Genomic DNA, 55,497 nt, shown 5'->3' on the forward strand with positions numbered 1-55,497 from the left:
CGTCGGCCCGGGCGACGTACCCGCGGGCCGGGAAGGCACCGGTGGCCACCGCCTCGCCGGTGCCGAGGGCGGGCAGCAACCGGTCGCGCAGCTCCGCGCCGCCGTGGGCGGTGACGGGAAGGATGCCGTAGGCGCAGGTGGCGGCGAAGGGCACCTGGGCGGTGGTGCGGCCCTGTTCCTCCAGCAGCAGGACCAGGCCGAGCAGCCCGACGTCCGCCACCGCGGCGGTCAGGCCGGCGGCGGTCAGCGCCTTCCACAGCTCGGCGTCGCTCCCGGTGCCGGCGGCGGCCAGGCGCTCATGGGTGGCCAGGTCGCGGAAGATCCGGGCGGCGAGGCCGGCGGCCGCCGCCTGTTCCTCGGTGGGACGGAAGTCCATCAGGCGGCGCTCCCCCGGAAGACGGGGAGTTCGAGGTCGTCGTCGACGCGCAGGAACTCCAGCTGGACGGGCATCCCGATGCGCACCTTGTCGTACGGGACCCCGGTGATGTTGCTGATCATGCGGACGCCCTCGGCGAGTTCGACCAGGGCCACCACGTAGGGCGGGTCGAAGGCCGGGAAGGGCGGGTGGTGCATGACGACGTAACTGAAGACGGTGCCGGCTCCGGTCGCCTCGACGGTGTCCCAGTCGGGGGACGCGCAGTGGTTGCAGCCGGGTAGCCAGGGGAAGCGGAGGGCGCCGCAGGCGCCGCAGCGCTGGATGAGGAGGCGGCGGCGCGCGACCCCGTCCCAGAAGCCCTGGTTGTCGCGGTTGACGACGGGGCGGGGGCGGGAGGGCCGCGGCCGTTGCCGTTGCCGTTGCCGTTGCCGTTGCCGGGGTGGTTGCGGGGCGGGGGCGGCCGGGGCGTACTTGAGGATGCGGAAGCGGTGGGTCCCGGCGAGTTCGCCCGCCACCCGGATGTCCATGCGGGTGGTCACGAAGTGGCCGGTGCCGAGCTTGGTCGTCTTGCGGGGGGAGACCGACTCGATGACGGCGTCGAAGGTGACGGTGTCACCGGGCCGCAGGGGCCGGAGGTACTCCTGCTCGCAGTCGGTGGCGACCACGGAGGTGCAGCCGGCCCCGTCGAGGAGGGTGAGGAGCTCGTCGTACGCGGAGGAGCGGTCGGTGTGGCCGGAGAGTCCGCCCATCGTCCAGGCCTGGAGCATGGTGGGCGGTGCGATGGCGTCCGGGCCGGTGTAGGCGGGGTGGGCATCGCCCATCGCCTCGCACCAGTGGCGGATCATGGCCGCGTCGACGCGGTCCTTGCCGACGCCCCCGGTGGCGGCGGGCCGTCCCTCGAACTCCTTGAGCAGCGGATAGAGGCCGTCCTCGCTCACCGCTTCCTCCCCTTCATACCGAGCCGCATCATCGCGACGATCTCGCGCTGGACCTCGCTGACCCCGCCGCCGAAGGTGTTGATCTGGGCGGCCCGGTTCATCCGTTCGAGCTCGCCGCCGGCGAAGCCGCCGGGGCCGCGGACGAGGGCCTGCTCGCCGACGACCTCCTGGCACATCCGGTAGACCTCGACGGTGGACTCGGTGCCCAGGAACTTCACGCCGCTCGCGTCGCCGGGCGCCAGGGTGCCGGCCCCGACGTCCTGGACGAGGCGCCAGTTGAGCAGGCGTACGGCGGCCAGCCGGGCGTGCGCCTCGGCCAGGCGCGCCTGGACCCAGGGGCGGTCGGCGGGGCGCTCGCCGGTGCCCGGGGCGGGGGTGCGGGCGTGGGCGAGGGCCGCGGCGTAGAAGTCCTCGGCCTGCATGCCGATGGCGGCGAGGGCCACGCGCTCGTGGTTGAGCTGGTTGGTGATCAGACCCCATCCGCCGTGCTCGGGGCCGACGAGGTTGCCCGCGGGGACGCGGACGGCGTCGTAGTACGTGGCCGTGGTGGTGAGCCCGCCGACGGTCTCGATGGGGGTCCACGAGAAACCGGGGGAGTCGGTCGGCACCAGGATGATCGAGATGCCCTTGTGCTTGGGAGCGCCGGGGTCGGTGCGGCAGGCGAGCCAGATCCAGTCGGCGTTCTGGGCGTTCGAGGTGAAGATCTTCTGCCCGTCCACGACCCAGTCGGCGGCGGCGCCGGCGCCGTCACGGACGGCCCTGGTGCGCAGGGAGGCGAGATCCGTGCCCGCCTCGGGTTCGGAGTAGCCGATGGCGAAGACGAGCTCGCCGGCGAGGATCCGGGGGAGGAAGTACTCCTTCTGCTCCGGGGTCCCGTACTTCATCAGGGTCGGGCCCACCGTGTTGAGCGTGACCATGGAGACGGGGGCGCCTGCCCGGTAGGCCTCGTCGAAGAACACGAACTGCTCGTCGGGGCCGCGGCCCTGGCCGCCGTACTCGACGGGCCAGCCGAGGCCGAGGAGGCCGTCGGCGCCGATGCGGCGCAGCAGCCGGCGCTGCTCGGGAAGTCCGGACGGGGGGCCGTCGGGCATGGTGGTGCGGAAGTAGTCGCGCAGCTCCGCGCGGAGCCTCAACTGGCCTTCGGACGGGGCGAGATGCACGGCGCGGCCTCCAGGCATCGCAACATCGAGTAGATCTGACTCTCCGTCAGATCCACTGGGGATGTCAAGGTCGCAGGCCGCGACCCCGCCGGGAAACGCGCGAGGGCGCCTGCGCTACCGGACCCCAGCCGGTCCGGTCGCACAGGCGCCCTCCATGCTCGCCGGGGACTACCACCAGGGGTGGAAGTTCACCGCGATGTTGGAGTTCGACTGGTCGATGGCCGTGAACGCCGAGCCGTTGACCTGCGCGGTGTTGTTCTGGTTGGCCGCGCCGGAGCCCGTGGCGACCTGCTGCGTGGTGGCGGAGTTGCCGTTGTTGTCACCGCCGACACCGCTGCCGATGATGCTGGCGACGCTCGCATTCGATCCGTCGTTCGCGAACGAACCGTTGTCGGCCTGGGCCACCCCGCCGAAGACGGCGACGGCGAGGGGGAGAGCGGCGACGGCTGCGATGACGCGGGCGGTACGGATGCTTGCCATGTCTGAATCCTCCAAGGGACCCGAAGTGGGGGTTGTACCAAGCCAGTTGGCCGACCGGCGTTGGTCGTGGTGACGACGTCGCGAGATCAGAATTGCCCACCGAATCCCCGGCGAACCACCCCTAGCTCCTCGATTCCCCCGCAAGCATGAGCAACATCGGATAAACCTCATTCACGCCCCCAGAGCCCCAGCTCACAACCCCTGTCCCTGCCGAAACCCAAGCCCCGGACGGGTCGAAGCGTTTCACCAAAAAGGATCTTCAGCGCATGCCTGGGCATGCCAAAAAGGGCCGCTTCGTCCGGGAACCCCACCGTCTCCCGGCCCTCGCGGCCCTGCAGCGCCCAGCTCGATGCGAGCTGTGCCAAGCGATCACGGGCTGTGCGCCCCTTGCACGCCCCCGGCGCCCGCCGGGGCTTGCGCATCCCTATGCCGTGAGAGCCACGTCGTCCCGCTCCCCGACCGTGGCGGCGGCGGTCGTCGACCGGCGCGCGCTGGGGGCCGACCCGTGGGCCTCGGCCCGGATCCGCTGCGCGATGGTGGGCGGCAGCGCCCCGCCGCGCATCACCTCCCGCCAGCTCCGCCGGGCCCGCACCACCACCGCCGGCCGCGCAGCGCTCGCCGGGGCCGTGTCCGTACCCGCGACCGGAACCACCCCCGCGCTCGGGGCGGCGGCCTTGGCGCCGATCCCGAGGCCGGCGAAGAACGCGACGACGGCGGCGATGACGACGGTCCAGATCGAGAAGAAGCTGCGCTTACCGGCCATGACGACCCCACACTCCACATGTTCGGACGGGCGGATCTGCATACATTCGGCATGATGTGCCCGCAACCGCACCGCCTCCACGACGCGCGCCGATGGTCCGACAAACACCACCCGCCCGGCCCATCGGCCCCGCGATAATCCGCTGATGGGAACGGACACGCTCGCCGGGCTGCACGGCCCCGACGGGGTCCGTCTGGTCGTCTGGTTCGACTGTGGATCAACCTGGGGGTCGACTCGGTGAAAGTGGCCCGCCGAGCCGGGCACAGCCTGACGGTCCTGTTCCGGTTCTACGCCAGGATCCTGAGGGGCCAGCAGTCGCGTGCGAACGAACTGATCGAGCGGGGTCTCAACGGCGGCTGGTCGCGGAAGCCTCCGGCGCCGTGTGCCGGACAGGGGGGATGGTTGCGCGGTGTCCCGGCGTGCTGCCGGGCACGGCTCTGACCAGGTACGCACGGCCGAGCAGGATGAGTAGGCGTACTCAGGTGGCGGTCCTCGCCGGCTTCGAGACTGGGCACAGGTCGAACGAAGCCGAACGGGAACGGGGAACGTCATGGTGCGGCGCTGGTCGAAGGCTGAGATGTGGGTGCCCGGTGCGTACCTGGCGCTGGTGGTCGCGATGCTGGTCTACGTCGCGGTCGGCAGCCGGATCGGGGACATCGGGTTCTTCGGAGTCTGGCCGATCCTGGCCACGGCGCCGGTGAGCCTCCTCCTGCTGACGTTCTTCGGACCCGCGGCGGACGCCCTGGACTCGGCCCCGCCCATGGATCCCCACCCCCAGTACGGCTCCGAGCCGCCCGCGAAGCTGCCCACGGACCACCCCTCGGAGTCGGACCCGCTCCCTGCGGACTGGGTACCGGACACGTCCGTGGACCCCAAGCTCGACATGGTGGACGGCTTGGGCTTCCACGCCTCGGTCCTGGTCGGCGCCCTGGTCAACGCCGCGGCGATCTGGGCCCTGCTCCGCTACGTGGCGCGGCGGCGCGACGCCAGGAGTGCGCAGGTCTAGCGCCGTGATCCTGGCCCACAGATGGCCCATACGCGCCGGTCAACAGCGGGATACGGGTGCATCAAGGTGAGACAGGATGAACAGAGAGGGGCGGGCACCCCGATCGGGTACCCGCCCTCTGAACTGCTACTTCTCTGACCTGTGGCGGTGGGTGTGGGATTTGAACCCACGGTGACTTGCGCCACGACGGTTTTCAAGACCGCGAAGTCTGCGCTAGAAGCAGGGCGTCTGACCTGCCTCTAAGTCGCTTCAAGATCGCATCGAGCGTCGAGTCTGGCCACAGGTTGGCCACAGTCCTCCGCCAAGACCCCTCCGGGCACCGCCCGTGCCGCACTGGACGCCGATCGCAGGAGGTTCAGCTCCATATGGGCCCACGTCCGCTGATGGCGGGGCTGCTCAAAATCCCCTACGACACCCGCGCCACCGTCTTCAATCTGGGAAGTTTCGCGACAACTGGGGCGAGGCGAAACTGATAGCCCCTTGGGCAGACCGGTGGACTCCTGCTCAGATATCACAATATTGAGCAGGCTCAATTTTGACGTTCGGCGGGGAAAGGGAACCATCACCCCAGGGGCCAGATCTATCTGTTTCGATACGTCCTGTATAGAGGCCGTCAAATCCCCGAACCCAGTGCGTTCCGTTGGCGTCATAAAATTGGATGGAGTCAGGAAACTCCTGGCCGAGCGGCTTGTAATCCATGCCCCGCACGAGATCCCCGAGGACGCTGCCTGTGATGGTGATGCGCGTACATGGAGGCAACCCACCAATTGCCAAACCAGCGTAGTGCCCGCCAAAAGGAGGCACACGGAAGAGCATTTCCACGCCGGTAACAGCATCGACAGATCGATTCGAAATTACCGTGATACTTTCATCACCGGTGGGACTCGCTTCCCAGAATCCCACCTTGCCGGCTTGCGCCCGGCTGGCCTGCTCCAGTTCGAGGCGGGTGGCACTCACGCTAAACCAAGCAACAATTCCTGTAAATACGAGACCGAGGGCGGCGGCCAGGGCGGAAAGCATTGCCCCCCACGATGAAAGCCATGTCGCCTGATGCGTAGTCCATTTGCGTGGGTCTGCAATAGGTTTCGCCGTCCTGCGCATCAGTCGACGCGGACTATGGCGCGCGCGAAGCCTTGTAGCGCGGCGAGAGTTCACCAATTCCCGTCTGGTCTGCACCAGCCAATTTTCGTATGCCGCCGCCCTTACCGCATCTCTGCCTGGCCCACATCGAGTCTGGCTACCGCCCTCCGCAAACATCCCCTCCGGACACCATCTGATGCGGCCGCCTCGGTCCGCCGCACAGTGCCGACAGCTCAGGAAGCGAGAGACATTCCGATGACTGCGCCATCCGTGCTGCTGCCCCGTTACGCTGGCGAGCACCAGCCGACGATCCGGGAGTGTGCGCCGAGGATGGGACCCAAGACTCAGAGGGTCTACGAGACGATCCGGTCGTGGATCGAGTCGGGCCGCTACGCCGCCGGCGACAAGCTGCCGTCCGAGCGCACGCTGAGTTCCGAGCTTGAGATCGGCCGCACCGCGCTGCGACAGGTGCTGGCCCGGCTCGCGAGCGAGCGCCTCATCAGGGCGTACGACCGCAGCTCCTACCGCGTCGTTGGCGGGGAGGGCGTCCCCACCCCGGCGGAAGGCGAGCCCTGGAGGATCCACGGGGCCCGGCACATCTACGAGAACCGGTGGGTGAACCTCGACCTCGTGGACGTCGAGCCGCCCGGTGTCGAACGTTTCGAGCACCACGTCGTCCGCCTCCACCACGTGGCGATCACGGCCGTCGTGGACGAGCAGGACCGCGTGCTCATGCTGTGGCGCTACCGGTTCGTACCTGAGCAGTGGGGTTGGGAGCTGCCCGGGGGCATCGTGGACGCCGGGGAAGACGCTGCGGCCACGGCGGCCCGCGAGACCGAGGAAGAGACCGGCTGGCGGCCGGCCTCGGTCGAGCACGTCGTGACCTATCAGCCGATGATCGGCATGGTGGATTCGCCTCATGAGATCTTCGTGGCCCGCGGCGCCACGAAGGTGGGTGAGCCGACCGACGCCGAAGAAGCTGGCGAAGTGGCATGGATCCCCCTGGACGAGATCCCGTCGCTGATGGCCGAGGGCAAGCTCATGGGGTCCGGGACGCTCGTCGCGTTGCTCCACCTGCTCGCGTCTCGGCCTACAGCCGCCCGGTGAGCAGCTCCACCCGCCGGCGAAACCGCACGGATCCTGTGCGGTTCGCCAGCAACCGCGCTTGCTGGAGGTGTGAGCGTGCTTCATCAAGCTCACCCCGGGCCAGGTGCGCCTGCGTGAGGTCGCTGTGCAGGCCAGACCTGGCGCGCACGAACGAACTGTCGACCGTGCGCAGTGCGGCGTACAGCTCCTCCATCGCTGCACCATCCCCGATCATCGCCAGGACATTGCCGCGCCAACGGGCCAAGTGGTCTCCGTTGAGGAAGATGCTCAGCATGTCCGAGTCCCGCGCTTCTGCCCCGTCCGGTAGGGAAGCCTCGGCACGCTCAAGGGCCCGCTGAGCGTCGGAGCCCATCCCTGCCGCAGCGCACAGTTCGGCTTCGGCAGCACTTAGCCACGCCTTGAGCCGTGGCGAGTGCCGCTCGGCGTACGTGCTCTGCGCGTCCCGGATCAGCTCTACGGCCATCGCCGGCCGACCCGCGTCGCGCAGCACGTAAGCCTGTTCACCCATCGCGTGCGCCAGGTAAAGCGGGGCGTCGGCGTCCTGCGCCGCTCTCTTAGCCAGTTCGTACTGCCGCCATGCCCGCTCGACCGACCCTGCGTCGAGGGCCTGCCACGCCGCCAGCGTCGCCGCGCCAGCGAGCGCGGTGGCGATGGGCCGTCGCGTGCCAGGGAGCACTGCGAAGGTCAGCGCATCTTCCATGCGGGCCAGATGGCCCGTCATCTGGTCGACAAGCCCAGCGGCGCCCATCTGTCGGTCCATCGTCCGCAGTAACTCGGTCTGGTCCAGGAACGTCTGGACCATGGACTCGCCGATGCTCCGTGCGGAGTCGATGCGGCTGAGTAGATCGTCGTAGCCGTCTGTCTGCTGGGGAATCAGTCTCTCGCGCTCCCCACGCAGTTCGGCATCGGTCACGCCGAGCAGCGGCCGCAAGACCGCGGCGTATCGCTCACTGATGGCGCGCTTGCCGTTCTCCCACTCCGAGACATAGGTCTTCAGGCTGGCCGTGGACGCGATGTCCAGGAGCCGCTGGCGGGCGTGCTTCTCCATTTCGAAGATCAGGCGCTCCTGCGACCACCCGCGCGCAGTCCGTATGGACCGTAAGCCCATGCCCATGTGCCTCGCCTCCAAGTGAGCGCGTCCACGCGAGCGGCCAACCATATCGCCGCAGGTGGGAGCGGGTTAACACCCCCGAGGTTAACCCTAGTTAGCTACCGGCGCCCCCCTCTCTCGCCGTTTCCTGAAGTCACGCCAAGCAGCACCGAAGCACCCCGAACCACGAAAAGGGATTGCATCTGGTGCGCACCAGATGCAATCCTTCTGGTGCGCACCAGTTGAGGCCCTGAGGGGCCCGGCTAGGTCTGCCTGACGCGCCCGGAGGGCTCCCGAAAGGGGCTCGAAGGAAGCGACTGCTCCTTGAGAACTCAACAGAGTGCCGATCCAGCCGCCTGCACACGGGCGGTCGATGGGTCGAGAGAAGAGAACTTCCGCGGGCCGTGCCCGCGGGTGAGCACCAGTGCTCACGGTCCTCGGCACCAGTCCGGTGCCGGGTGGCCGTGGCCGCTCGTGCCAACGAGAGGTCTTTCCCAAAACGATGTGCAGCCCCGGCGGGCCAACGCCGGGGCTGCTGTTCGGTCCCGTTCCTGTGTGAGAGGAGCAAGACCCAATGAAGTTCATCGCTGCACGTCAGGTGCCCGTTACCGTGCTGCCGCCGGACCTGGAACCGACGGACGCGGAGCTGGATGCGATCGAGGCCGAGATGCCGCTGGTGCTGGCCGAGGTCGAGTTGCTGGACGCGTTGATCGCGCTGCTGGACCGGCCGGCGTCGGAGTTCGACGGCCGCAGGATCCGCCGGGCCCACCGCCGCGTACTCGCGGCGCGCCGCGACGCGGCGAACAAGGCGCCTGCGGCCACCGTTGAGGTGGCCTGATGCACCTGACGGCGCAGATGTCGAACCGGACCGGCTGGCACCTGTTCGTGGTCTTGATGCACGACACCAAGTGGCCGTCGCACGACTGGCCCGACAACTCCCCGATCCCGACGCCGGCTGAGCGTGCCCGCGTGCTGGCGGACCTCGGTTACGAGATCGAGCCCGGGGCCGAGTGGTCCTGGATCGAGGGTGACCCCGACGAGTACTGGGACGCGCCGGTGCTGCTGATGGCCAGCGCCCCCGTCCGCCCGATCGGATCGGGGAGCGAGCTGTGATGGCGCGTACCGCCGCTGCGCAGATCCGTGCGTTGGAGCGCCTGTTGGCGTCGTTGACACGGGTGCTGGTGTTCATCTGCACGGTGGCGCTGGTCTTCACCGCCACGAACGTCACGACGTTCGCCATCGATCATCACGTCTCGCCGTGGATCGCGTGGCTGCTTGATCCCATGGTGGCCGTTGCCCTGGGCACGGTGCTGCTGTTCGACGGTCGGCTGTCCGAATATGGGCTGAGGCCCTCGGGGTGGGCGTCGGTGCTGCGCTGGTTCGCCGGGCTGGCGACGTGGGTGATGAACTGCTGGGGTTCCCTCTGGCCGGAGGGGACACCGTTCGGTGTCCCCCGCAGCGTGGACCCGGCCGGGCTGGTCCTCCACTCCATCCCCCCGGTGCTGCTGATCGCGCTCGCTGAGGCGATCAGCCACTACCGGCGGGCGATCCTCAACAAGATCGATGACCTGCGGGCCGCCCTGGTGGACACCCCGGTCGCAGGGGTGGACCCCTCGGTTGTCCACCCGGCACCGACCCCCGTGTCCACCGGCCCGGCCGCCGAGCCGACGGCGCCGGTTCGCACGCGTGGCGGTGGGGGGTTTTCGCTGGTCATCTGTGGTGGCCAGCGGGTGCATCCCGTGTCCGTCCCCCGGGCGTCCACCGTCGTCCCCCTCCACCCCGAACCGGTCGCGAAGCTTGCGGCTGAGGACGCCAAACAGATCATCCGAGCGTGCTGGGAGAACGGTGAATCGATCGGGAAGGCGGCCCTGAAGTCCACCCGGTCCACCTCCTACGTCCACAAGGTGTACACCCAGCTTGCCGCCGCGTCCTCCCCGTCCGAGGGGGAAGCCCTGTGACCGCCCTGCCGGTCTACCCGTGGCGCCTGGCCCCAGACGGCCTGGCCACCCGCCGTCAGCTCCGCGCCGTCGGGCTGCGGCCCGGCGGTCAGGACGTCGTCGCGCAGATCGAGCGGCCCCGCCAGCGGCGACCCCCGCTGGTCGCGTTCCTCTACCGGGTCGACCTCGCCCAACCTGTCCGGCCGATGACCGCCGCTCGCCGGGCCGCGCTCGCCCGCGCGAACGCCGCCCGCCGCACCTGCCAGTCGTGCGGCCGCGACGCCGGATACGTCATCCCCGCCCACCTGGGCGCCTGCACGCCGTGCGCCTTTCCCCACCCCTGAACAGCGCGCTGCCTGAACCTCCGCCTCTCTTCCTGGAGTTCCTGTGTCTCGTCGTACTCGGCCCTCGGCCGCTTCGACCCTGCACATCCCGCGCCAGCGCGGGGGTCAGCCGGTCATCCTCGTCGTCAGCCCCGAACCGCCCCCCACCCTGACCACCCGCGCGATGCTCGCGGTGGGCCGCTGGCTGTGGAAGCACCGCCGCACCTGGGCCCCCACCGGCATCGCCACCACCCTCCTGCCCATCACCGGGGCGATCCACCTGATCGAGCCCCGCACCGCATGGGTGCTCGCCGTCCTCGCGCTGGCCCCGGCCGGCGTGTGGACGTGGGGCATGCTGCGCCGCCGCCCGACCTCCCGCCAGGCCGTCATCTGGCGGGCCGTCCTCGCCGCGTTCGTCACGCTCGTCATCGGCTGGACGGCGGCGGCGGTGGCGTTCGCCCCGACCCACCCCGCTGTGTTCACCGCCTGGACCGTCCTCGCCCTGGCCGCTCAGGTGGCCTGGGTCGCCGCCCGCCACCTGACCCTCGGCCGTGAGAAGGAGACTGCCTGATGGCCAACACCACCAACGGCACCGGCCGGACCGACCCCGCTGGTCAGCGCGCCCGGACGCAGCGGCCCCGGTCGTCGCCGCGTGCCGGGGCCAACGGCTCCCAGTCCAAGAACTACAACAAGACCTTCTCCCCCGGCTTCACCCTCAACGTCAACGCCGGCGGCCGGGGCAGCGGCGGCGGCGGTGGTGGTGGTGGTGGTCGGCATGCCGCCCCCGTGGCGGGTGGCCAGGGCGGCGGCCGGTCTCAGTCCCTGCTGCCCGCGCCGGAGTTCACCTCTCCGGCGCAGGTCCGGCAGTACTGCAACGCCGTCCGCGCCGCCGGAGTGACTCTCTCGATCGAGGTCGCCATGGGCGCCGAGATCCTCAAGGCCACCCTGGTCCAGGTGCCCGACCCGGACGGCCGTATCGGTGGTTCCCGGATCCGGGCGGCGCGGGTGGCGCGGAAGATGCAGCGCGCCGCGGACGCCCTGCGGGACGCGGCGAAGAACGCCGCCGCCACCTACGCCCTGTTCCAGCAGCAGTACGAGGAAGAGATCAACCGCGTCCGCCACCGCGCCCGCCCCGCCTCCACCCCGCGCATGGACTGGGGCCAGCTCTAGAAAGGAGAGACGTGATGGCTGAGCGCGAGCACAGCGTTGAGCAGCAGTACGAAGACCAGCTCCGCGGCGCCGCCGACGGCGCAGGCCTCGGCAGCTACATCCTGCACCGGGCTAAGCCCCACCTGCCGCCGTGGCTGTGCGCGGGCGGGCTCGGGCTGGCCGGGGTGCTGGGCAGCACCCAGTGGCAGGGCAGCGCCGCCGCCGGCGTCGGTCTGACCCTGGCCTCTGTGGCGCTGACCGGGCTGACGTGGTGGGCGGGCAAGGCGACCGGGCAGCAGCGGCGCCTGCACTCGGCCATCACCGTGGCCGCAGGCTCCGCCTGGCTGACTAGCGCCTGCCTCGCCGGACCCGCCGCCGGGCCGCTGCCGGACCTGTACCTGATGGGCGGCCCGGCCCTCGCCCTGTCGTGGAACATCCGCATGGTCCTGCGCCGCAACGTCGACGGCACCGCCGGCGGCGGGACGGACAAGGGGCTGCTGGAGAAGGTGGGTCTGGCCCGGGCTCAGATCGGCGCGACGTCGGTGGAGCCCAACCGGGTCACCGCGAAGGTGGCGCTGGAGGCTGGTGAGCAAACCAACGACGACGTGGCCAAGGTGTTGCCGCGGATCGCGTCCGCGCTGGACCTGCCCACCTCGGCCGTCCGCTACATGGGCGATCCGGGCTCGGCCCGCCGCGGTGAGCTGGTCATCGTCCCTGAGGACATGCTGGCGCAGGTCGCCGAGTATCCCGGCCCGTCCAGTCTGGGCGGGTCCATCGCTGAGCCGCTGGTCATCGGCCGCTACGACGACGGATCCCCCCTCGTGCTGTGGCTGCCCGGCGACCCGGAGACCAAGCGCAACGCAACCCACGTCCTCATCGCGGGCGGCACCGGATCCGGCAAGGGCGAGACCGCCCTGAACCTCATGACCGAGATCATCTCCCGCAACGACGTCCTGCTGTGGGTGTCGGACCCGAAGATGTTCCAGGACTTCCGCCCCCTGCTGCCCGGGATGGACTGGGCGGCCGAGGGCGGACCGGACACTGAGGTCATGGTGGAGGCCATCAAGGCCGTCATCCCGGCGCGCACCCGCTGGCTCGGCGCCCACGGCTACCGCCAGTGGGTTCCCGCCGCCGCGCAGCGGCAGACCAGCACCGACCACACCTGCCGCACCAACGGCCGGTCGTGCGGGTGCGAGGGGATGCCGTTCCTGGTCACGTGGATGGAAGAGGCAGCCAACACCCTCCGGCTGATGGGCGACGACGCGTTCACCGGGATCGCCCAGGAAGCCCGCTCCGCCGGCGTCTCCCTGATCGTGTCCCTGCAGCGCCCCTCCTACGACCAGATGTCCACCAGCACGCGGGCGTCGCTTCCGTCGGTGATCGCGCTGGGCTGCGACCCCCGCGACGAGGGGTTCAGCCTCCCGGACGCGGTCATCGACGCGGGGGCGCACCCGGGGGCGTGGGGGAACCGGCGGCCGGGCTACTGCTACGTGGTCTCGCCCGGCATCCCCGAGGACCGCTACCCCTCCCCGGGACGAACGTTCGCCGTCCCCCACACAGCCACTCCCACCCTGGAAGCCCTCGCCCGCTGGGCGCAGGCCAACGGCGCCACCGCCGACCCCGTCACCGCCGGAGCGGCGCGGGCGGTGGCCGGACAGAACTACCCCGGCCGCACCACCCCCGGCGCCCCGGCGGCGGTAGCTGGACCGGTCGCCGACGAGGGGGCGTCCGGGGCGGAAGCGGAATTGTCCGGGCTACTGGTCGACCCCGAGGACGCCGACATCGACCCCACGGCCGAACTGCCCGCCGGGGAGGACGGCGACGACACCCCGCTGTGGGAGTCGCCGGGCCACAAGCCGTCCCCGCAGGAAGCGCGGGAACTGTTCGCGTACGCGCTGGACGACTTCGAGGCGGCCGGACAGATGGTCGTCGGTCCGAAGGACTTCATGGACTGGTGCGACCGGCACCAGCTCTCCCGGCCGTGGGTGTCCGAGCGTCTCAAGGAGGCTGCGTTGGACGGTCGGCTGGAGCCGACGTCGGCGACCGGGCGGTGGCGGATCGTGCCCAGCCTGACGGCTGTCTGACACCTGACACCCCCTGACACCGTCAGGGGGCCCTGACACCCAAACCCTTAGGCAAACCCGCTGTCAGAACCCGTGACACCTGCTGCCTGACACCACCTGACAGCTCGCCTGACACCTCACCCCGCGGGCCCGCGCCACCCACCACGGCGCGGGCCCCACCCGTCTCCGGGAGGCATCCACATGCCCCACCACCCCGCCATCCACCACCCGACCCCGATCACCTGGCCGACCACCCCGGCCCCCGCACCGCCGCCCTTCCTGCCGGTCCCGCAGACGCAGACTGGCATCGCCGTGGTGACCCTGCCCGACGGCGCCCGCACCCTGGCCTACACCCACCCCGTCCCCGCCGAACCGGCCCCCGCCCCGGCCCCGGCGGGCGGGATCCCGCGCTGGGCGAAGACCACCGCGCTCCTCGCGCCCACCATCGGCGGCGGCATCGGCGCGGCCGGAATCGGAATCTCCTACGCCGCCCCCGGCCTCATCGCGCTGACCGAGACCCTGTGGGCCGCGGTCACCCTCGTCGCCGCCGGCGCCATCGCCCCCGCCATCTGGCGCACCGCCCGCGGCCGCACGGGACGGGCCCCCGTCCACGTCACCCAGCACGTCACCGCCACCGGCCTCTTCGGCCGCGCCACCGGCACCATCCACCGCACCTGACAGGAGCACCCATGCACGACGACGACTTCACCGACTGCGACCTGTGCGACCCGGCCGACGGAAGCGAGCCCTACCCGTACCCGCACTGCTGCGGCTGTGGCGCCGACGGCAGCTCCGAACGCCCCGATTGCACCTGCGACTAGCTATGCCAAGGGCGGCCCCCACATCACGCCAATGAGTCTGGGCCGCCCTGTTCCTCCCCGCACAACTCAACAGAGCGCAGAGAGGTATCAAGCATGACCCAACCGACCCCCTTACCGCGAGAGCGCCTCGCTCGCCCGCCTCTGCTTGCCGATGCTCTCGCTGCTGCTGCACGGGGCTGGCCGGTGTTCCCGCTCCGGCCGGGACAGAAGCGGCCAGCACTGCATGCCGAGGATCAGTGCCCGAACCACGGCCTGTGCGCGGACGGCCATGTGAAGTGGGAGCGACGCGCCACCACCGACTCGGCCACCGTGATCCGCTGCTGGACCCACAGGCCCTACAACGTCGGTCTCGCGACCGGCCCGGCCGGGCTGATCGTCATCGACCTCGACATGCTCAAGCCGACGGACGAAGAGGGAACGCCTGACGGCGTGACCGCCTTTGAGGCGCTCAGCGAGCGCGCCGGACAGGCCGTCCCCACCACCTACCGCGTCCGGACCCCCAGCGGCGGCCAACACCTGTACTTCACCGCCCCGACCGGAATCCGGCTGGGCAACACCGCGGGCAAGCTCGGACCGCACATCGACACCCGCGCATGGGGCGGCTACATCGTCGCCCCCGGCAGCATCCTCGATGCCGGCACGTACAAGGTCACCGACCCTGCCCCGGTCGCACCGCTCCCTGACTGGCTGCTGCTACTGCTTCAGCCTCCCGCGCCCGGCCCGGTCAAGCCACTGCTGCTTCCGGCGGTCAGCGGCAGCCGCGCGGCACGGGCCGCGCTGGAACGGGAGTGCGCCGTGGTCGCGGCGGCACCCGAGAGCCAGCGGAACAACACGCTCAACCGGTGCGCGTTCAAGGTGGGGCGCTTCGTCGCGTGGGGCGACATCCCCCGGCAGGAGGTCGAGCAGGCCTTCCAAGCGGTGGGGGAGTCGCGGGACCTGACCGCCGCCGAGTGCCGCGCCACGATCCGCAGCGCCATCGACAGCTCCATCCGCCGTGCCCGGCCCCGGGAGACGGCATGAGCACCCGACCCCACCCCCGCTTGGAAGGCCCCGCACCGACACCCACCGGCAGCGTCCCCGCCGAACCGGCCTCAGCCGCGGACGGCAGTGGCGCGCCGAAGTCCGTCGCCCGTCAGGGCGTCCCTTCTGCCGTTCGCCCTGACCCGCGGCGGGACGACGGCCGTCGTGTCGTTGCCGTTCTCCACCTGGGCGCTGCTTACAGCGGTACGCCGTGGGCGCACGCCTGGTGTGAGTGCGGCGAGTGGGACGAACGTGCCACTGGGCTGCGGGCTGTGCGTGCTCTTGAAGCGCGTCACGTCGCGCACCGGACCGTGTGCCGCTTACGAACCCAGCAGCGGGGGGAGGCGGCATGAGCACCCGGATCCGGCATGTGGTGATGATGAGCGGTGGGATCGGGTCGTGGGCCACCGCCCAGCGCGTGATCAGCGAGCACGGCCCGGATGAGTGTGTCTTGCTGTTCGCGGACACCAAGGTCGAAGACCCGGACGTCTACCGGTTCCTGCACGATGCGGTCGCCCAGCTCGGCGCCCGGCTGGTCACGGTCGCTGATGGCCGCACTCCGTGGGAGGTCTTCCGGGACCGGCGGATGATCGGCAACTCTCGGATCGCCCCGTGTAGTCAGATCCTCAAGCAGATCCCGTGCAGGACCTGGCTGGAGGAGAACACCGACCCCGCTCAGGCCAGCGTGTACGTCGGCATTGACTGGAGCGAGACCCACCGCCTGCCCGCGATACAGAAGGCCTACCTGCCCTGGGTCGCGCTGGCCCCGCTGTGCGAACCGCCCTACCAGGACAAACACCAGCTCATCGAAGCCGCCGAGCAGGCCGGCCTGGCACCGCCCCGCATGTACGCCCAGGGCTATCCCCACGCCAATTGCGGCGGCGCCTGCGTCCGGGGTGGCCAAGCGCAGTGGGGCCGCCTGCTGGCCACCAACCCCGACCGCTTCGACGCTGAGGCACGGGCCGAACAGGACCTGCGGGTCTACCTGGGCAAGGACATCGCCATCCTGCGCGACCGCACCGGCGGTGTTACCCGCCCCCTGCCCCTGATCGAACTACGCCAGCGCATCACCGAAGACCGTGCAGACCAAGACGCGCTGGCCACTGACTGGGGCGGCTGCGGCTGCTTCACGGAACCCACCCCCAGCCTCAGCCCCCACACCACTGGAGCACCGATGACCCTCACGACCGTTCCCGACACCGTCACCACCGCGGACGCCAGCAACGGCGCCGCCGTGCTGGACGCGGTCGAGGCCTTCCACCGCCGGTTCAACGCCTTCCCCAGCGAGGCGGCCTACGTCGCCGTGGCGCTGTGGGACGCCCACGCGCACCTGCTCGACGCTTTCGATGCCACCCCGCGACTGGCCTTTCTCTCCCCGGAGCCGGGGTCGGGGAAGTCCCGGGCGCTGGAGATCGTGGAGACGCTCGTGCCCGCGCCGATGGTGGCCGTGAACGCCTCGCCCGCCGCGCTGTTTCGCGCTGTGTCCGCTGGTGAGGGACGGCCCACGATTCTCTTCGACGAGATCGACACTGTCTTCGGACCGAAGGCCGGGGAGAATGAAGAACTGCGCGGGTTCATCAACGCCGGCCACCGCCGTGCCGGGGTCACCTACCGGTGCGTGAGCGACGGGCAGGGCAACCAGTCCGTTGCCGCGTTCCCCTCGTACTGCGCGCTAGCTGTCGCGGGGCTGGGGAACCTGCCGGACACGATCCTGACCCGCTCCGTCGTCATCCGCATGCGCCGCCGGGCCCGCAACGAAAAGGTGGAGCCCTTCCGGTCCCGCCTCCACACCGGGGAGGGACACGAGATCCGGGACCGACTCGCCGGATGGGCAGACAGCGTCCGCGACCGCTTGATGGGCGCCTTCCCCGTGATGCCGGAAGGTGTCACGGACCGTCCGGCCGACGTGTGGGAGCCCCTGCTGGCCGTGGCCGATGCCGCGGGTGGAACTTGGCCGGAGCGGGCCCGTGCGGCGTGTGTGGAGCTGGTCAACGCGGCCGAGACCGACGACAAAGCCAGCATCGGCATCCGCCTGCTGACCGACCTGCGCGACCACGTCTTCGGCGACGTGCCTCGCCTTCCCACGGCCGCCGTCCTCGAACAGCTCCGCGCGCTGGACGAAGCACCGTGGGCCGACATGAACGGCCGGCCGCTCGACGCCCGTGGACTGGCCCTGATCCTGCGCGAGTACATGCGGGCCGACAACAAGCCCATCACCGCCCGCAACATCAAGACCGGCGGCGCCGTCCTCAAGGGCTACTACGCCGACGACCTCTCCGACGCATGGATCCGGTACTGCCCTCCCCCCGGTTCCTGATCAAGCGCTACCGCCGCTACCGCCGCTACCACGCAGGTCAGCCCCCCTGCCGAGGTAGCGGCACCCGGCAGAGGTAGCGGCAAACCGCCGCTACCTTCACGCCGCGACCGGGCCCGCACCACTCGGGCCCGGTCGCGGCATTCATCCGCTACCGCTACCCCATCCGCTACCAAAGCACCGCTCCTGACCTGCGCAGTAGCGGAGTAGCGGAGGTAGCGGACATCCCCAGGACCAACACCACAGGAGAGTCGAATGGCACAGTCGCCGATGCTCAGACTCCGCGAAGTGCTGGAAGAGATCGACATGAGCCGCGCCGCCTTCTACCGCATGCGGGCCCGGGGCAACGGTCCGCGGCTCGTCAAGCTGCCGAACGGGCACCTGCGCTGCCGTCGTGCCGACCTTGACCGCTGGCTCGCCAGCGGCGAGCAGCAGATGGCCGCCTGATTCCACCCGGATTCGCTGAGGGCCCCGGCTCATGCCGGGGCCCTCTCCTCTTGAAGGCAGACGATGTACACCTACGACGTACGCATCTGGGGCATCCGCAAGCGCCAGAGCAAGAAGGCGCCCTTCCAGCTCCGTTGGATCGTGGGCGGCGAGGAACACCAGGCCCCGTTCATGACCAAGACGCTCGCCGACGGCCGGCGCTCCCAGCTCATGAAGGCTGTCCGTGATGGCGAGCAGTTCGACTCTGAGACCGGACTCCCTGTCTCGGAGCTTCGGCAGCTCAGTTCCCCCACGTGGTACGACCACGCGCGGGCCTACGCCTACATGAAGTGGCCGGGCGCCGCTGCCAAGCACCGCGTCGGCATCGCCGAATCGCTGGCCACCGTCACGAGTGCATTGGTGACCAGCACCAACGGGGCACCCCGCCCGAACACCCTTCGGCTCGCGCTTCGCGGATGGGCGTTCCAGATGATCAAGAACTCTGAGGAAGAGTGGGCGCCACGATTGACTGTGGAGAATCCACCGGCCGAGGTTGCCGCAGCACTCGCGTGGGTCTCGGAGAACTCCGTCCGGGTCTCGGAGGTAGCCGACTCCGACAACCTGCGCCGCGCCCTCAACGCTCTTTCCCGGCTGCTGAATGGCAAGCAGGCTGCGGACAACACGGTGCTGCGCAAGCGCTCCGTGCTGAGCAACTGCCTGCGCTACGCGGTGGAGCGCGGGTTGCTGGCCACCAACCCCCTCACGTCGATCGACTGGGCCCCGCCCAAGACCGACGATGAGGTCGACTTTCAGTTCGTCCCGGGTCCTGAGCTGGCCGGTCGTCTCCTCGGTGCCGTGCGAGCGCACAGCCACCGAGGGGACCACCTGCACGCCTTCTTCGGCTGCATGTACTACGCCGGCATGCGGCCCGGCGAGGTCGCGGCCCTGGCCAAGTCGCACTGCAAGCTGCCCGAGTCAGGATGGGGGGAGCTTCTGCTTCGGCGCAGTCAGCCGGAGGTCGGCTCACGGTGGACCGATGACGGACGGTCCTACGACAGCCGCGGCCTGAAGCGCCGCGCTCGCCGCAGCTCCCGTTCCGTGCCGATTCCCCCGGTCCTGGTGACGATGCTCCGCCAGCACATCGCCACCCACGGCACGGCCCCGGACGGCCGGCTGTTTCGGGCCGTGGAAGGGGGGCGGGTCGCCTCGAACGAGTACACCCGCGTCTGGGCCGAGGCCCGGCGGAAGGCGCTCGCGCCTGAGGACGCCGGCACGCCGCTGGCCGGCGTGCCCTACTCGCTCAGACATGCCTGCGTCTCGCTGTGGATCAAGGCTGGCGTGGATCCCGTGGAGGTGGCCCGAAGGGCAGGCCACAGCCCGGCCGTGCTGTGGAAGTTCTACGCGAAGGTTCTGCAAGGCCAGCAGCACGCGTCGAACCAGCTCATCGACCGGGCCTTGGCCGATCCCGGTCCCGCCGCCGAGGGCTGAAACCTGGCCACAGGTTGGCCGCACACACTGATCACAAGGGGGACACACCCGAGACAGAGTGAGACACAGTGAACGCAGAAGGGGTGCCTCCGGTGGGAGACACCCCTCTGACCAGTCACTTAGGTGACCTGTGGCGGTGGGTGTGGGATTTGAACCCACGGTGACATCGCTGCCACGACGGTTTTCAAGACCGTTCCCTTAGGCCGCTCGGGCAACCCACCTGGCCGGTACAGAGTACCGGCATCCGGGGGGCGCGGGGCTGGTGGTTCTGCCCTCCTCGGGGCACGGGGCGGCCGGGGGGTGGGGTCAGGAGGCGACGGCCTTGTCGTACGCCGCCTTGGCCTCGTTGCCGAAGTAGGGGCCGTACATCCGGTTGGGCAGGAAGGTGTAGCCGAAGCTGTTCACCGAGACCTGGGTTCCCAGGCCCGTGGCCTCGTCGAAGTTCTGGAACCAGGGGCCGCCGCTGGAGCCGCCGGTCATGTTGCAGGCCAGGCTGTGGTCCTTGGTGAGCAGGAAGTCCTTGCCGCTGTTGGCGCTGCAGTAGATCAGCTTCGAGCCGTCGTACGGTGCGGCGGCCGGGAAGCCGAAGGAGTACATCCTCTTGTTGTAGCCGCCGTTGAACGCGATGCCCTGCGCCCCGACGACCTGGCTGAGCTTCTGGCCGTTCAGCGGGGCCACGACCGCGAAGCCGACGTCGTGGTTCATGTCCTCGCTGGCCGCCCACTGGTCGGTCGCCAGGGTCTTGGTCGCCGCCCACTGGCCGTAGGGGGCGTTGCCGTTGTCGTAGCCGGGGACGAAGATCCAGTTGGTGTGCCAGGCGCCCTGGTACTTCACGCAGTGGCCGGCCGTGACCACCGTGCTGCCGTTGGCGCTGGTGATCGAGTCGCCGGAGCAGGAAGCCGTCCGGCCGCCCATCGAGAAGAACACCCGGCCCGAGGTCTTCACCACCGCGCCGCCGCCCGTCCAGGCCCCGCCGATCTGCGGGAAGGCCGTGGGCGACGCGGCCGCGGTCGAGCCGGCCGGCGGGGTGGGGGCGATCGTGGTCGGGGCGCCGGTGGCGACGACGCGTTTGCCCGTGGCGCCCGGGGCGGCCGTCAGGTCCAGCGGGGTGGCGTCGCGCATCCGCTCGGCGGTCCAGAAGCCCTGGGTCTGCTGAGGCGTGAACGAGGCCGGGGCGGGGGCGGCGGCCGAGGGGGTGGCGACGGTGAGGGCGCCCGCGACCAGGGTGCCCGCCGCCAGGAGGGCGGATACGACCGTGCGATGACGATTCACGCATGACTCCTTCTGCCATGCCCTGGGGCCGGTCGGGCCCGGGCAGGGTGGGGGATGAAGAGCTGTCGGTGCGGATCGATGGATCGGCGGTGCTGTGGGGCGGCAGTACGCTCTCGTGGTCCGCCGCCTCGCGGGGGCACTGTGGCATGGACCCGGTGGATTGTCATGAGCGCGTCAGCAAGCAGGGGTCGGTTCCGGCCATGTGCGTCGGCGCCGGGCTCATACGGTCAGCAGCACGCCCGCGTACGACACCCCGGCCACCACCACCCAGGCGCCCAGCCCGAGCATCGCGGCCCGGCCGCCCGTGCGCGCCAGCGTCGGGAGGTGCACCGCGGTCCCCAGCCCGAACAGCGCTGCGGCCAGCAGGGCTTCCTGTGCCGTGTGCGCCCAGTCCAGCGCCACGTCCGGCACCACGCCGGTGGCCCGCAGCGCGGCCGCCGCCAGGAAGCCGGCCACGAACAGCGGTACCGGCGCCGGGCGCCGCCCCGAAGCCGTCCGCACCCCACGCCGCCGGGCCCGCAGCGAGAACGCCACCGCCGCCACCAGCGGCGCCAGCAGCGCCACCCGCATCAGCTTGACCAGCACCGCCTCCCCCAGCGCCGCCGGACCCGCGGTCTGCGCCGTGGCCACCACCTGGCCCACGTCGTGGACGCTCGCCCCCACCCAGCGCCCGAACCCGAGGTCGGTCAGACCCAGCGGCCCCTGGAGCAGCGGGAGTACGGCGATGGCGAGCGTGCCGCACAGCGTCACCAGCGCCACCGAGGACGCCACGTCCTCCTCGTCACTGCCCGAGACCTCGCTCACCGCCCCGATCGCCGAAGCCCCGCAGATCGAGTAGCCGGTGGCGATCAGCAGGGGCTGATCCCCGCGCAGCCCCAGCCGCCGGCCCAGCCACAAGGTGCCCGCGAAGGTCACGGCCACCACCGCGAACACCATCGCCACCGTGGCCCAGCCCAGCCGCAGCACCTCCTCCAGGCCCAGCCCCAGACCCAGCAGCACGATGCCGATCCGCATCAGCCGCCGCCCCGCCAGCGACAGCCCCGGTCGGGCGCTTCCGCGGACGAAGGTCCGCACCCGGGGCAGATGGGCCGCCGCGATCCCCAGGACCACCGAAGCGGTCAGCATCGGTACGGCCGGCAGCAGCCGGTGCACCCCCCAGGCGAGCAGCGCACCACCCGCGGCGGTGGCCAACCCCGGCCAGGACGTGGGTGTTTCACGTGAAACAACCCCACCGGGCCGGCCACTGCCTGCAACCGGGCTCTGGGGACGGTTGAGGAGGGCCATCAGTCGGTCGGCAGCGTGTAGACGCGGCGGATGCTGGTTCCCAGACGGGAGACGTCGGCACCGTAGACGTGGATGGATATCGCCTTCGTACGACAGGAGTTGCGCACCTTGTGGATGTCTCCGGGCGGCGCGAACCCGCACACCTCGCCCTGGGCGTTGACCACGTCCTCGGTGGCCACCAGCCGGGCCTGGTCGGGCCCCGGCGCCAGCCGGTAGCGGCGCTCGCTCTCCTCGCCCTGGTGGACCCCCGCCACGCACCATGAGACGTGGTCGTGGATACGGGTCTCCTGACCCGGCATCCACACCAGTGCCACCACCGAGAAGCTGCCGTCCGTCTCCGCGTGCAGGACGTGCTGGCGGTAGTGCTCCGGGTCGCCCTCCTGCTGGGCCGGGGTGAGCAGGTCCGCCGTACCCAGGTGCGGAGCGAGGCGCTCACCGACCAGGTAGGCGGTCAGGTCGGGGGCCAGACCCCGGTCCACGACCGTGCGGATCTCGGCGACGAGGGCGGCCATCCTCGCGGTGGTGCGGGCCGGCGTAGTGGTGGTCATATCCGCAGCGTCCGGCAGCAGATCCATCACGTCCAACGACAGTTCTGACCCGAAATGCCAAGCAGAGCTTATGGATCGGGGGTGTCGTACCGGGCGTTGTCAGCAGCCGACGCGGTTGCCCGCCACCTGCTTGAGCTCGGCCAGCACGGCCGCCGTCGCCGGGATCCGCAGGTGGTCGCGGTAGACGTAGGCGGCGATGTGCCGGCGCGCCACCGGCGCCAGTACCCGCCCGCACACCCGGGTCAGCGACAGGGAGGGAAGCACGAGCGCGGGCATCATCGCCACACCCAGCCCCTGCCCGACCAGGCTCTGCACCACCAGGTTGTCGTCGGTCGCGAACCGGATGTCGGGGACGAAGCCCAGCTCGGCGCACTCGTGCAGCAGGTTCGCCCGGCAGCGCGGGCAGCCCGCGATCCACTTCTCCTCGGCCAGGTCCGCCAGGTGCACGGCCCGCCGCCGGGCCAGCGGATGGCCGGTGGGCAGCAGCACGGTCAGCTGGTCCTCCAGCAGCCTGACCTCGGCGACCTCCTCCGGGATCTGCTCCTGGAGTCCCGGATAGGTGAAGGCCAGGGTGATGTCGCACTCCCCGCGCTCCAGTCTGCGCAGCGAGTCGGGGGGTTCCTCCTCCAGCAGCTCGACCTGCACGCCCGGATGGTCCTTCGCGAGTCCGCTGAGGGCCTCCGGGACGAGGGTGACGTTGGCGCTGGGGAACCCGCAGAGCCGGACCCGGCCGGTGCGCAGCCGCGCGTACGCCTTCATCTGGGCCTGCGCGTCGGAGAGGCAGCCGAGGATCGTCTCGGCGTGCCGGGCCAGGGAGTGCCCGGCCTCGGTGAGCTGCATCTTGCGGCCGACCCGGGTGAACAGCGGGGTGCCGACGGCGCGTTCGAGCGCCTTCATCTGCTGGGTGATGGCGGGCTGGGTGTACCCCAGGACCCGGGCGGCAGCCGAGTAGGACCCCGAGGCAACCACCTCGTGGAACGTCCGGATGTGCCGCGAATCGAACACGAGCGAAGCATAAGCGGACGTTGGGAGGGGCCGTAGGTGGAATCCCGCCTACGACCCCTCGCCATCAAGCCATCAAGCCATCACGCCGTCACGCCGTCACGCCGTCACGCCGTCACGTCGTCACGTCGTCACGTCGCCGCGTCATCACATCTGCGGCGGGGCGACGGCTACTTGTCGCCGGTGCGCGAGCCGAGCGTGACGTCGACCGTGGTCGGCTTGCCACCGCGCAGGTAGGTCAGCTTGACGGTGTCGCCCGGCTTGTACGTCCAGATCTCGCTGATCAGGGTCGGGCCGCTGTCGATCGGCTTGCCACCGAACTCGGTGATCACGTCGCCGGGCTTCAGGCCCGCCTTGCCCGCCGGGCCGTTGGGGTCGACCAGGTCGTTGGCGGCCGCGCCGCCCTCGGAGATCTTGGCGCCGTCCACCTTGGCCTGGAGGTCCACGGAGACCAGCAGCACCGGGTAGACCGGCTTGCCGGTCTTGATCAGCTGCTCGGCGACGTTCTTCGCCTGGTTGATCGGGATGGCGAAACCGAGGCCGATCGAGCCGGCCTGGCCGCCGCCGAAGCCGCCGTTGCCCGCCGACTGGATCGCCGAGTTGATGCCGATGACCGCGCCGCGGCCGTCCAGCAGCGGACCGCCGGAGTTGCCCGGGTTGATGGAGGCGTCCGTCTGCAGCGCGCTCATGTACGAGTTCTTGGCGCCGCCCCCGTCGCTGGAGGCCACCGGACGGTTCTTGGCGCTGACGATGCCGGTGGTGACGGTGTTGGACAGGCCGAAGGGCGCGCCGATGGCGATGGTCGCGTCGCCGACCGCCACCTTGTCGGAGTCCGACAGCGGCAGCGGGGCCAGCCCTGCGGGCGGGTTCTTGAGCTTGAGCACCGCCACGTCGTAGCCCTGGGCACGGCCGATGACCTCCGCCTCGTACTCCTTGCCGTTGGAGAAGGTCGCGGAGACCTTGCCGCCGTTGGCGGCGGAGGCCACCACGTGGTTGTTGGTCAGGATGTGGCCCTGCTGGTCGTAGACGAAGCCGGTACCGGTGCCGCCCTCGCCGTCGCCCGCGGACGCCTTGATCGTGACGACGCTCGGCAGGGCCTTGGCGGCGATGCCCGCGACCGAGCCGGGCTCGCGCTTGAGGTCCCGAGGGGTGTCGCCCGCGCTGACGGTGGTCGAGCCGATGCCGGTGCCGCCGTTCCGGGCGAGCTGGTAGCCGACGCCGCCGCCGATACCGCCGGCCAGCAGCGCGGCCGCGAGCACGGCCGCGATCACACCGCCCTTGCCGGACTTCTTGGGCGGCGGGGTGCCGTCGGTGGTCAGGGGTGCGCCCCAGACCGGGCCGCCGCCACCGTGACCCGGTGCGCCGTGACTGGGTACGCCGTGGCCGGCCACACCGTACGCCGGGACGGCGGGCGGGGGCGGCGGCCAGCCGCCGGAGCCGTGCGTCGTCGGCTGCCCGGGACCCGGGCCGGCGTAGGCCGGGGCCGGCGCCGGGGCGGCGTACCCGGGGACCGGGGCGGCCTCGGCCGGGACGTGCTCGGCCGCCGCCGGGGTGGCGGGCAGCTGCTGGGTCGGCTCGGCGTCGTACGGGCCGCCGGCGGCCGCGGGGGCGCCGTACGCCGGAGCGGGTGCGGCCGGAGCGGTCGGCGCGGCCGGCGCCTCGGCGGGGGCCGCCGGGACGGGCGGCGTGGCCGGCGCCTCGGGCGCCGCCGGGGCCGCAGCCGGGGCCTGGGCCGCCAGGGCCGCCTGGCGGTCGTCGTGCTTCGTCAGGTCCTGCGGTGCGGCCGCGCCCGCGGCGGTCGGAGGGGCCACCGGCGCGGGGGGCGCGGACGGGGCCACGGGGGGTGTGGGGGCCGCGGTGCCCTCGTTCTCGGTGCTCACAGCTCTCTCCTCGTCGCACGGCTTCTGGACATCGGTCCGGCCGAACGTTCGGCCGACCGCACAAGTTCCTGGGCGAAGCCTTTCCCATGTACCGTCAGAGCACTGTAAGCCGGACCTGTGGGTTTATGCCTGGCCCGGCGCGCTGGCCCTGGTCAGTGGCACCATGACCCGGTGACCCACGCAACGCCGCGCCCCATCCAGGTCGTCGCCCACCGCGGTGCCTCGGAGGACGCTCCCGAGCACACCCTGGCCGCCTACCGCCGGGCCATCGAAGACGGGGCCGATGCCCTCGAATGCGATGTGCGACTGACCGCCGACGGCCATCTGGTGCTGGTCCACGACCGCCGCGTCAACCGCACCTCCAACGGTCGCGGCGCCGTCTCGGCCCTGGAGCTGGCGGATCTCGCCGCTCTGGACTTCGGGTCCTGGAAGGACCGCGAGGAAGCCCCTGACTGGGTCGCTGACCCCGAGCGTACGTCCGTGCTCACCCTGGAGCGACTCCTGGAGCTGATCGCCGACGCCGGCCGCCCGGTGGAGCTGGCCATCGAGACGAAGCACCCGACCCGCTGGGCCGGACAGGTGGAAGACCGGCTCCTCTTCCTCCTCAAACGGTTCGGGCTCGACGCCCCGCCCGCCGACGGTCCGCACCCCGTACGGATCATGTCCTTCTCGGCGCGCTCGCTGCACCGGGTGCGCGCGGCCGCCCCGACGGTCCCCACCGTCTACCTGATGCAGTTCATCTCCCCGCGCATGCGGGACGGCCGCCTGCCGGCCGGGGTGCGGATCGCCGGGCCGGGGATACGGATCGTCCGCAATCACCCCGGATTCATCCGGAAGCTCCAGGCTGCCGGCCACTCCGTGCACGTATGGACCGTGAACGAACCGGAAGATGTTCAGCTCTGCGCTGATCTGGGAGTAGAAGCCATCATTACGAACCGGCCACGCCAAGTTCTGTCACAACTCGGCCGCTGACGTCCCGGTTTGCACTGCCGCCCCGACCATCCCGTCCGTCACAGGGTGTGCCCCGGCGCATCCGTTCCGCATTCGATCGTCATGAATGCGTCAGGGGCCTGCGGCACGGCGGTTTCCGGTCCAGGCCATTGGGGCATCCAGACCATGGCGTGGGGCTAAGGAGGTTCCGGGGGTGGCGTTGGTGGTGGCACAGGAGGTGCCCACGTCGTCGTGCATGGCCGTACCCCATGGCCCTGCGGGCGTGGGGGAAGCAAGGCACCGCATGCGTGAGCAATTGCGTATCAGCGGGGTGCCCGAATCGGTCGTCGACGACGCCGTTCTGATCCTTTCCGAGCTCCTCAGCAATGCCTGCCGGCACGGCAGACCGCTGGGTGCCCGGGAGATCGGCGACGGAGACATACGCGCCGCGTGGCGCGTCGACAGCGCGGGGCGGCTGACGGTCGAGGTCACGGACGGCGGCGGGCCCACCCGCCCGACTCCGGCCACGCCCTCGGTCACCGCACGCGGCGGCCGGGGGCTGAACATCATCAGCGCCCTCGCCCAGGACTGGGGTGTCCGCGACGGGGTCGCGGGCGAGGTGACCGTGTGGGTCGTCGTCGCTGCCGGGCACCGGCATGACGATTTCGCTACGCGCGTTGCGTCGCCGTCGATCGACTTCACGGTGCCCTTCGACGATCTCGATCACTGATCTCGAGGGGCGGTCCTCCGCAGAGGCGGCCGTCCGGGAGTGCACGCCGACCGTACTCCCGGCCGCACCCGACGGGTTCCGACGGTACGAGCGACTAGGCTCGCGCGCGTCACGTAACGCACGTACGTGACGCCGTACCGTCGCAACCGGGAGACACCCACGATGGCGAAGAAGCGCCCCGCAGCAAAGCCGCAGCTGAAAGACGGGGAAATCCCGGTGGTGGGAGCCCGTGAGCCCTGCCCCTGCGGATCCGGGCGCCGTTACAAGGCCTGCCACGGCCGCACCGCCGCGCACGCCGTGACCGAGCTGGTCAACCGCCCCTTCGAGGGCCTGCCCGGCGAGTGCGACTGGGTGGCGCTGCGCGAGCTGGTGCCCGCGGCCACCGTGCCGCTGCACCTCAAGGGCGGCCTCCCCGAGGGCGTCCCGTCCGTGACGCTGGCGACCGTACTCCCGATGGCATGGCCGGCGCTGCGCCGCGAGGACGGCTCGATCCTGCTCGGTCTGCAGAACGACTCCTCCTCCGGCGACCTCGCCCGGGACATGGCCGACACCCTGGAGCGCGCGCTCGCGACCGAACCGGGGAATCCGGTTCCGCCGCGCCGGGTGCCCACCGAGGGGGTCCGCCTCCAGGATCTGCTCGACACGGACGGCGGTTTCGAGCCGGTTGTCCACACCGGGTTCGAATTCTGGATTCCGGATTCGGAGAGCGCCCAGGCCTCCACCCCGGAGATCGCCGCCTCGCTGGAGCGCGCCAACGCCGCCGCCATCCCGACGGTCAAGCTCAGCGGCGTCGACGCGGCCTACTGGTGCGAGACCCCGGACAAGAACCACCTGCGCTGGGTCATGCCGCACGCCGAGGAGAAGCTGCTCGACGCGCTGGCGCGACTGCAGGTGGCGGGCGAGACCTCGCTCGGGGAGGGCACCAAGCTCGTCGGTTCCTTCCGCGCGCACGGCCTGATGGTCCCGGTCTGGGACCTGCCGACCGGAACGAGTGCCTCCGATGTGGAGAAGCCGGCCGCCCAGTTCGCCGAGCGACTGGCAAACGCCCTGGCCACGGACGTGCCGCTGACCACGGAGGAGCGCCGCGCACGCGGTGGTCTGACCAACCGCCAGGTGACGCTCAGCTGACGGCGGCACCTCCGCAGGGCCGGTGACCGCGGTCACAACTCCCGCTAATCGCCTGCAAATCGATGTCCGAATATCAGAGATCGAATTTGCGAACAGGCGATCTCTTGTTACCGTTCTTGTAGCCCGGTCGCTGGTGCATCCCCCGTCGCCAGCGACCGGGCCCTTCCATTTCGGCGCCGGTCAACCGTCGCCCGGGACGGGTGAGTTGCTTCCGGATCGCAGTAGCAGGCGCCCTTCATCATCCGGAACTGCAAATTCCGCAACTGCCGAGTACGCGTCCGCCCCGCCCGCCGATGATTCGCGCGGCGTCTCGCACAATCCTGGCTCGTCACCGGCCCCGACGGCACACCGGATCTGCCATGTCCGCCCCGCCGGTCCCATCAGGGTCAGTACGGCGTCCAGAGCGCGTCCACTGGTATTGCGGTAGTAACTGCGGCCCCAGGTAAGGCCTTCGCCGGCCAGGACGCAGGTCTGCGCCTCCACGCCGTCCGGCGAGGAGAGTTCGGGACCGCAGTGCGCGTCGTGGCGCGTCTGCTCGGGCGGGCCGGGCTGCCCGGACCCGGCCGCCGCGGGTGCGGACCGGCGTTCGGATTCGGACAGCCCCAGCGAGGTCAGCAGCCCGGTGCCCTTTCCGTCGCCCCGACCGGCGAAATCCGGCCCGGCGATCGCGCCCGCCAGCGGAAGCGACAAGATGATCAGCACACCGGCACCGATACCGATCAGGCGGAGATTCATTCGCCGAAGATAGCGACGCGGGAATGGAGCGCGGAGATACCCGCGCCCAATTCCCCGGGAAACTCGTCCCCGTGGCACCCGTACGAGTGAGGCGGCGAGGCCCGGCGGGCGAGCCCCGGCAGGCCCGGCGGGCGAGCCCCGCAGGCCCGCGCCCGGGCCCCGCAGGCCCGGCGGGCGGGCCGTCGGGGATCAGTACGCGAGCCGGCTGCCGCCGCCCGGTGCCCCGCTGCTCGCTTCCACCAGTGCGTCGACGACCGTCTCGACCTCCGGCAACCAGGGCCGTGCGGACCGTGCGGCCGGCTCCCGCTCCCAGCGCACCCGCCCGCCGCCCGACGCGAGCGACGGTGGCAGCAGCAGATAGCCGCCCTCCCCGTGGAAACGCAACGAGGACGGTACGTGGTCCTTGGCGTGGAGGAGTTCGCCGAGGCGTTCCAGCGAGTACGGCGCCACGAGCAGCGACCAGCGCGTGGGCGTCGCCACCACCGGCCCCAGCCGCAGCCGCAGCCCCCGGGCGTCCAGCCGGGCCAGAGCCGGCGGTCCGGCCACCGCCGGCAGGCTCACCGCGCACGGGGCCGTGCCCCCGGTGGCCAGCAGCACCGGCGCCGCCGGACGGTTGGTCCACCACCACGCCACCATCCGGGCGTCGACGGTGGCGGCGAGCAGACCGGGGTCGAAAGGGTGCGCCCCCGGTACGACGCAGTCGGGGTCGGGGCACGCGCAGCGCGAGCCGTCCACCCCGGCCCGGCCCACGCCGGGCAGCACCGGCCAGCGCCAGGCGGTGGCGCAGTGGAGGGCCGCATCGAGGAGAACGTCACGGTCGTCGCCCTGCCGGGCGGAGGAACGCAGGGACCGCAGGGGCTGGAAAGCCGGAAGAGACGGGAGGGACGGGAGGGAGCGGGACTGCAAGGAGCTGCGGAGCCGCTGGAGACGCCTTCCGAGGATCTCGCGCATGAGCGCTCGTTCCTTTCCGTTGAACGCCGAGGGCCACATCACACCATGTATGCGATGTTTCACCACACGTACACGTTTCGCGCCACTGTCCGTCAGGTGCACTTTCACACGGTTCGTGCAGTTTTCTTACGGTCCATGAAACGTCCGGCGGGGGATGGAGCGCTACCCGCGCGGGGGTCCGGCCGGGGGTGCGCCGCTAAGGACGGCGGCCCGCACCGGACGGTTCCCGGCAGCCACCGGGAGGGCACCAACTGACCCCGGGTACCACCGATTACGTACCCGGAGCCACTTCGGCGCCGCCCAGTCGATCGCAAAAAGGGTCCGCTTCCGGCTTTTTCCAGCCAAGTTCTAGCCTTCACCGGACGGTGAGTTGTCGTCCCACGGACACCAGGATTCCCACCTGGGCAATGCTGGACATCGATCCACATCTGCGTGTAGATGTGGATCCATTGATGGCGGCGCAGCACGATCTGGGGGTTTGCGATGCTATATGGCGAATCGCACCAGCTGGAAAGGCGGACGCCATGAGCGCCCCGCATCTGCCGAAAGTGGCTGGAATCGATCCCGCGGTTGCGGGCTCCCCCCAGACTGCGGCGCCCACGCCCGCCCGCACGATCCCCGCGACCTCCCATCCGACCGCCCCCGGCATGCTCATCCAGGACCGCCTGGCCGGCATGGTCTCCGACCTCACCACGCTGCACGAACTCACCGAACGCCTCGCCCGCACCACCGACCTCGACGGCTCGCTCCACGAGTTCCTGCGCGCCGGGGCCGCACTGGTCGGCGCCCGCCGCGGCCTGGTCGTACTGGAACCCTCCGACGGCCTCGGCCCGACCTCCACCATCGGCCTGGGCCTGGGCCGCGCCGACCTCGGCCACATCGAGACCGTCCCGCGCAGCGCCACCTCCTACGGACGCATCCTCGACGGCCTCCCCGACGCCGAGGGCGGCTCGGACGTACTCCCCGAGCCCGACGCCGTCCCCGGCGCCGGCTCCGCCGCCCCCGTCGACCCCCGCCACCGTGAGGTCGCCGCCCGCCTCGGCTACGCCGCCAGCTACGCGCTGCCCCTGACCGCCGAGGCCACCGGCCGGCTCGGCGCGGCCGTCTGGCTCTACGACGAGCAGGCCGAACCGAACGACCGCCAGCGCGACCTCGTCGGCCTCTACGTACGGCACGGCTCCGAGCACCTGGCCCGCATGCTCGAGGTGGAGCGGTCCCGCGCCCGGCTCGCCACCGTCGCCGAGGAACTGCTGCCCAGCCGGCTCCCGCGGGTCCCCGGCGTCCAGCTCGGCGCCCGCCACGTCACCGGCCCCGCCGGGGGCGGCGACTGGTACGACGCGCTGCCGCTGCCCGAGGGGGCCCTGGGGCTCGCCGTCGGCTCGGTCACCGGTACCGGCCCCAGCGCGGTGGCGGCCATGGGACGGCTGCGGGCCTCCCTGCGGGCGTACGCCGTCATGGAGGGCGAGGACCCCGTCGCGGTCCTGTCCGACCTGGAACTGCTGCTGCGCCTGACCGAGCCCGCCCGCTCGGCCACCGCCCTGTTCGCCTACTGCGAGCCCGCCCAGCGCAAGATCGTCCTGGCCGGCGCCGGGCACACCCCGCCGCTGCTCATCGGCGAGCGCCGCACCGACTACGTGGAGACCTCGCTGTCCGCACCGCTGGGGATGCTCGCCTGCTGGGAGGCACCCAGCGTGGAGATCGAACCGGCACCCGGAGAAACGGTGCTTCTCTACACCGACGGGCTGCTGCACCGTACCGGCGACGCCATGGACCGGGCGTACGCCCGCCTGCACGCGGCCGCCGCGAGCGTCCCGCGGGCCGTGCGCGACGACCCGGCCGCCATCTGCGACCACGTCCTGCGCACCGTCCTGCCCGACGGGCAGGACGCCGGGGAGAGCACCGAGGACATCGTGCTGCTCGCCGCCCGCTTCGACTAGGGGCCGGCGGCGCCCGCGCTCCGACTGATCTTGGCAAGGGGCCGTTGGCCCCTTGGGCCCCTTCCGGACGTCCGTACGATGGATGAGGTCCAATCTCGTACCCAAGAGGAGGCAGCCCCGTGGCGGAAGAGCTCATCACCCCGGAGACCCCGGAGGAAGAGCAGCCCAAGAAGACGCACAAGCAGCGCAAGAACGGGCTGTACCCGGGCGTCAGCGACGAGCTCGCCGAGAACATGCGCAACGGCTGGGCCGACACCGAGCTGCACGGGCTGGAGCCCATCGCGCAGGCCGCGCACACCGCCGCCCGCCGCGCGGCGCTGTCCGCGCGCTTCCCCGGCGAGCGCCTCGTCGTTCCGGCGGGCCGCCTGAAGACGCGCTCGAACGACACGGACTACCCCTTCCGCGCCGGCACCGAGTACGCGTACCTCACCGGCGACCAGACCGAGAACGGCGTCCTGGTCCTCGAGCCCGCGGGTGAGACCGGCCACACCGCCACCATCTACCTGCTGCCGCGCTCCGATCGCGAGAACGGCGAGTTCTGGCTGTCCGGCCAGGGCGAGCTGTGGGTCGGCCGGCGCCACTCCCTGACCGAGGCCGAGCAGCTGCTGGGCATCCCGGCCAAGGACGTGCGCAAGCTCGCCGAGGCGCTGACCGAGGCCGAGGGCCCGGTCCGCAACGTGCGCGGCCACGACACCGTCATCGAGGCCGCCCTGACCGACAAGGTCACCAAGGAGCGCGACGAGGAGCTGCGCGTCTACCTCTCCGAGGCCCGCGCCGTGAAGGACGACTTCGAGATCGGCGAGCTCCAGAAGGCCGTCGACTCCACCGTCCGCGGCTTCGAGGACGTCGTGAAGGTCCTCGACAAGGCGGAGGCCACCTCCGAGCGCTACATCGAGGGCACCTTCTTCCTGCGCGCCCGCGTCGAGGGCAACGACATCGGCTACGGCTCCATCTGCGCGGCCGGCGCCCACGCCTGCACCCTGCACTGGGTCCGCAACGACGGCGCGGTCCGCTCCGGTGACCTGCTGCTCCTGGACGCCGGCGTGGAGACGCACTCCCTCTACACGGCCGACGTCACGCGCACCCTGCCGATCGACGGCACCTACACCGAGATCCAGCGCAAGGTCTACGACGCGGTCTACGAGGCCCAGGAGGCCGGTATCGCCGCGGTGAAGCCGGGCGGCAAGTTCCGCGACTTCCACGACGCGGCCCAGCACGTCCTCGCCGAGAAGCTGGTCGAGTGGGGCCTGGTCGAGGGCCCGGTCGAGCGCGTCCTGGAGCTCGGTCTCCAGCGCCGCTGGACCCTGCACGGCACCGGCCACATGCTCGGCATGGACGTCCACGACTGCGCCGCCGCGCGCACCGAGGCGTACGTCGACGGCACCCTGGAGCCCGGCATGTGCCTCACCGTCGAGCCGGGCCTGTACTTCCAGGCCGACGACCTGACGGTGCCCGAGGAGTACCGCGGCATCGGTGTCCGCATCGAGGACGACATCATCGTCACCGAGGACGGCAACCGGAACCTGTCCGCGGGCCTCCCGCGGCAGGCCGACGAGGTCGAGGCCTGGATGGCCCGCCTCAAGGGCTGACGGCGCCCCTTCGCACCTGCGCCCCGTCGCGATGCCCTGGTGGGCGGCACCCCGGTACCCCGGGGTGCCGCCCACCGGCGCGTCACGACGCCTTCAGCAACGCGCCCTCGCGCCACTTCAGGATCTTGTCGAAGGTCACCACGGCGCCCCGCCCGGGACGGTTGCGGAACCGGACGTGGTCCGCGAGCTCCTCGATCAGGCACAGGCCCCGGCCGCTCTCCCGGTACGCGGCCCCCGGGGCCGGGGGACTGTGACGGGCCACCGTCTGCGGGGGGAACCCCGGGCCCGAATCCGTCACCTCGATCCGGCAGCAGTCACCGTCGAGGTAGGCCGTGACGCGGTAGGCCTCACCACCCGGCGTCCCACCGGGCGCCCCGTCGGTCGCCGTGCCGCCGTGCTCCACCGCGTTCGCGCACGCCTCGCTCAGCGCCACCGAGAGGTCGAAGGAGATGTCCGGGTCCACCCCCGCGGTCTCCATCGTCCCCAGCAGCAGCCGCCTGGCGAGCGGAACGCTCGCGGCCTCGCGCCTCAAGTGGAGAGACCACCAGATGCTCATACCGTTACCTATTGCCGCCCGCGACCCGGCGTAAGCGCCCGGCGACGGCCAGAGCCCTCATTCGGCCGATGCGAGACCTCGCGGGGCCGAGGTATGGGCGCCGCGCGCGTCGGTCGTCGGCCGCGGGCATCGGTGGTCAAGGGGGACTCAAGGGACCTTCCGGACCTGCTGTATGGACGGCATCAGCGCAGTGCGATGATGGCCCGGCCATGACTGCCCCCCACACGATGCGCGCCGGAGCCGGCCTCCGGCTGCTGCGGGCCGCGGTGTTCGCCGCGGTCTGCGTCGTGCTGTCCGCCGCAGGTCACGCCGTGGCCTCCTGCGCCACGGTGCCCTGGTGGGCGGTCTGCCTCGCGTTCCTGGCCGTGCTGACGGTCGCGGCGCCACTGGCCGGGCGTCGGCGTTCACTGCCCGGTATCGCCGCCGCGCTGGCGGGCGGGCAGCTGGCGCTGCACACCCTCTTCGGCCTGGGCCAGCACACGGCCGCGGTGGCCTCGGGCCCGGTGGCCGGAACCGGCACCGGCGCCGGCACCGGCGCCGCCTCGGCCGACACCTCGCTCGCGGCCCTCGCCGCGCGCCTGGTCTGCGGGGGCAACACGGTCCCGCTCAGCCCCGCCGAAGCGCGGCGGATCCTGGCGACCGCCGGGATCGACCCGGCCGCCCTGGCCGCGCAGGCCGGCGACGCCGCGCAGGCGGCGGGCGCCACCGGCGCCGCGGCGCACACCGGCCATGGCGCGCACGCCCAGGTCGCACAGGCCCTGGCCGAGCCCGGGAGCGGCCTGTTCAGCCTGCCCATGCTGCTCGGCCACCTGCTGGCCGCGCTGGCCGCCGGCTGGCTGCTCGGGCGCGGCGACGCCGCCCTCTTCCGCCTCCTCCAGCTGTCGCGGCGCACCGCGGGAGCGGCTCCCGTACGGGCCCTGCGCGCCGCGCTGGCCTTCGTACGGGCGCTCGCCGCCGGTCTGCGCGGCGCGCTCTCCCCGGCCCCGCGCCCCGGGTACGGGGCGGCCGGGCAGGCCTGCCGTGCCGGGCGCGAGGCACTGCACCACACGGTGATCCGGCGCGGTCCGCCGGCCACGGCGTTCTCCCTCGCAGCCTGACGCGGCGCCCCCGCTCCCGGGACATCCGGGGGAGCACCGGTGCCGCGAACTCCGCGCGCGCCGTGCGCGGAGCCCTTTCGCCACCAGCTTTCCGTGGAGTTTCTGCCATGAAGACCTCGCGCGTCCCCGTCGCCGCCGCCCTCGCCGCCGGCACCGTCCTCGCCCTCTCCGGCACCGCCTTCGCGCACGTCAGCGTGCAGCCCGGCGAGGCCACCAAGGGCGGGTACGCGACCATCGACTTCAAGGTCCCCAACGAGCGCGACAACGCCGCGACGAACCAGGTCGAGGTCAACTTCCCGGCCGACAAGCCGCTCACGTCCGTGATGCCGCAGGACGTCCCCGGCTGGACGGTCACCGTCGAGAAGACCAAGCTCGACAAGCCGCTGACGGTCCACGGCAAGCAGATCAACGAGGCCGTCACCAAGGTGACCTGGACCGGCGGCAAGATCGAGCCGGGCAAGTTCCAGCAGTTCCCCGTCTCCGTCGGCAAGCTGCCCGAGGACGCCGACCAGATGGTCTTCAAGGCGATCCAGACGTACGACAACGGCGAGGTCGTCCGCTGGATCGAGGAGACCAAGGAGGGCGCGGCCGAGCCGCAGGCCCCCGCGCCGGTCCTGAAGCTGACCGCCGCCACGGGCGCCGGCCACCACGGTGGCGACAAGAACGCCGACGCCAAGAGCACCGACAAGAAGGACGAGCACGGCAAGGACGGTCACGACACCGCCGCCGCCAAGAGCACCGACAACACCGCGCGGGCCCTCGGCGTCGCCGGCATCGTCATCGGCCTCGGTGGGGTCGCCTTCGGCGTCGCCTCGCGCCGCCGCACCTCCTGAGCCTGCCGCGCTCCTCACATCCGAACCATCCCCCGATTCCAGGGACATTTCTCCATGCGCACCACACGTGTAACGGTCGCCGCCCTGCTGGCGGCGGCCGCGCTCACGCTCACCGCCTGTGGCGGCGAGCCCGGGAACAAGCCGGTCGCGGAGGTGAACGCACCGGCCAGGACCAAGGCCGGCACCGTCCTCGACCGTCCTTTCACCAAGCCGGATGTCACGCTCACGGACACCACGGGCAAGCCGTGGAACCTGCGTGAGCAGACCAAGGGCCGCCCGACGCTGATCTACTTCGGCTACACCAACTGCCCGGACGTCTGCCCGCTGACGATGAGCAACATCGCCGTCGCCAAGAAGGCGCTGCCCAAGGCCGACCAGGACAAGCTCCAGATCGTCTTCATCACCACGGATCCCGAGCGGGACACTCCCGCCTCGCTCGGCGCGTGGCTGCAGGCCCAGGACCCGTCCTTCACCGGACTGACCGGGGACTTCCCCGCCATCCAGGCCGCCGCCAAGACTCTCGGCATCGGTGTCGAGGCCTCCAAGAAGGAGGCCGACGGCAGCGTCGTGTCCATGCACGGCGCCCAGGTCATCGCGTTCAGCCCCAAGACCGACGAGGGCTACGTCCTCTACGGCGAGGGCACCACCGTCGACGACTACACCAAGGACCTGCCGAAGATCATCAAGGGAGAGAACCCGTGAACCGCCGCACCACCCGCACCCTCGCCGCCACCCTCTCCCTGACGGCCGCACTCGCCATATCCGGCTGCTCCGCCGACTCCAAGGACTCCCAGGACTCCGCGGGCTCCAAGGACGCCGCCCCCACCGCGATGACGGTCACCGGCGCCTTCATGCCCGAACCGGTCAACGACAAGATGGCCGGCGGCTTCATGGTCATCAAGAACGCCTCCGCGGCCGGCGACAAGCTGACCGGGGTCACCAGCCCGCTCTCGGACGACGTCGAGATCCACGAGACCAAGAACCAGAAGATGCAGCAGGTCACGTCCATGGACGTACCGGCCAACGGTGAGCTGCAGCTGGAGCGCGGCGGCAACCACATCATGTTCATGGGACTCAAGAGCCAGCCCAAGGTCGGCGAGAAGATCACCGTCGAACTGCGTTTCGAGAAGGCCGATCCGGTCAAGGTCGAGCTGGACGTCAAGGAACGGACGTACAACCCGCAGCAGAACAACGCCCACTGACGGACCGAGGGACTGACACGCCATGACGGCCACCGCCCCCGCCCCCTCCACGGCCCGCACCCGCCCGGCGGCACTCCTGCCCCGGCTCGTGCTGGTCCTCGCAGCCCTGCTGGCAAGCCTGTTCACCGCGGCCGCACCGGCCACGGCACACGCCGCACTCACCGCGAGCGACCCCAAGGACGGGGCGGTGGTCGCCACGGCACCCGCCCAGGTCTCCCTCTCCTTCTCGGAGCAGGTCGCCATGGGCGACGACTCGATCCGCGTCATGGACCCCCAGGGCAAGCGGGTCGACACCGGTGAACTGCGCGACATGTGCAGCGGATCCACGATCCGCTACGGCACCGCGCTGCACTCCGGTCTGCCCAACGGCACCTACACCGTGGCCTGGCAGGCGGTCTCCGCCGACAGTCACCCCATCGCCGGCGCCTTCACCTTCTCCATCGGCGCCCCCTCGGCCACCACCGTCACCCTGCCCACGCAGCAGGCCGGCGGCGGTCCCGTCGGCACCGCATACGACATCGCGCGCTACGCCGCGTACGGCGGCTTCGCCGTCCTCGTCGGCGGCGCGGCCTTCATCCTGCTCTGCTGGCGACGCGGTGCGGGCGAGCGGTCCGTGCAGAAGCTCGTCCTGCGCGCCTGGGTCACCCTGACCGCCGCCACCCTCGCCATGCTGGTGCTGCGCAACCCCTACACCGGCTCGGGCGAGTTCGCCGACGTCTTCGACCTCACCGGTCTCCAGGACGTCCTGGAGACCAAGACGGGCGCCTCCCTGGTGTCCCGGCTGCTGCTCCTCGGGGCCGCCGCCCTGTTCATCGCCGTCCTCTTCGGCACGTACGCCCGGCGTCAGAAGAGCGTCGGCACCGCCGAGGACACCAAGGACATGAGCGACCTCACCTTCGGTCTCGGGGTGGGCGGGGGCGTCGTCGCCGCCGGTATCGCCGCGACCTGGGCGCTGTCCGAGCACGCGTCCACCGGCGTCCAGCCCGGGATCGCGATGCCCGTCGACATCCTCCACCTGCTGGCGGTCGCGGCCTGGCTCGGTGGTCTGGCCACCCTGCTGGTGGCCCTCCACAAGGTGCCGGACATCGAGCGCACGGCCGTCCAGCGGTTCTCCCGGCTCGCCTTCATCAGCGTTCTCGTCCTGACCGCCACCGGCATCTACCAGTCCTGGCGGCAGCTCGGCAGCTTCTCCGCCCTCACCGGCACCAGCTACGGACGGCTCCTGCTCGTCAAGGTCGCGCTCGTGGCCGTCCTGGTCGCCGTCGCCTCCCTCTCGCGCAGGTGGACCGCCCGGCTCGCCGAGGCTCCGGCGGCCGGCGATGTTTCACGTGAAACAGCCGAAGAAGAGGAGAAGAAGGCTGAGGACGACGACGCGGAGGAGGAGCCCGCGAGCGTGACCGTGCCGGCCGACCCCCGGCGCGCCGCCCAGCTCGCCCGTCAGCAGGCCGCCCGCGCCACCGCCCGCGCCCGGCAGCGGCGGGACGCGGACCCCGGCCGGGCCGGCCTGCGCCGCTCCGTGCTGGCGGAGGCCGCTGTCGCCGTCGTCCTGCTCGCCGTCACCACCCTCCTCACCAGCACCGAGCCCGGCCGCGCCGCCGAGCAGGAGGCCGGCCGCGCCGGAGCCACCAGCACCGCCGTACCCGACCGGGCGGTCAAGGTCACCCTCCCCTTCGACACCGGCGGCAAGAACGGCAAGGGCACCGTCCGCCTCGAACTCGACCCTGGGCGGGTCGGCGCCAACACCTTCCACGTGTGGATCGACACGCCGGAGGGCACACCGCTCGACGCCCCCGAGGTGAAGGTCTCCTTCACCCTCCCGGCCAAGGACATCGGACCGCTCCCGCTCGTCCCCGAGCGGGCGGCTCCCGGACACTGGACCGCGTCCGGGGTCCGGATCCCCCTGGTGGGCGAATGGCGCATCGACGTCACCGTCCGCACCTCCGACATCGACCAGACGACCGTCCAGAAGAACGTGAAGATCGGCTGACCAGCGTGACCGAGAGCAAGACCGACATCGAGATCACCCGCCGACGGCTGCTGGGCACGGTGGGCGCCGCGGGCGCCGCCGGGCTCGCACTCGGCGCCACCGGAGGCGCCCTCGTCCACTCGGCGCTCGCCGAGGACCCCGCCACCGGCGCCTCCGGGGCCCCCGGCACGCTGGCCTCGCTCGGTACCACCGAGGTCGCCTTCCACGGCGAGCGCCAGCCGGGCATCACCACGCCGCTCCAGGCCAAGGGCCACGTCCTGGCCTTCGACCTGGCCCCCGGGGCCGGGCACAAGGAGGCCGCCGCCCTCATGCGCCGCTGGTCGGACACCGCCCGCCGGCTGATGGCCGGCGAGACGGCTCCCACCGCGGACTCCGGCATCGCCCTCGACGCGGGCCCGTGTTCCCTGACCGTCACCTTCGGCTTCGGCCACTCCTTCTTCGAACGGACCGGTCTCACCGCCCGCCGGCCCGCCGCCCTGGAACCGCTGCCGAACTTCTCCGCCGACCAGCTCGACGCCCAGCGCAGCAACGGCGATCTGTGGGTGCAGATCGGCGCGAACGACGGACTCGTCGCCTTCCACGCGCTGCGCGCCCTGCAGAAGGACGCCGGGGACGCCGCCCGCGTCCGCTGGCAGATGAACGGCTTCAACCGGTCGCCCGGAGCCACCGGCAAGCCCATGACCGCGCGCAACCTGATGGGCCAGGTCGACGGCACCGGCAATCCCAAGCCCTCCGAACCCGACTTCGACCGGCGGATCTTCGTACCGGACGCGGGACCCGGGCCGGCCGAGCACGCCTGGATGGCCGGGGGCTCGTACGCCGTCGTGCGCCGTATCCGGATGCTCCTCGACGACTGGGACAAGCAGTCCCTCGACAAGCAGGAGCAGGTCATCGGCCGCAGGAAGGTGGACGGGGCGCCCCTGACCGGCGGCACCGAGACCACCGAGCTGGCGCTCGACAAGTTCGGCCCCGACGGCAAGCCGGTCATCGCCTCCAACGCGCACGCCCGGATCTCCGCCCCCGAGCAGAACGGAGGGGCCGCCATGCTGCGGCGCCCCTTCTCGTTCCACGACGGGATCGCGGCGGACGGCACCCCGGACGCGGGGCTGCTCTTCATCTGCTGGCAGGCCGATCCGCTGCGCGGGTTCGTGCCGGTGCAGCGCAAGCTCGACCGCGGTGACGCCCTGTCGGTGTTCATCCGGCACGAATCCAGCGGTCTGTACGCCGTCCCGGGCGGCGCCCGTTCCGGGGAGTACGTGGGGCAGCGGCTGCTCGAAGGGTGAACACCGCCGCCTCCGGCCTCGGAGGCGGCATTAGGCTGATCACATGTCGGCCACTCGATTCACCTATCTCGGTCCCGAGGGCACCTTCACCGAGGCCGCCCTCCGCACCCTGCCGGAAGCCGCGACCCGGGAGCTCGTCCCGATGGTTTCGGTGCCGGCCGCCCTGGACGCCGTGCGCAACGGCGAGGCAGCCGCCGCGCTGGTGCCGATCGAGAACTCGGTGGAGGGGGGTGTCACCGCGACCCTCGACGAGCTGGCGTCCGGCGAACCGCTGATGATCTACCGCGAGGTGCTGCTGCCGATCGCCTTCGCGCTGCTCGTGCGGCCGGGCACCCAGCTGTCCGACATCAAGACCGTCACCGGGCACCCGGTGGCCCAGCCTCAGGTCCGCAACTGGCTGCGGGCGAATCTGCCGGACGCGCTGTGGGAATCGGCGGCCTCCAACGCCGACGGGGCCCGGCTGGTGCAGGAGGGCCGCTTCGACGCCGCCTTCGCGGGTGAGTTCGCCGCGGCGACCTACGGGCTGCAGGCGCTGGTGAGCGAGATCCACGACGCGGAGAACGCCGAGACCCGGTTCGTGCTCGTCGGCCGGCCGGCCCGGCCCGCGGCGCCCACCGGCGCCGACAAGACCTCCGTCGTGCTGTGGATGGGTGCCGACCGCCCCGGTGCGCTGCTGGAGCTGCTCCAGGAGTTCGCCGTGCGCGGCGTGAACCTGATGCTGATCCAGTCCCGGCCGACCGGCGCGGGCATCGGCAACTACTGCTTCGCGGTCGACGCCGAGGGCCACATTTCCGACCGCCGGGTGAGCGAGGCCCTGATGGGTCTCAAGCGCACCTGCCCGCAGGTCCGGTTCCTCGGCTCGTACCCGAGGGCGGGCGTCACGCCCGGTGACGTCCAGGCCGCCCGGCCCGGTACGTCGGACCGTGACTTCACGGCCGCGTCCGACTGGCTGACGCGCTGCCTCGACGGCCGGGGATAGCCGCCGTCCACCGTCCACAGAAGTTATCCACAGGCTTGCGTGGAGACCTGTGGACTAGTCGACAGTTCAGCGCGACAAGGTCGACAAATCGGCCGATGGGCCAGGTTTCGCATGGGCGAGCGGCAGGTGAACGGTGTCACCCGCGTATCACCGATCAACTCTTTGGAGCGAGCCATTCCCACCCGAATGAGTGTGTGAGAGGGGTTTGAACCCTGATTCCCCCTGGTCGCACACCGATCGGGAATGATCTCTTTTGGTGTCCACAGAGAGCTTCCGCAGCCTGTGGATAAGGTGCGCAGGACCCTCAATTCCTGTGGACAAGCACTGGTCAGACCCCGCTCCCCGACCGGCACCTCTGAGCCGATGTGCCCCTTTTCGGGGAATCGACGCACTTTTATTGACCGGTCGAGCGGGTTCACTTCCGGCCATCGATCAAGAGTTATCCATTCGCGGCAATTCGGGCATAGCGACACGCAGCGTGATATCGATGTGATCCGCGGAAGCCCCGCCCGGTAGCCTGGAGGGGTGATTGACCTCCGGCTGCTCCGTGAAGACCCTGACCGTGTCCGCGCCTCGCAGCGCGCCCGTGGAGAGGACGTCGGCCTCGTCGACTCCCTGCTCTCCGCCGACGAGCGCCGCAGGTCTTCCAGCGTGCGCTTCGACGAGCTGCGGGGCGAGCAGAAGTCCCTGGGCAAGCTCATCCCCAAGGCCACCCCGGAGGAGCGCGCCGAGCTGCTCAAGAAGGCCGAGCAGCTCAAGGTGGACGTCAAGGCCGCCGAGGCCGACCAGAACGAGGCGGAGGAAGCGGCCAAGGCCCTGCTGCTCCAGCTCGGCAACCTGGTGCACCCCGACGTACCCGTCGGTGGCGAGGAGGACTTCACCGTCCTCGAGACGCACGGCACGATCCGCGACTTCGCCGCCGAGGGCTTCGAGCCCAAGGACCACCTCGAGCTCGGCGAGGCGCTGGGCGCCATCGACGTCGAGCGCGGCGCGAAGGTCTCGGGCTCGCGCTTCTACTACCTCACCGGTGTCGGCGCCCTGCTGGAGCTGGCCCTGGTCAACGCGGCGATCGCGCAGGCCACGGAGGCCGGCTTCATCCCGATGCTGACCCCGGCGCTGGTCCGCCCGCGCGCCATGGAGGGCACCGGCTTCCTCGGCCAGGCCGCGGAGAACGTGTACCACCTGGAGAAGGACGACTACTACCTGGTCGGCACCTCCGAGGTCCCGCTCGCCGCGTACCACATGGACGAGATCATCGAGGCCGACAAGCTGCCGCTGCGCTACGCCGGCTTCTCGCCGTGCTTCCGCCGCGAGGCCGGTACGTACGGCAAGGACACCCGCGGCATCTTCCGCGTCCACCAGTTCGACAAGGTCGAGATGTTCTCGTACGTCGCGCCGGACGAGGCCGAGGCCGAGCACGCGCGTCTGCTGGCCTGGGAGAAGCAGTGGCTGAGCTCGCTGGAGCTGCCCTTCCAGGTGATCGACGTCGCCACCGGTGACCTCGGCGCGTCCGCCTCGCGCAAGTTCGACTGCGAGGCGTGGATCCCGACCCAGGGCAAGTACCGCGAGCTGACCTCCGCCTCGAACTGTGACAGCTTCCAGGCCCGCCGGCTGTCCGTGCGCATGCGCGACGGCAAGAAGACCCAGCCGCTGGCCACGCTGAACGGCACGCTGTGCGCGGTGCCGCGCACCATCGTCGCGCTGCTGGAGAACCACCAGCAGGCCGACGGCTCGGTGCGGGTGCCCGCGGTGCTCCGTCCGTACCTGGGCGGCCGCGAGGTACTGGAGCCGATCGCCAGGTGAGCTCCGCCCCGTTCCCGTACAAGCTCGTCGCGACCGATCTCGACGGCACGCTCCTGCGTGGCGACGACACGGTCTCGGAACGCACGCGCGAAGCGCTCGTCGCGGCCACCGCGGCGGGCGCGGCGCACATCATCGTCACGGGCCGGTCGGCGCCGTGGACCCGGCACGTGCTGGACGCCTTGGACTACAAGGGCATAGCGGTCTGCGGGCAGGGCGCCCAGCTCTACGACGCGGGTGCGCACAAGCTCCTGACCTCGGTGACGCTGGACCGGCAGCTGGCCGGGCTCGCGCTGTCCAAGATCGAGGCCGAGGTGGGCCCGGTCGCCCTGGCGGCGAGCCGGGACGGGGTGGACGGCGAGGTGCTGATCGGCCCCGGCTACACGGTGCAGGAAGGCCTTCCGACGCTGCGCCTGAAGGACATCACCGAGGTGTGGTCCGCGCCGCTGAACAAGCTGTACATCCAGCACGCGGAGCTGGACGACGACACGTTGGCCAAGATCGCCCGGGAGACCGTGGGCAGCCTGGTCGACATCGTGATGGCGGGTCCCGGCGTGGTGGAGATCCTTCCGCTGGGTCTGAGCAAGGCGACGGGCCTGTCGCTGGCCGCCCGCCGGCTGAAGGTGAAGGCGGCGGAGACGATCGCCTTCGGTGACATGCCCAACGACATCCCGATGTTCGGGTGGGCGGGGCACGGCGTGGCCATGGCCAACGCGCACCCGGAACTGAAGGCGGTAGCCGACGAGGTGACGACCTCCAACGAGGAGGACGGCATCGCGGTGGTGCTGGAGCGCCTGCTGGGCGCCGCGTAGCATCCGCGGGACGTACGAGAGGTCCGGGACAGCCCGCGCCGTGAGGCGCGCTCGAAGCGGCTGTCCCGGACCTTTTGTTGCTCCCCGCGCGATCCACTCTGCCCCGGCCGGGTGTCCCGTACCAGCGAATTTCCGCGCATCAGCCGTGAATCCGGCGGCGGCGCCAGTAGGCGACGGTCACCACTCCGAGAAGCGGCCCCCACAGCAGCAGCGGCGCGTAGCAGAGGGTCATCAGCCACCAGTAGGCGCCGGAGGGCGTGCCCGGCGCCGCCATGTTGGTGGACCAGGTGAACATGCCGAGCACGGTGACCAGAGTGACGGCGGTGGCTCCGAGGGCGGCGGGTACGACCGCTACGAGGGGCGGGATCCGGCGGCCGCCGAGCCGGGGGATCCAGTTCGGTACCACCTCGCCCCAGGGCTGTACGAGGCCGAGGGTGAGCAGCCCGAGTGCTTCGGCGAGGGCGCTGAGCGCCACCAGGGCGAAGGACCACACGCCGGGAAAGAGTTCGGCCTCCAGCCCGCTGCCCGCTCCCCAGCCGACGGGTATGCCGACGGCGATCGCGATCCGCCACAGGCCACTGGGAACGAGGGTGAGGGCGGCGCCCTTGGCCGCCCACCGGATCGGGCGGCTGACGGCGGGAGCGGAGGCGGGGGCGAGAGCGGAGGCGGAAGCGGGAGCGGTGAGCGTGGTCATCGGCCAAGTCCTTTTCGGGATGCGGTGGGTGATGCCTCAAGCCTGGTCGGGCGGGCGCCCCGGAACCATCCGCCGTTCAGCGGGCCGGGAGGCGGTGGGCACGGCGCCCGCTCTGCCGAACGGCAGATGCCGGAAGGCGAACGGGACTCGTAGGGTCGGGGGGTGGCCCTGAAACCGAGCACCTTGTACGCGCCAGCCCTGGCCTGCGCCGGTCTGCTGTCCTTCGTCTGTGCCTTCGTGTGGGCGCCCACGGCGTGGACGCTGGCGGGCGTGGCGGTGCTGCTGCCGCTGCTGGCCCTGGTGGCCCGCTGGTCCCCGCCTCGGTCGGGGACGATCGCCGGTGTCATCGGCGGGGCGGCGGTGGCCTTGTGGCCGGTCCCGGTGGTGTGGCGGGACGGTTCCTGGCTGGAGGCCGCGGGGGCTGCGGCGTTCTGGGCGGTTCCCGCGCTCGGCGCGGTGGCCCTCGGCGGGCACCTGCGCCGTCAGGCGGGCCAGCTGCGACAGGCCGTGCAGCACGCACGACGCGACCAGCAGCTGGAACTGGCCCGGGATCTGCACGACTTCGTGGCGCACGACGTCAGCGCGATCGTGGTGCAGGCGCAGGCGGCCCGTTTCGTGGCGGACAGCGATCCGCGGCAGGCCGTACGGGCGCTGGAGCGCATCGAAGCGGCCGGGCTGAGCGCGCTGGCCTCGATGGACCGCACGGTGCACGCCCTGCGGGAGGCGGGCGGTGGCCCGACGGCTCCGGCGCCGGGACTCGACGCGCTCGCGGAACTGGTCGCCCGGTTCGAGGGCGGGGCGCTGGAGGCCGATCCGCAGGCGGTGGCGGCGCTGTCACGGGAGGCGGACACCACGGCCTACCGGGTGGCAGTGGAGGCTCTGACGAACGTACGCCGGCACGCACGCGGTGCCGCGCGGGTACGGGTCGCGGTACGTCGGGCGCCGGGCGGCGTGGAACTGAGCGTGGTCAACGACGCGGCGCCGCGCGGGGCGCGCGGCGGCCGGATCGCGCGGCCGCACGGCGGCGGCACCGGGCTGGCCGGGCTGCGGGCGCGCGTGGAGGCGGCCGGTGGGGTCCTGAGCGCCGGTCCCGGTGGGGTGGGCGGCGGTTGGCGGGTTTCGGCTGTTTTCCCGGCCGCCGGATCTCCCCAGGGGTGATCATGGCCGGGTGATCACACGCATTCTGATAGCCGATGACCAGGAGGACATCCGGAGTGGTTTCCGGCTGATCCTCGACTCGCAGCCGGACATGAGGGTGGTCGGGGAGGCGGCCGACGGGCAGAGCGCCCTGGAGCTGGCCCGTGAACTGCGCCCGGACGTGCTGCTGGCGGACATCAGGATGCCCCGGATGGACGGGCTGGAGCTGACCCGGCTCCTGGCGTCACAGACCCGGGTCGTGGTCGTGACCACCTTCGACCAGGACGACTACGTGCACACGGCGCTGGCCAACGGGGCCTGCGGGTTCCTGCTCAAGCGGTCGGGGCCGGCGCTGCTGATCGAGGGCGTGCGCGCGGCCATGCAGGGCGACACCCTGATCAGTCCCCAGGTCACGGTGCGGCTGCTGAGCCGGCTGACCCAGGACCCCCCGAAGGCGGCCGCGTCGCATCCGCTGACGGAGCGCGAGGTGGAGATCGTACGGCTGGTGGCGCGCGGGTACACGAACGCGGAGATCGGCGCGGAGCTGTTCATCAGTGCCGGTACGGCCAAGACGCACCTCGCGAACGTCCAGGCCAAGCTCGGGGCGCGGAACCGGGTGGGGATCGCCGCGTGGGCGTGGGAGCACGGCCTGGCGAACGCCGAGGACGCGTAGGCGGTACCCCGCGGATCCGCCGCCGGTCATGTTTCACGTGAAACAGGGTGCCGGGTCAACGGCCAGGCGAGCAGGCCGACGGCGAGGGAGATCGCGTGGCCGAGGTCGGTGAACGTGCCGCCGGTGACCAGCGGAACACCGAAGAACGCGACGGCGCCGGCGAGGTAGAGCCATCTCCAGGGACCGGGGATCCGGTACGTGAGGACCCCGATGGAGGCGGCGAGGCCGTAGCTGACGCCGATGTCGACGACGTGGACCATGCTGCGCGGGGCGCGGTTGTCCTGGATCGCCATCAGGACGACCCGCTGGCTGATGAGGGTGGCCGTGATGTGGGCGGTGGCGACGATCAGGAGCCAGCGCAGGGTGCCGAGCCAGCGTTCGACCGGGGCGTGGAAAACCTCGAAGAGCATCGCGTACAGCGGGAGGGACGCCGGGTTCTCGATCCAGAACGCGCTGCTGAGCAGGGCCCGGAAGGGGTGGAGGTTCAGCTCGTGAATATTGCTGCTGTTGCGGTGCAGCAGGACGTGATCGACGTGATCGGGGGCGATCACGACTATGAGGCTGGTGAGGGCGATGATCAGCAGCCAGATGTGCGTACCGGGCGCGGAGCGTATCCAGGACCACAGGGGCCTGGACGGCTCGGGCTCCGTGTGCGACATCATGCCCCGATGATGACCTGCATGACGGTGCCCCGCCCGGTCGGTGGGCCGGGCGGGGCACCGTGTGTGCGACGGGTGCGGCGGGTGCCTACTCCTCGCCCGCCAGCGTCAGGCGGCGCAGCTTCTGGCCGGCGTAGACGGTGGCGCCGACGGTGACGGCGACGAGCAGGATGCTCGCGGTGGGCAGGCCGACGGCGGAGTCGACGTACCCCTGGCCCGCGACCTTCTCCGCGAGGGCGAGGGACCACTGCTGGACGCTGAGGGTCTTGGCGCCGTCGACCAGGCTGCCGAACAGCGACTCCCAGATCAGGGCGTAGACCAGGCCGAAGACGACCGCGTGCCGGCTGACGGTGCCCAGCAGCAGGAACAGCGCGCTGTAGGCGATCGAGGCGACGAGGGACGCGACGGTGTAGGCGACGGCGATGTTCTGGCCGTTGCCGTTGAGGATGAATCCGGCGATCAGCGTGGGGACCGCGGAGAACACCATGGTGACGGCGATCGCGACGGTCAGCTTGGTCATGATGATCGTGGGCCGCTTCACCGGCTTGGCGAGCAGGTAGACGATCGAGCCGTCGTCGATCTCGGGTCCGATGGCACCGGTACCGGCGATGACGCCGATCAGCGGGACCATCGTGGCGAGGGCGAAGCCTCCGAGGAGGTCGGCGGCGACCTTGTCGTCGACGCCGGTGAAGGCACGGACGGCGAGCGAGATGGCGATCAGCAGGGCGGGCAGCGCGAAGAGGATCAGCGCGCGGCGGCGGCCGAGCAGGGCCCGGTACGTGAGCCGGGCGACGGTGGGGTTGTACATCGGTGCCAGCTCCTTCTAAGCCGCTACGAGGTAGGAGAAGACCGACTCGAGGGACTCGTCGGAGGGCGAGACCGTCAGCAGCCGGATGCCGTGCTCGCGGGCGACGCGCGGCAGCAGCTCGGTGAAGCGTCCGAAGTCGACGGCCTGGATGCGCAGGGCGCCTTCCTTGAGGTCGACCTCGATGCCGGCGGTGGAGGGGTCGGCGATCAGGGCCGCGGCGAGGGCCCTGTCGTCGGAGGAGCGGATCAGGTAGCGGTGCGGGCGGTCCGTCATCAGGCGGCGGATCTTGCGGAAGTCGCCGGAGGCGGCGTGCCGGCCGGCGACGATCACCTCGATGTGGGAGGCGAGCTGCTCGACCTCCTCCAGGATGTGGGAGGAGAACAGGACGGTGCGGCCCTCGTCGCCCATGCGTCGCAGCAGGTCCATGAGCTGCATGCGCTGGCGCGGGTCCATGCCGTTGAACGGCTCGTCGAGCAGGAGCACCGACGGGTCGTGGACGAGGGCGGAGGCCATCTTCACGCGCTGGCGCATGCCCTTGGAGTAGGTCGCGATCTTCCGGTCCTGGGCGTACTCCATCTCCACGGTGGCCAGCGCCCGCTGGGCGGCGGCGTCGTCGAGGCCGTGGAGTTCGGCGTTGGCGACGACGAACTCACGGCCGGTGAGGAAGTCGTACATGGCCTCGCGCTCGGGGACCACGCCGATCTGCCGGTAGACCTGCTCGTTGCGCCAGATCGGCGCGCCGTCGAGGGTGACGGCGCCGGTCGAGGGGGCCAGGAAGCCGCCCATCATGTTGATGAGGGTGGACTTGCCGGCGCCGTTGGGGCCGAGGAGGCCGGTGACGCCCGGACCGATGCGCATGGTCACGTCGTTGACGGCGACGACGTTCCCGAACCAGCGGGAGGTGTGGTCGATGTCGATGATGGTCACAGCCCGGCCTTCCGGTAGCGGGCCATCAGCGCGGCGTAGGAGCCCGCGATGAGGGCGAAGACGACCAGCAGATAGACGATGCCGACACCGGCCGAGGGTCCGTCGCCGCCGGGGAAGTTGGTGGTGCCGCCCAGGAAGGCGGTCTGGACACCGTCGATCAGGCTGACCGGGGAGAACAGGCCCATCCAGTCGATGGCACCCGTGTTGCCGGTGCTGTAGGCGACGGCCTGCACGGTGGTGACGGCGCCGTAGGGGATCAGGAGCAGGGCGATGACGGCGGCGACGCCGAAGCCGCGGCGCGGGGTGAGCGCGGCCATGACCAGGCCGAGGCCGGCGAACAGGAGCGAGAGCAGCAGCACCGACACCATTCCCTGCGCGAATCCCTTGGTCTGGTCGCCGAAGTCGAACTTCGCCAGCAGCGAGCCGATGTACATGATCACCAGCGGGGTGGCGGTGAGGATGAAGAGCGCCGAGGTCATCGCGGCGTACTTGGCGAGGACGTAGTCGACGCGCTCGATGGGCCGCGAGAAGTACAGCGGCACCGTCTTGAAGCGCAGGTCCCGGGAGACCGTCTGGGGGGCCTGGGACGCCAGGTAGAGGCCGATGATCACCTGGGTGGTCAGGGCGTACGAGGTGTACTTCAGGGGCAGCTCGGTGGTGCCCGGGACCGCGATGGCGACCGCGACGATGATCAGCGCGGGGACGCACATCACCGCGAAGAGGATCATCGGCAGGACCTTGGACTTGGCGGAGCGGCCCAGTCCGTAGGCGCCGCGCAGGGACTGCGAGTACAGCGACTTGCGGGCGTAGGCGCGGCCGAGGCGGGCGCCCTCGTAGGACCGGTAGCCGATGTTGTGGATCTGGGTGGAGGTGTCAGGCGCCATCGGAACCGGCTCCCTTCTGCGCGAGGTGGGCGAGCTGCTGCTGGTCGTGGTCGCGGAAGACCTCCGCGATGTGGTGGCGGCGCTGCTCCATGCGGACCAGCCCCAGCCCCAGGTGGGCGACGGTGTCGCGGACGGTGTCGTACGTCTGCTCGCCGTCGGCCTCGACGAGGAGGATGTGGCCGGCGCCGGGCAGGCCCTGCTCCTGGCTCGTGTGGAGGGTGACGCCCGCCGCCATGAGCGCCTGGCGCAGGGCCGCGGTGCCGTCGGGGTGGGTGTCGGAGTCGGTGACCTCGACCGCGAGGGTCGTGGTGGTCTGGGTGAAGTCACTGGTGGAGCTGGAGCGCAGCAGCTTGCCGCCGTCGACGACCACGACGTGGTCGCAGGTCCGCTCCAGCTCGCCCAGGAGGTGGGAGGTGACCAGCACCGAGATGCCGAAGTCGGTGTAGACGCGGCGGATCAGGCCGAGCATCTCGTCGCGGCCCACGGGGTCGAGGCCGTTGGTGGGCTCGTCCAGGAGGACCAGCTGGGGGTCGTGGACCAGCGCCTGGGCGAGCTTGACGCGCTGCTTCATGCCGGTGGAGTAGCCCCCGATGGGGCGGTAGCGCTCTTCGTAGAGGCCCACGTGGCGCAGCGTGTCCGCGGTCCGTTCGCGGGCGGCGGTGGGCGGCAGGCCGGACATGCGGGCCATGTGCACGACGAACTCGGTGGCCGATACGTCGGGTGGCAGGCAGTCGTGTTCGGGCATGTAGCCGACGCGTTCACGGATGGCGCTGCCATGCGTGGCGACGTCGAGCCCGAGCACGGCGGCGCGGCCCTCGGTGGCGGGGGACAGTCCCAGCAGGATCTTGATCAGCGTGGACTTGCCGGCTCCGTTGGCACCCACGAGGCCGGTTACGCCGGGCCCGATGTCCAGGGAGAGCCGGTCGAGGGCGGTCACTCGGGGGTACCGCTTGCTCAGGCTTTCGGTCGCGATGACAGTCACGGGTCCGACGGTAGTGGGCGGGGCCTCGCGGGACGTCAGACCAGGAGCGGGATCCTGTATCCGCCTTCAGGCGTACATGCCCGTACGGGAGGCTGACCCGCCGGCGTCCCGCGGGGAGGTTTTCCACAGGTCCGTGCACGACTCTTGACGCGACCTCCGGTCATTGTCACATTCATCAGTGTCAACATACGGGCACGTACGGCTACCGGAACGGGTGCTGGCATGACAGGGGACGATCTTCGCGGGTTCAGGGAAGTCCAGCGGCTCGCGTACGAGTGCGCGGAGGCGGTCGCGGCCCAGCTGAGACCCGGGATCACCGAGCGCGAGGCCGCGCGGCTGCAACGGGAGTGGCTGCGCGGGCGCGGGGTGCGGGACTGGTTCCACATGCCGTTCGCCTGGTTCGGGGACCGCACGGCGTTCGTGGACTTCAAGATCCCGCTCCAGTTCTTTCCCACCGGCCGGAAGCTGGAGCCGGGGATGCCGTTCATCCTCGACGCCGCCCCGATATACAAGGGCTTCGCGGCGGACATCGGCTACTCGGGCAGTCTCGGGCTCAACCCCGTGCAGGACCGGCTGATGAGCGATCTCCGGGTGCACCGCGAGCTGATCCTGAGCGAGGTCCGCGAGCGGCGTCCGCTGCGGGAGATCTACGAGGACGTCGAGCGGCTGATGACCCGGCAGGGTTACGCCAACCGCCACCGGGCCTATCCGTTCGGCGTGATCGCGCACAAGGTGGACCGGGTCAAGGAGCGGCGCTGGTCCCCGACGGCGTTCGGGTTCGGCACGCAGGCGCTGAAGGGGCTGGCGAGCGATGCCCTGCACGGGCACCGCGAGGGCTGGTCCCCGCTGTGGAGTCCCTACAAGTTCTCCGACCATCCGCCGCAGCCCGGTCTGTGGGCGGTGGAGCCGCACCTGGGGTTCCGGGGCACCGGGGCGAAGTTCGAGGAGATCCTGGTGGTCACCGACTCCCGGGATCCCGTGGAGAGCGCGTTCTGGCTGGATGACGATCTGCCGCACGTGCGGCGCTGGGCCGAGGAGAAGGCGGCATGAGCGGGATGACTGTTGCGGGGGCGCGCGAGCGCCGGGTGCGCACCGGCGGGGTCGAGCTGTGCGTCGTCGAGCTCGGCGAGACAGGCCGGCCGACGGTGGTACTGGTGCACGGGTATCCGGACAGCAAGGAGGTGTGGTCGGAGGTCGCCGAGCGGCTGGCCGAGCACTTCCACGTGGTGCTGTACGACGTGCGCGGCCACGGCCGGTCCACGGCGCCGGTGCCGCTGCGCGGCGGGTTCACCCTGGAGAAGCTGACGGACGACTTCCTGGCCGTCGTGGACGCGGTCAGCCCGGACCGGCCGGTGCACCTGGTCGGGCACGACTGGGGCTCGGTGCAGGGCTGGGAATTCGCCACCGTCCGGCGCACCGAGGGGCGGATCGCCTCCTTCACCTCGATGTCGGGCCCCTCGCTGGACCACTTCGGTCACTGGATCAAGAAGCGGATGTCCCGGCCGACCCCGCGCCGGGCGGCGCAGCTGCTGGGGCAGGGCGCCAAGTCCTGGTACGTGTACCTGCTGCACACCCCGGTGCTGCCCGAACTCGCCTGGCGCGGGCCGCTGGGCAAGCGGTGGCCGAAGATGCTGGAGCGCGTGGAGAAGGTCCCCGCCGGCGACTATCCGACGGCCTCGCTGCCCTCGGACGCGGCGCACGGCGCCTGGCTCTACCGGGACAACGTGCGCGCCCGGATGCGCCGGCCGCGCACCGACGCGTACGCACACGTGCCGGTCCAGCTGATCACGCCGACCGGGGACGCCTTCTTGTCGGAGCGGCTCTACGACGACCTGGAGCTGTGGGCCCCGGACCTGCTGCGGCGCACCCTGCCCGCCAAGCACTGGGTGCCGCGCACCCGGCCCGACCAGCTGGCGGCGTGGATCGGTGAGTTCGTCACCGCCCGCGAGGAGCCGGGCCCGGCGCCCGAGCGGGCCGGAGCGGGCCGGTACGCCGACCGGTTCGGCGGGCAGCTGGTCCTGGTGACGGGTGCGGCCAGCGGTATCGGACGGGCCACGGCCTTCGCGTTCGCCGAGGCCGGCGCCCGCGTGGTGGCGGTGGACCGCGATGGCGAGGGCGCGGCGCGCACCGCGGACATGGCCCGCCTGATCGGGTCGCCGCAGGCGTGGGGCGAGTGCGTGGACGTCAGCGACGAGCAGGCGATGGAGAAGCTCGCGGCGAAGGTCGCCGCCGAGTACGGGATCGTGGACGTTCTGGTCAACAACGCCGGGATCGGGCTGTCGGGGGCCTTCCTCGACACCACCTCCGAGGACTGGAAGAAGGTCCTGGACGTCAATCTGTGGGGCGTCATCCACGGCTGCCGGATCTTCGGGAAGCAGATGGCCGAGCGGGGGCAGGGCGGGCACATCGTCAACACCGCCTCGGCGGCGGCGTACCTGCCGTCCAAGTCGCTGCCCGCGTACAGCACCTCGAAGGCGGCGGTGCTGATGCTGTCGGAGTGCCTGCGCGCGGAGCTGGCCGGGCGGTCGATCGGGGTGTCCGCGATCTGCCCCGGCATCGTGAACACCAACATCACCTCCACGGCCCGGTTCGCCGGGGTCGACGCTGCGGAGGAGAAGCGCCGCCAGGAGCGGTCCTCGCGGCTGTACGGGATGCGCAACTTCCCGCCGGAGAAGGTCGCCGACGCGATCCTGGAGGCCGTGGTGAACAACCGGGCGGTGGTGCCGGTGACGCCCGAGTCCAAGGGCGCCCGGCTGCTGTCCCGCTTCGCCCCGGGGGTGCTGCGGGCGCTGGCGAAGCTGGAACCCCGGCTGTGAGCAGGCAGGCGGCCGGTCCGGACCGGGTGGTGAGAGGGCACGGCACGGCCATACCCCCCTCCACCCGGCGGTCGTACCATCCCTCGCAGGAGGGCTCGCTGCACAGGGCGGTCGAGTACCTGGCGGCTTCGCCTGCCGCCCGGGGCGCGGCGGGCGTGGCCGGCCGAGCCGCCGTGTCGTAGGGAGCCGGGAGTGTCCGATCAGGCAGCAGCCGAGTACCGCATCGAGGATCTGGCGCACCGCAGCGGTGCGACGGTGCGCACGATCCGCGCCTACCAGGACCGCGGGCTGCTGCCCAGGCCGGAGCGGCGCGGCCGGTCCAACGTGTACCGGGACACCCATCTGGCGCGGCTGCGCCAGATCGCCGACCTGCTGGACCGCGGCTACACGCTCGCCTCCATCAAGGAGTTGCTGGAGGCCTGGGACGCGGGGCGGGGGCTGGGCGGTGTCCTGGGGCTGGTGGCCGAGGTGCACGGGCCGTGGACGGACGAGGAGGCGGCGCGGATCTCGCGGGCCGAGCTGAACGAGCGGTTCGGCGGCCGGCCCGACGACGTGGCCGTCGACGAGGCCTGCGAGCTGGGGGTGCTGGAGCGGATCCCGGGACGCCCGGACGAGTTCCTGGTGCCCTCGCCGCAGGAGCTGGCGGTGGCGGCGGAGCTGTACGCGGCCGGGGTGCCGCTGTCGGCCATCACCGGGCACCTGCGCGAGCTCCGGGGGCAGGTCGAGCACATCGCCTCGCGGTTCCTGGAGTTCACCACGGAGCACGTCTTCGCCCGCTACCTGGGCCATGTGCCCCCCACCGACGCGGACGCGGCGGAGGCGGCGACGATGGTGCGGCGGCTGCGGCCGCTGGCGCAGCAGACGGTGGACGCGGAGCTGGCACGGGCGATGCGGCTGTTCGCCACGCGCCATCTGCAGCGGCATCTGGGGGCGCCGGGGGCGTGGGGGGAGACCGGTCCGGCTCCGGTGGCACTGCCCGCCGAGACGGTGCGGGCGGTGCAGGAGCTGGTGGGGCCCGAGCACGTGGCGGCGTTCGTCAGGGCCGCGACGGAGCGGGAGCTGCAGGCCCGCATGATGAACGATCTCGCCAGGCGGGCCGGTGTTCCACAGGCCGGACCACCCGTTCAGTGACAAAACCCGGCGAATCGGCTGTGGACAAGTGCGCCAACCTGTGGACGAGTCTGTGAATCAACTGACCGTTTCGTAGTTCTGGTTGAGCGCCGCGGCTTCGGTCCTGATCGCTGAGCGGCCTCCGTAGAGCACCGCGGCGAGGGCGAGGCCGAGGGCACCGCCGATCAGCTGGGCGGCGACGAAGCCGGGCAGGGACTGCGGGGCGATACCGGTGAAGGAGTCGCTGAAGGCACGCCCGAGGGTGCCCGCCGGGTTGGCGAAGGACCCGGAGGAGGTGAACCAGATCGCGGCGGCGATGTACGCGGCGACGGCGGCGGGGACGAGCCGCGGGCGCCCGATCCGGCCGAGCCCCTGGATGACGAGGACCAGGCCGGCGGTGGCCACGACCTCGCCGATCAGCAGATGGCCGCTGTCGCGGACCTGGGTGGCCAGGGTGCCGGGGGCGCGGCCGAACATGGCCTCGGCGAGGAGTGCCCCGCCGACCGCGCCCGCGAGCTGGGCACCGGTGTAGACGAGGGCCTCCCGTCCGGTCAGGCCGCCGGACCCGGAGCCCGCCCCGCCGCCGGACCCGGCGCCCGTACGGCGGCCCCACCAGGCGGTCAGGGTGACGACCGGGTTGAGGTGGGCGCCCGAGAGCGGGCCGAACAGCGTGATGATCAGGCCGAGCCCGATCGCGGAGGCCAGCGAGTTGGCGACGAGCGCGACTCCGG

The 55,497-nt window shown here is 71.3% G+C and carries 55 protein-coding genes, 1 tRNA gene and 1 pseudogene (2 of these 57 running past the window's edge); 34 read left to right on the forward strand and 23 right to left on the reverse strand.

The features are described 5' to 3' along the window. From ACZ6KO_RS29290 to ACZ6KO_RS29310, 5 genes are all read right to left on the reverse strand, one after another. On the reverse strand, positions 1 to 376 hold the 5' portion of the coding sequence (locus ACZ6KO_RS29290) for an acyl-CoA dehydrogenase family protein (protein ID WP_469307012.1). The gene continues 656 nt to the left of window position 1, outside the view; the window shows 376 of its 1,032 coding nt (coding positions 1-376); the start codon lies at positions 374 to 376; the stop codon falls past the left edge of the window. After that, positions 376 to 1,314: a bifunctional MaoC family dehydratase N-terminal/OB-fold nucleic acid binding domain-containing protein gene (locus tag ACZ6KO_RS29295; protein ID WP_469307013.1), complete on the reverse strand. Its 939-nt coding sequence runs from the start codon at positions 1,312 to 1,314 to the stop codon at positions 376 to 378. Before ACZ6KO_RS29295 ends, ACZ6KO_RS29290 begins: the two co-directional genes overlap by 1 nt. After that, the gene (locus tag ACZ6KO_RS29300) at positions 1,311 to 2,474 is read right to left on the reverse strand and encodes an acyl-CoA dehydrogenase family protein (RefSeq protein WP_469307014.1); all 1,164 of its coding nucleotides are present in this window, start codon (positions 2,472 to 2,474) and stop codon (positions 1,311 to 1,313) included. The genes ACZ6KO_RS29295 and ACZ6KO_RS29300 overlap by 4 nt, the downstream gene beginning before the upstream one ends. A gap of 168 nt (positions 2,475 to 2,642) precedes the next feature. Next, positions 2,643 to 2,954, reverse strand: coding sequence for a hypothetical protein (locus ACZ6KO_RS29305; protein ID WP_469307015.1), 312 nt, complete (start codon positions 2,952 to 2,954; stop codon positions 2,643 to 2,645). Between the two features lie 424 nt (positions 2,955 to 3,378). Next, a complete protein-coding gene (locus ACZ6KO_RS29310) occupies positions 3,379 to 3,717 on the reverse strand; it encodes a DUF6344 domain-containing protein (RefSeq protein WP_469307016.1) in 339 nt (112 codons plus the stop codon). A 550-nt stretch (positions 3,718 to 4,267) separates the two neighbouring features. On the opposite strand from ACZ6KO_RS29310, the gene ACZ6KO_RS29315 reads away from it, so the two are divergent. Next, positions 4,268 to 4,723, forward strand: coding sequence for an SCO4225 family membrane protein (locus tag ACZ6KO_RS29315; RefSeq protein ID WP_469307017.1), 456 nt, complete (start codon positions 4,268 to 4,270; stop codon positions 4,721 to 4,723). A 504-nt stretch (positions 4,724 to 5,227) separates the two neighbouring features. Here ACZ6KO_RS29315 and ACZ6KO_RS29320 read toward each other — a convergent pair. Beyond that, positions 5,228 to 5,743 carry a hypothetical protein gene (locus ACZ6KO_RS29320; RefSeq protein WP_469307018.1) on the reverse strand — a complete coding sequence of 172 codons (516 nt, stop codon included), beginning with the start codon at positions 5,741 to 5,743 and terminating at the stop codon, positions 5,228 to 5,230. 390 nt (positions 5,744 to 6,133) lie between these two features. On the opposite strand from ACZ6KO_RS29320, the gene ACZ6KO_RS29325 reads away from it, so the two are divergent. After that, positions 6,134 to 6,910, forward strand: a complete 777-nt coding sequence (locus tag ACZ6KO_RS29325; protein ID WP_469307019.1) for an NUDIX domain-containing protein — start codon at positions 6,134 to 6,136, stop codon at positions 6,908 to 6,910. Here ACZ6KO_RS29325 and ACZ6KO_RS29330 read toward each other — a convergent pair. After that, entirely contained in the window at positions 6,894 to 7,958 is a 1,065-nt protein-coding gene (locus tag ACZ6KO_RS29330; protein ID WP_469307020.1) for an XRE family transcriptional regulator, read from the reverse strand. The two genes, ACZ6KO_RS29325 and ACZ6KO_RS29330, sit on opposite strands and share 17 nt — an antisense overlap. A gap of 616 nt (positions 7,959 to 8,574) precedes the next feature. Here ACZ6KO_RS29330 and ACZ6KO_RS29335 point away from each other — a divergent pair. The 13 genes and pseudogenes from ACZ6KO_RS29335 to ACZ6KO_RS29395 all read left to right on the forward strand — a co-directional run bounded on the left by ACZ6KO_RS29335 (position 8,575) and on the right by ACZ6KO_RS29395 (position 19,541). Beyond that, positions 8,575 to 8,838, forward strand: a complete 264-nt coding sequence (locus tag ACZ6KO_RS29335) for a DUF6284 family protein (protein ID WP_469307021.1) — start codon at positions 8,575 to 8,577, stop codon at positions 8,836 to 8,838. Then, positions 8,838 to 9,113 (forward strand): DUF6303 family protein, encoded by a 276-nt coding sequence (locus ACZ6KO_RS29340; protein ID WP_469307022.1) that lies wholly within the window; start codon positions 8,838 to 8,840, stop codon positions 9,111 to 9,113. The genes ACZ6KO_RS29335 and ACZ6KO_RS29340 overlap by 1 nt, the downstream gene beginning before the upstream one ends. Beyond that, complete coding sequence (locus tag ACZ6KO_RS29345) at positions 9,113 to 9,958, forward strand: hypothetical protein (RefSeq protein ID WP_469307023.1); 846 nt, start codon at positions 9,113 to 9,115, stop codon at positions 9,956 to 9,958. Before ACZ6KO_RS29340 ends, ACZ6KO_RS29345 begins: the two co-directional genes overlap by 1 nt. Beyond that, the gene (locus tag ACZ6KO_RS29350) at positions 9,955 to 10,281 is read left to right on the forward strand and encodes an RRQRL motif-containing zinc-binding protein (protein WP_469307024.1); all 327 of its coding nucleotides are present in this window, start codon (positions 9,955 to 9,957) and stop codon (positions 10,279 to 10,281) included. Before ACZ6KO_RS29345 ends, ACZ6KO_RS29350 begins: the two co-directional genes overlap by 4 nt. A 43-nt stretch (positions 10,282 to 10,324) precedes the next feature. Continuing rightward, positions 10,325 to 10,831, forward strand: a complete 507-nt coding sequence (locus tag ACZ6KO_RS29355; protein ID WP_469307025.1) for a hypothetical protein — start codon at positions 10,325 to 10,327, stop codon at positions 10,829 to 10,831. Next, positions 10,831 to 11,430 (forward strand): plasmid transfer protein TraA, encoded by a 600-nt coding sequence (gene traA, locus ACZ6KO_RS29360; protein WP_469307026.1) that lies wholly within the window; start codon positions 10,831 to 10,833, stop codon positions 11,428 to 11,430. Before ACZ6KO_RS29355 ends, traA begins: the two co-directional genes overlap by 1 nt. Before the next feature lie 14 nt (positions 11,431 to 11,444). Next, positions 11,445 to 13,493, forward strand: coding sequence for a plasmid transfer protein TraB (gene traB, locus ACZ6KO_RS29365; RefSeq protein ID WP_469307027.1), 2,049 nt, complete (start codon positions 11,445 to 11,447; stop codon positions 13,491 to 13,493). A gap of 180 nt (positions 13,494 to 13,673) precedes the next feature. After that, positions 13,674 to 14,150 carry a hypothetical protein gene (locus tag ACZ6KO_RS29370; protein WP_469307028.1) on the forward strand — a complete coding sequence of 159 codons (477 nt, stop codon included), beginning with the start codon at positions 13,674 to 13,676 and terminating at the stop codon, positions 14,148 to 14,150. 11 nt (positions 14,151 to 14,161) lie between these two features. Beyond that, entirely contained in the window at positions 14,162 to 14,293 is a 132-nt protein-coding gene (locus ACZ6KO_RS29375; RefSeq protein ID WP_469307029.1) for a hypothetical protein, read from the forward strand. Between the two features lie 93 nt (positions 14,294 to 14,386). Next, on the forward strand, positions 14,387 to 15,313 hold the full coding sequence (locus ACZ6KO_RS29380) for a bifunctional DNA primase/polymerase (RefSeq protein WP_469307030.1): 927 nt from the start codon (positions 14,387 to 14,389) through the stop codon (positions 15,311 to 15,313). A gap of 1,174 nt (positions 15,314 to 16,487) precedes the next feature. After that, positions 16,488 to 17,688: pseudogene (locus ACZ6KO_RS29385) on the forward strand (DUF3631 domain-containing protein). A gap of 194 nt (positions 17,689 to 17,882) precedes the next feature. Further along, entirely contained in the window at positions 17,883 to 18,074 is a 192-nt protein-coding gene (locus tag ACZ6KO_RS29390; protein WP_469307031.1) for a helix-turn-helix transcriptional regulator, read from the forward strand. A gap of 63 nt (positions 18,075 to 18,137) precedes the next feature. After that, on the forward strand, positions 18,138 to 19,541 hold the full coding sequence (locus ACZ6KO_RS29395) for a tyrosine-type recombinase/integrase (RefSeq protein ID WP_469307032.1): 1,404 nt from the start codon (positions 18,138 to 18,140) through the stop codon (positions 19,539 to 19,541). Between the two features lie 131 nt (positions 19,542 to 19,672). Here ACZ6KO_RS29395 and ACZ6KO_RS29400 read toward each other — a convergent pair. From ACZ6KO_RS29400 to ACZ6KO_RS29425, 6 genes are all read right to left on the reverse strand, one after another. Then, a tRNA-Ser gene (locus tag ACZ6KO_RS29400) sits at positions 19,673 to 19,762 on the reverse strand. Between the two features lie 85 nt (positions 19,763 to 19,847). Next, complete coding sequence (locus ACZ6KO_RS29405) at positions 19,848 to 20,813, reverse strand: trypsin-like serine peptidase (RefSeq protein WP_469307033.1); 966 nt, start codon at positions 20,811 to 20,813, stop codon at positions 19,848 to 19,850. A gap of 219 nt (positions 20,814 to 21,032) precedes the next feature. After that, the gene (locus tag ACZ6KO_RS29410; RefSeq protein ID WP_469307034.1) at positions 21,033 to 22,097 is read right to left on the reverse strand and encodes a YeiH family protein; all 1,065 of its coding nucleotides are present in this window, start codon (positions 22,095 to 22,097) and stop codon (positions 21,033 to 21,035) included. Then, complete coding sequence (locus tag ACZ6KO_RS29415; protein ID WP_469307035.1) at positions 22,097 to 22,645, reverse strand: cysteine dioxygenase family protein; 549 nt, start codon at positions 22,643 to 22,645, stop codon at positions 22,097 to 22,099. The genes ACZ6KO_RS29410 and ACZ6KO_RS29415 overlap by 1 nt, the downstream gene beginning before the upstream one ends. 99 nt (positions 22,646 to 22,744) lie before the next feature. After that, a complete protein-coding gene (locus ACZ6KO_RS29420; RefSeq protein WP_469307036.1) occupies positions 22,745 to 23,650 on the reverse strand; it encodes a LysR family transcriptional regulator in 906 nt (301 codons plus the stop codon). A 167-nt stretch (positions 23,651 to 23,817) separates the two neighbouring features. Beyond that, positions 23,818 to 25,527: a S1C family serine protease gene (locus ACZ6KO_RS29425; protein WP_469307037.1), complete on the reverse strand. Its 1,710-nt coding sequence runs from the start codon at positions 25,525 to 25,527 to the stop codon at positions 23,818 to 23,820. A 171-nt stretch (positions 25,528 to 25,698) separates the two neighbouring features. Between ACZ6KO_RS29425 and ACZ6KO_RS29430 the strand changes: the two genes are divergently transcribed. The 3 genes from ACZ6KO_RS29430 (at position 25,699) to ACZ6KO_RS29440 (ending at position 28,315) form a co-directional block, all read left to right on the forward strand. After that, positions 25,699 to 26,499: a glycerophosphodiester phosphodiesterase gene (locus tag ACZ6KO_RS29430; protein WP_401444594.1), complete on the forward strand. Its 801-nt coding sequence runs from the start codon at positions 25,699 to 25,701 to the stop codon at positions 26,497 to 26,499. A gap of 85 nt (positions 26,500 to 26,584) precedes the next feature. Further along, on the forward strand, positions 26,585 to 27,187 hold the full coding sequence (locus tag ACZ6KO_RS29435; protein ID WP_469307038.1) for an ATP-binding protein: 603 nt from the start codon (positions 26,585 to 26,587) through the stop codon (positions 27,185 to 27,187). 162 nt (positions 27,188 to 27,349) lie between these two features. Further along, on the forward strand, positions 27,350 to 28,315 hold the full coding sequence (locus tag ACZ6KO_RS29440) for a DUF5926 family protein (RefSeq protein ID WP_469307039.1): 966 nt from the start codon (positions 27,350 to 27,352) through the stop codon (positions 28,313 to 28,315). 180 nt (positions 28,316 to 28,495) lie between these two features. Here the strand turns inward: ACZ6KO_RS29440 and ACZ6KO_RS29445 are convergent, their stop codons facing one another. Next, positions 28,496 to 29,050, reverse strand: a complete 555-nt coding sequence (locus ACZ6KO_RS29445) for a hypothetical protein (protein WP_469307040.1) — start codon at positions 29,048 to 29,050, stop codon at positions 28,496 to 28,498. Between the two features lie 189 nt (positions 29,051 to 29,239). Beyond that, positions 29,240 to 30,001: a bifunctional DNA primase/polymerase gene (locus tag ACZ6KO_RS29450; RefSeq protein ID WP_469307041.1), complete on the reverse strand. Its 762-nt coding sequence runs from the start codon at positions 29,999 to 30,001 to the stop codon at positions 29,240 to 29,242. A gap of 407 nt (positions 30,002 to 30,408) precedes the next feature. Between ACZ6KO_RS29450 and ACZ6KO_RS29455 the strand changes: the two genes are divergently transcribed. Next, complete coding sequence (locus ACZ6KO_RS29455) at positions 30,409 to 31,938, forward strand: PP2C family protein-serine/threonine phosphatase (protein ID WP_469307042.1); 1,530 nt, start codon at positions 30,409 to 30,411, stop codon at positions 31,936 to 31,938. A gap of 119 nt (positions 31,939 to 32,057) precedes the next feature. Beyond that, a complete protein-coding gene (locus ACZ6KO_RS29460; RefSeq protein ID WP_469307043.1) occupies positions 32,058 to 33,527 on the forward strand; it encodes an aminopeptidase P family protein in 1,470 nt (489 codons plus the stop codon). 82 nt (positions 33,528 to 33,609) lie between these two features. Here the strand turns inward: ACZ6KO_RS29460 and ACZ6KO_RS29465 are convergent, their stop codons facing one another. Continuing rightward, entirely contained in the window at positions 33,610 to 34,083 is a 474-nt protein-coding gene (locus ACZ6KO_RS29465; protein WP_469307044.1) for an ATP-binding protein, read from the reverse strand. Between the two features lie 209 nt (positions 34,084 to 34,292). Between ACZ6KO_RS29465 and ACZ6KO_RS29470 the strand changes: the two genes are divergently transcribed. From ACZ6KO_RS29470 to ACZ6KO_RS29510, 9 genes are all read left to right on the forward strand, one after another. Then, complete coding sequence (locus ACZ6KO_RS29470; RefSeq protein ID WP_469307045.1) at positions 34,293 to 35,180, forward strand: hypothetical protein; 888 nt, start codon at positions 34,293 to 34,295, stop codon at positions 35,178 to 35,180. Positions 35,181 to 35,287: 107 nt separating this feature from the next. Then, positions 35,288 to 36,013 carry a YcnI family copper-binding membrane protein gene (locus ACZ6KO_RS29475; RefSeq protein ID WP_469307046.1) on the forward strand — a complete coding sequence of 242 codons (726 nt, stop codon included), beginning with the start codon at positions 35,288 to 35,290 and terminating at the stop codon, positions 36,011 to 36,013. Between the two features lie 54 nt (positions 36,014 to 36,067). Then, complete coding sequence (locus tag ACZ6KO_RS29480) at positions 36,068 to 36,715, forward strand: SCO family protein (RefSeq protein ID WP_469307047.1); 648 nt, start codon at positions 36,068 to 36,070, stop codon at positions 36,713 to 36,715. Continuing rightward, positions 36,712 to 37,215, forward strand: a complete 504-nt coding sequence (locus tag ACZ6KO_RS29485; RefSeq protein ID WP_469307048.1) for a copper chaperone PCu(A)C — start codon at positions 36,712 to 36,714, stop codon at positions 37,213 to 37,215. Before ACZ6KO_RS29480 ends, ACZ6KO_RS29485 begins: the two co-directional genes overlap by 4 nt. 22 nt (positions 37,216 to 37,237) lie before the next feature. Next, the gene (locus ACZ6KO_RS29490) at positions 37,238 to 39,202 is read left to right on the forward strand and encodes a copper resistance CopC/CopD family protein (protein ID WP_469307049.1); all 1,965 of its coding nucleotides are present in this window, start codon (positions 37,238 to 37,240) and stop codon (positions 39,200 to 39,202) included. Next, positions 39,127 to 40,485, forward strand: coding sequence for an iron uptake transporter deferrochelatase/peroxidase subunit (gene efeB, locus ACZ6KO_RS29495; RefSeq protein ID WP_469307050.1), 1,359 nt, complete (start codon positions 39,127 to 39,129; stop codon positions 40,483 to 40,485). Before ACZ6KO_RS29490 ends, efeB begins: the two co-directional genes overlap by 76 nt. Before the next feature lie 43 nt (positions 40,486 to 40,528). Beyond that, positions 40,529 to 41,464: a prephenate dehydratase gene (pheA, locus tag ACZ6KO_RS29500; RefSeq protein WP_401444627.1), complete on the forward strand. Its 936-nt coding sequence runs from the start codon at positions 40,529 to 40,531 to the stop codon at positions 41,462 to 41,464. 525 nt (positions 41,465 to 41,989) lie between these two features. Beyond that, complete coding sequence (gene serS / locus ACZ6KO_RS29505) at positions 41,990 to 43,267, forward strand: serine--tRNA ligase (protein ID WP_469307051.1); 1,278 nt, start codon at positions 41,990 to 41,992, stop codon at positions 43,265 to 43,267. Beyond that, the gene (locus tag ACZ6KO_RS29510) at positions 43,264 to 44,076 is read left to right on the forward strand and encodes an HAD family hydrolase (RefSeq protein WP_469307052.1); all 813 of its coding nucleotides are present in this window, start codon (positions 43,264 to 43,266) and stop codon (positions 44,074 to 44,076) included. The genes serS and ACZ6KO_RS29510 overlap by 4 nt, the downstream gene beginning before the upstream one ends. 139 nt (positions 44,077 to 44,215) lie before the next feature. Here the strand turns inward: ACZ6KO_RS29510 and ACZ6KO_RS29515 are convergent, their stop codons facing one another. Beyond that, entirely contained in the window at positions 44,216 to 44,770 is a 555-nt protein-coding gene (locus ACZ6KO_RS29515) for a hypothetical protein (protein ID WP_469307053.1), read from the reverse strand. 162 nt (positions 44,771 to 44,932) lie between these two features. On the opposite strand from ACZ6KO_RS29515, the gene ACZ6KO_RS29520 reads away from it, so the two are divergent. Together ACZ6KO_RS29520 and ACZ6KO_RS29525 are read left to right on the forward strand one after the other, a co-directional pair. Continuing rightward, entirely contained in the window at positions 44,933 to 45,928 is a 996-nt protein-coding gene (locus ACZ6KO_RS29520; protein WP_469307054.1) for a sensor histidine kinase, read from the forward strand. Positions 45,929 to 45,938: 10 nt separating this feature from the next. Beyond that, the gene (locus ACZ6KO_RS29525; protein WP_469307055.1) at positions 45,939 to 46,580 is read left to right on the forward strand and encodes a response regulator; all 642 of its coding nucleotides are present in this window, start codon (positions 45,939 to 45,941) and stop codon (positions 46,578 to 46,580) included. Positions 46,581 to 46,606: 26 nt separating this feature from the next. Here the strand turns inward: ACZ6KO_RS29525 and ACZ6KO_RS29530 are convergent, their stop codons facing one another. From ACZ6KO_RS29530 to ACZ6KO_RS29550, 5 genes are all read right to left on the reverse strand, one after another. Beyond that, positions 46,607 to 47,242, reverse strand: coding sequence for a rhomboid-like protein (locus ACZ6KO_RS29530; RefSeq protein WP_469307056.1), 636 nt, complete (start codon positions 47,240 to 47,242; stop codon positions 46,607 to 46,609). An 85-nt stretch (positions 47,243 to 47,327) separates the two neighbouring features. After that, complete coding sequence (locus ACZ6KO_RS29535; protein WP_469307057.1) at positions 47,328 to 48,047, reverse strand: ABC transporter permease; 720 nt, start codon at positions 48,045 to 48,047, stop codon at positions 47,328 to 47,330. 15 nt (positions 48,048 to 48,062) lie between these two features. Next, entirely contained in the window at positions 48,063 to 48,974 is a 912-nt protein-coding gene (locus tag ACZ6KO_RS29540) for an ABC transporter ATP-binding protein (RefSeq protein WP_401444649.1), read from the reverse strand. Beyond that, positions 48,971 to 49,858, reverse strand: a complete 888-nt coding sequence (locus ACZ6KO_RS29545) for an ABC transporter permease (RefSeq protein ID WP_469307058.1) — start codon at positions 49,856 to 49,858, stop codon at positions 48,971 to 48,973. The genes ACZ6KO_RS29540 and ACZ6KO_RS29545 overlap by 4 nt, the downstream gene beginning before the upstream one ends. Next, positions 49,848 to 50,840: an ABC transporter ATP-binding protein gene (locus ACZ6KO_RS29550; protein WP_469307059.1), complete on the reverse strand. Its 993-nt coding sequence runs from the start codon at positions 50,838 to 50,840 to the stop codon at positions 49,848 to 49,850. The genes ACZ6KO_RS29545 and ACZ6KO_RS29550 overlap by 11 nt, the downstream gene beginning before the upstream one ends. Positions 50,841 to 51,062: 222 nt before the next feature. On the opposite strand from ACZ6KO_RS29550, the gene ACZ6KO_RS29555 reads away from it, so the two are divergent. From ACZ6KO_RS29555 to ACZ6KO_RS29565, 3 genes are all read left to right on the forward strand, one after another. After that, on the forward strand, positions 51,063 to 51,890 hold the full coding sequence (locus tag ACZ6KO_RS29555; protein ID WP_469307060.1) for a M24 family metallopeptidase: 828 nt from the start codon (positions 51,063 to 51,065) through the stop codon (positions 51,888 to 51,890). Then, positions 51,887 to 53,656 (forward strand): SDR family oxidoreductase, encoded by a 1,770-nt coding sequence (locus tag ACZ6KO_RS29560; RefSeq protein WP_469307061.1) that lies wholly within the window; start codon positions 51,887 to 51,889, stop codon positions 53,654 to 53,656. Before ACZ6KO_RS29555 ends, ACZ6KO_RS29560 begins: the two co-directional genes overlap by 4 nt. A 192-nt stretch (positions 53,657 to 53,848) precedes the next feature. Continuing rightward, on the forward strand, positions 53,849 to 54,787 hold the full coding sequence (locus tag ACZ6KO_RS29565; RefSeq protein ID WP_401444658.1) for a MerR family transcriptional regulator: 939 nt from the start codon (positions 53,849 to 53,851) through the stop codon (positions 54,785 to 54,787). A gap of 57 nt (positions 54,788 to 54,844) precedes the next feature. On the opposite strand, the gene ACZ6KO_RS29570 is transcribed toward ACZ6KO_RS29565, so the two are convergent. Next, positions 54,845 to 55,497: the 3' portion of an aquaporin gene (locus ACZ6KO_RS29570; protein ID WP_469307062.1), read on the reverse strand. It continues 115 nt past the right edge of the window; 653 of the gene's 768 nt are visible here — the last part of the coding sequence; the start codon falls outside the window, past its right edge; it ends in the stop codon at positions 54,845 to 54,847.

Source organism: Streptomyces sp. NPDC042102, from assembly GCF_055582305.1.

Bases quoted from the DNA above. Each gene is read 5' to 3' on its own strand.
- ACZ6KO_RS29305 (WP_469307015.1), bottom strand. From the start codon at position 2,954: ATGGCAAGCATCCGTACCGCCCGCGTCATCGCAGCCGTCGCCGCTCTC.
- ACZ6KO_RS29310 (WP_469307016.1), bottom strand. From the start codon at position 3,717: ATGGCCGGTAAGCGCAGCTTCTTCTCGATCTGGACCGTCGTCATCGCC.
- ACZ6KO_RS29315 (WP_469307017.1), top strand. From the start codon at position 4,268: ATGGTGCGGCGCTGGTCGAAGGCTGAGATGTGGGTGCCCGGTGCGTAC.
- ACZ6KO_RS29320 (WP_469307018.1), bottom strand. From the start codon at position 5,743: ATGCTTTCCGCCCTGGCCGCCGCCCTCGGTCTCGTATTTACAGGAATT.
- ACZ6KO_RS29325 (WP_469307019.1), top strand. From the start codon at position 6,134: ATGGGACCCAAGACTCAGAGGGTCTACGAGACGATCCGGTCGTGGATC.
- ACZ6KO_RS29330 (WP_469307020.1), bottom strand. From the start codon at position 7,958: ATGGAGAAGCACGCCCGCCAGCGGCTCCTGGACATCGCGTCCACGGCC.
- ACZ6KO_RS29335 (WP_469307021.1), top strand. From the start codon at position 8,575: ATGAAGTTCATCGCTGCACGTCAGGTGCCCGTTACCGTGCTGCCGCCG.
- ACZ6KO_RS29340 (WP_469307022.1), top strand. From the start codon at position 8,838: ATGCACCTGACGGCGCAGATGTCGAACCGGACCGGCTGGCACCTGTTC.
- ACZ6KO_RS29345 (WP_469307023.1), top strand. From the start codon at position 9,113: ATGGCGCGTACCGCCGCTGCGCAGATCCGTGCGTTGGAGCGCCTGTTG.
- traA (WP_469307026.1), top strand. From the start codon at position 10,831: ATGGCCAACACCACCAACGGCACCGGCCGGACCGACCCCGCTGGTCAG.
- traB (WP_469307027.1), top strand. From the start codon at position 11,445: ATGGCTGAGCGCGAGCACAGCGTTGAGCAGCAGTACGAAGACCAGCTC.
- ACZ6KO_RS29370 (WP_469307028.1), top strand. From the start codon at position 13,674: ATGCCCCACCACCCCGCCATCCACCACCCGACCCCGATCACCTGGCCG.
- ACZ6KO_RS29375 (WP_469307029.1), top strand. From the start codon at position 14,162: ATGCACGACGACGACTTCACCGACTGCGACCTGTGCGACCCGGCCGAC.
- ACZ6KO_RS29380 (WP_469307030.1), top strand. From the start codon at position 14,387: ATGACCCAACCGACCCCCTTACCGCGAGAGCGCCTCGCTCGCCCGCCT.
- ACZ6KO_RS29390 (WP_469307031.1), top strand. From the start codon at position 17,883: ATGGCACAGTCGCCGATGCTCAGACTCCGCGAAGTGCTGGAAGAGATC.
- ACZ6KO_RS29395 (WP_469307032.1), top strand. From the start codon at position 18,138: ATGTACACCTACGACGTACGCATCTGGGGCATCCGCAAGCGCCAGAGC.
- ACZ6KO_RS29410 (WP_469307034.1), bottom strand. From the start codon at position 22,097: ATGGCCCTCCTCAACCGTCCCCAGAGCCCGGTTGCAGGCAGTGGCCGG.
- ACZ6KO_RS29415 (WP_469307035.1), bottom strand. From the start codon at position 22,645: ATGACCACCACTACGCCGGCCCGCACCACCGCGAGGATGGCCGCCCTC.
- ACZ6KO_RS29435 (WP_469307038.1), top strand. From the start codon at position 26,585: ATGCGTCAGGGGCCTGCGGCACGGCGGTTTCCGGTCCAGGCCATTGGG.
- ACZ6KO_RS29440 (WP_469307039.1), top strand. From the start codon at position 27,350: ATGGCGAAGAAGCGCCCCGCAGCAAAGCCGCAGCTGAAAGACGGGGAA.
- ACZ6KO_RS29445 (WP_469307040.1), bottom strand. From the start codon at position 29,050: ATGAATCTCCGCCTGATCGGTATCGGTGCCGGTGTGCTGATCATCTTG.
- ACZ6KO_RS29450 (WP_469307041.1), bottom strand. From the start codon at position 30,001: ATGCGCGAGATCCTCGGAAGGCGTCTCCAGCGGCTCCGCAGCTCCTTG.
- ACZ6KO_RS29455 (WP_469307042.1), top strand. From the start codon at position 30,409: ATGCTGGACATCGATCCACATCTGCGTGTAGATGTGGATCCATTGATG.
- ACZ6KO_RS29465 (WP_469307044.1), bottom strand. From the start codon at position 34,083: ATGAGCATCTGGTGGTCTCTCCACTTGAGGCGCGAGGCCGCGAGCGTT.
- ACZ6KO_RS29470 (WP_469307045.1), top strand. From the start codon at position 34,293: ATGACTGCCCCCCACACGATGCGCGCCGGAGCCGGCCTCCGGCTGCTG.
- ACZ6KO_RS29475 (WP_469307046.1), top strand. From the start codon at position 35,288: ATGAAGACCTCGCGCGTCCCCGTCGCCGCCGCCCTCGCCGCCGGCACC.
- ACZ6KO_RS29480 (WP_469307047.1), top strand. From the start codon at position 36,068: ATGCGCACCACACGTGTAACGGTCGCCGCCCTGCTGGCGGCGGCCGCG.
- ACZ6KO_RS29490 (WP_469307049.1), top strand. From the start codon at position 37,238: ATGACGGCCACCGCCCCCGCCCCCTCCACGGCCCGCACCCGCCCGGCG.
- efeB (WP_469307050.1), top strand. From the start codon at position 39,127: ATGGCGCATCGACGTCACCGTCCGCACCTCCGACATCGACCAGACGAC.
- pheA (WP_401444627.1), top strand. From the start codon at position 40,529: ATGTCGGCCACTCGATTCACCTATCTCGGTCCCGAGGGCACCTTCACC.
- ACZ6KO_RS29515 (WP_469307053.1), bottom strand. From the start codon at position 44,770: ATGACCACGCTCACCGCTCCCGCTTCCGCCTCCGCTCTCGCCCCCGCC.
- ACZ6KO_RS29530 (WP_469307056.1), bottom strand. From the start codon at position 47,242: ATGATGTCGCACACGGAGCCCGAGCCGTCCAGGCCCCTGTGGTCCTGG.
- ACZ6KO_RS29535 (WP_469307057.1), bottom strand. From the start codon at position 48,047: ATGTACAACCCCACCGTCGCCCGGCTCACGTACCGGGCCCTGCTCGGC.
- ACZ6KO_RS29545 (WP_469307058.1), bottom strand. From the start codon at position 49,858: ATGGCGCCTGACACCTCCACCCAGATCCACAACATCGGCTACCGGTCC.
- ACZ6KO_RS29555 (WP_469307060.1), top strand. From the start codon at position 51,063: ATGACAGGGGACGATCTTCGCGGGTTCAGGGAAGTCCAGCGGCTCGCG.
- ACZ6KO_RS29560 (WP_469307061.1), top strand. From the start codon at position 51,887: ATGAGCGGGATGACTGTTGCGGGGGCGCGCGAGCGCCGGGTGCGCACC.